Source organism: Streptomyces sp. NPDC050422, from assembly GCF_044458665.1.
Lineage (GTDB): Bacteria > Actinomycetota > Actinomycetes > Streptomycetales > Streptomycetaceae > Streptomyces.
Map to the genome: position 1 here is coordinate 169,880 of NZ_JBITIE010000015.1, position 57,671 is coordinate 227,550.

Below are 57,671 nucleotides of genomic sequence, written 5' to 3' on the forward strand. Positions count from 1 at the left end.
CGGTGCACGGGCGCCGACACATCGTCGAGCGCCTGGCAGATCTCGTCAGGAAGACTAAGCGCCTCCACTGACAATGCCTCCGTGAGCTGCCGCGCGTTGCGCGCGCCGACGATCGGGGCCACCACTCCGGGCCGGTCCCGTACCCACGCCAGGGCCACCTGGAGGGCCGTGGTGGCCAGTCCGTCGGCCGCCGTCGCCACGGCGTGCACGATGCGGCTCGCCGGGTCGTCGAGATACGGCTCGACGAAGGGGGCCAGCAGCTCGGAGGCGCCGCGCGAGTCCGCCGGGGTCCCCGTGCGGTACTTGCCGGTCAGTACGCCCCGGCCGAGCGGCGAGGACGGCAGCAGCCCCACACCGAGGTCGAGCGCGGCCGGCAGCACCTCGCGCTCCACGCCCCGTTGCAGCAGCGAGTACTCCATCTGCGTACTGGCCAGCCGGGTCCGCACGCCGGGCGAGGCGAGCTGCCAGGTCGCGGCCTTCGCCAGCTGCCAGCCGCAGAAGTTGGACACGCCCGCATACCGGGCGCGTCCGCTCGACACCGCGATGTCCAGTGCCTGGAGCGTCTCGTCCAGCGGGGTCATGGGGTCGAAGGCGTGGACCTGCCACAGATCCACGTAGTCCGTACCGAGCCGTGCCAGCGAGGCGTCCAGGGCGGCCAGCAGGTGCCCGCGCGAGCCGTTGAACCTGCGGTACGGGTCGGCCACGCTGCCGGCCTTGGTCGCGATGACCAGGTCCTGCCGCGGCACCAGGCCCGCGACGAGCTGCCCGAGCAGATACTCGGCCTCCCCGCCGCCGTACACGTCCGCCGTGTCGACCAGGGTGCCGCCCACCTCCCAGAAGGCCTTCAGCTGCTCGGCAGCGTCGTGCTCGTCGGTGTCCCGGCCCCAGGTGAGGGTGCCGAGCCCGATCCGGGACACTCGAAGGCCGGTGCGGCCGAGATGCCTCTGCTCCATGGGCGCTGAGATTACTGGCCAGAGCTCCACGCGTCGCAGCCCTGTGGACAACCGGGGCCCGGGCGGCCCCTGCCGAATCGCCCCGCCGCGCGCTAGAGTCCGGAGCAAAGGGACGTTACTGATCAGTAAGGGGAGCGGCTATGCGGCTCGGCATCAATCTCGGTTACTGGGGTGCGGGAATGGACGGCGACAACCTCGCCGTCGCGCAGGAGGCCGACCGGCTCGGCTACGACGTCTGCTGGGCGGCCGAGGCGTACGGCTCCGACGCGCCGACCGTCCTGTCCTGGGTCGCCGCGCAGACCGAGTCCATCGACGTCGGCTCCGCGATCATGCAGATCCCGGCCCGCCAGCCCGCCATGACGGCCATGACGGCGGCCACCCTCGACTCCCTCTCCGGCGGCCGCTTCCGTCTCGGTCTCGGGGTGTCCGGGCCGCAGGTCTCCGAGGGCTGGTACGGCGTCAAGTTCGACAAGCCGCTCGCCCGCACCCGCGAGTACGTGGAGATCGTCCGCAAGGCGATGGCCCGTGAACGCCTCTCGTACGAGGGGCAGCACTGGACGCTCCCGCTGCCCGGCGGTCCGGGCAAGCCGATCAAGCTGACCGTCCACCCGCAGCGCGAGCACATCCCGCTGTACATCGCCGCGATCGGGCCCAAGAACCTGGAGCAGACCGGCGAGATCGCCGACGGCGCCCTGCTGATCTTCCCGTCCGCCGACCACCTCGAGGACACCGCGATGAAGTACCTGCGGGCGGGGCGCGAGAAGGCCGGCAGGACGATGGACGGCTTCGACGTCTGCCCGACGCTGCCGCTCGCCGTGGGCGACGACATCAAGGGTCTGGCCGACATGTTCCGGCCGTACACCGCGCTGTACGTCGGCGGCATGGGCAGCCCCAAGCAGAACTTCTACAACCAGCTCGCCCAGCGCATGGGGTACGAGAAGGAAGCCGCCGAGATCCAGGAGAAGTACCTGTCCGGCGACAAGGCCGGAGCGGCCGCCGCCGTTCCGCACCAGCTGATCGACCAGACCACGCTCCTGGGATCGGTGGAGCGGATCGCCGACCGGATGCAGGCCTACGCGGCCGCGGGCGTCACGACCCTGACCCTGGCCCCCGCGGGCTTCACGCTCGACGAGCGGATCGCCGCGCTGCGGGCCGGCACGGACGCGCTGGAGCGGTCCGGGCTCGCGTAGGTCCTGTACGGAGTTCCCCGGACAGCACTACGGCCGTGGTGGGGGCTCGGGGATCCTCCCCGCCACGGCCGTCACGAGGAACAACGCGGGCGGGACGGTTGGGTTACGGGGCCGTGCGGAAACGGTTCGCCTGGGGTGGGGCCGCTAAGAGGCGGTCCCCCGTTCGGCCCAGTCGGGGAGCGCTCCTGTTGCCCGTCGGAGCCGGGCGCATTTGACTGTCGCTCGGCGGACGCCGGCACGGAGGTGGCAGTGATGCTCTCGGCAAAGAACCTGTTCCAGGAGATTCTCGACGACGACGACGCGTTCCGGCTGTTCTGCTCCATCGCCGCCGGCGGGGAGTCCCAGGGCGGCTGGGAGAACGGCCGCATCGCGGCCCTCGTGCCCGCGAGCCAGCGCGCGCTCGCCCCGAAGATCGCCCGGCACGGCGCCGACGAGGACAAGCACGGGCGGATCTTCAACGCCCTGCTGAGGAAGCGCGGTCTGACGGCCGTCCCGGTCCCGCACGAGACCGACTACACGATGCTCCTGGAGAAGCACGGCATCGGCCTCGCCCATGAACAGCTGGGAGGCGAGGAGCCCCTCACCGAGCGCGACATCATCACCTACCTCGCTCACAGTCGGGTGACCGAACAGCGCGCGTCCGAGCAGATGCGGCTGCTGCGCAGGTACTTCGCCGACCATCCCGACCTGGGCCGCGCCGTCAGGATGATCTCGAACGACGAGGACAACCACCTCGCGTACTGCCACGAGGAGCTCCTGCGCTTCGCGGCGGCCGGGCACGGCCGGGCGATCCAGCACATCCTGCGTGAGTGCGCCCTCGCCGAGATCCGGGTGTACCGCGACGTCAGCCTGGCCGTGATGGACCACATGGGCCGCGCGCTGGGCTGGTCCCGGGCCAAGGCCGCGGTACTGGCGGCGGGGATCCACGCCGTGTACACGTACGAGCGGGTCCTCGGCTGGCGGCGCATGGTCAGCCTGGCGCCTCCCGAGCGGCGCGACGCGCTGGGCGGGCCGGCCGTACCGGCCGCCGAGTTCGCCTGAGCGGGCGGGGCCGGCCCCGCCCGGACGTCAGAGCCAGCCGCGGCGCTTGAACTGCCGGTACAGGCCGACGACGGCGCCCGCCATCAGCAGCACGACCGCCGGGTACGCCCAGACCCACCGCAGCTCAGGCATGTGCTCGAAGTTCATGCCGTAGATCCCCGCCACCATGGTCGGCACGGCGGCCATCGCCGCCCAGGCCGAGATCTTGCGCATGTCGTCGTTCTGCCGCACCCCCATCTGCGCGAGATGCGCGGACAGGATGTCGGAGAGCAGCCGGTCCAGCCCCTCCACCTGCTCGTTGGCGCGCGTCAGGTGGTCCTGGACGTCCCGGAAGAACGGCTGCGAGTGCTCGTGGACGAACGGCACCCCGGCGCTCGCCAGCCGGGCCATGGGCGTGGCCAGCGGGACCGTCGCCCTGCGGAACTCCAGCACCTGGCGCTTGAAGGTGTAGATGCGGGCCGCGGTGTTCTTCGAGTCGCCGGTTCCGCTCGGGGCGAAGACCTGCGTCTCCAGCTCCTCCAGGTCGACCTGGAGCTCGCCCGCGACATCGATGTAGTGGTCCACGACCGCGTCGCTGATCGCGTACAGCACCGCCGTCGGTCCGTGCTTGAGCACATCGGCCTCGGCCTCCAGCCGGCGGCGGACCGCGGCCAGGGGCGCTCCCTCTCCGTGCCGGACCGTCACCACGAACGAGTCGCCTATGAACACCATCAGTTCGTCCGCGCTGACCATGTCGCTCTCGTGCTCGTACACGATCGGTTTGATCACCGCGAACAGCGAGTCGTCATACACCTCCAGCTTCGGCCGCTGGTGCGCGGACAGGGCGTCCTCCACCGCCAGCGGGTGCAGCCCGAACTCGCTGCTGACCAGCTCGAACTCCTTCTCCGTGGGCTCGTGCAGGCCGATCCACAGGAACGCGTCGCCGCTGGCCCGCGCCTCGTCCAGGGCATCGGAGAAATCGGCGGGGCCGTCGGTGCGGCGTCCGTCCCGGTAAATGGCGCAGTCCACGATCACGCGCAGCATTGTTCCCTGCTCCGGCCCCTGGCGCACCTTTGCGGGGGCGTCGGCCTACGCTGGCCCGTATGCCGACCCTGATCCTCGTACGCCACGGACGCTCCACCGCCAACACGTCCGGGGTGCTCGCCGGCCGCACCCCCGGTGTCGCACTCGACGAGCGCGGCACCGAGCAGGCCGCCGCCCTCCCCGGACGGCTGGCCGCCCTGCCACTGGCCGCCGTTGTCAGCAGCCCCCTGCAACGCTGCCGGGAGACACTCGGCCCGCTGCTCGACGCCCGGCCGGAGCTGGCGCTGCACACCGAGGAGCGGATCAGCGAGTGCGACTACGGCGACTGGTCGGGACGCAAGCTCGCGGAACTCACCGACGAGCCGCTGATGACGGTCGTGCAGCAGCACCCGTCCGCCGCGGCGTTCCCGGGCGGCGAGTCGATGCGCGCGATGCAGGCACGCGCCGTCGACGCGGTACGGGACTGGAACGCGAGGATCGAGGCGGAGCACGGCGAGAACGCCGTCTATCTGATGTGCTCCCACGGCGACATCATCAAGTCCCTCGTCGCCGACGCTCTCGGGATGCACCTGGACCTCTTCCAGCGCGTCCATGCCGACCCGTGTTCCGTCACAGCGATCCGCTACACCAGGCTCCGACCGTTCCTGCTGCGGCTCGGTGACACGGGCGATCTGGCCTCGCTGGCGCCCCGCGAACCGGCCCCGGACGCGAGCGCCGGGACGGGTGCGGAGGGCGGCGGCGAGGGGGACGCGGCGGTCGGGGGCGGCGCTGGGGCGCCGTGATCGCTTCGCGCAGTAGGGTGGACGCGCCGTAGGCGCCTCACCACGGGAGGACTCTCCCGAGCCCCGGCCGACCCTCATAGCCGTCAATTTTCAAGGGAGACAGGACGTGTCCCGTCAGGTGTTCCTCTACGACCCCCCGGACCGTTTCGTGGCCGGTACGGTCGGGCTGCCTGGACGTCGTACGTTCTTCCTGCAGGCATCCTCAGGCGGACGTGTCACCAGCGTGGCCCTGGAGAAGACCCAAGTCGCCGCACTCGCCGAACGGGTGGACGAACTGCTCGACGAAGTGGTGCGGCGCACCGGCGGCAACTCGCCGGTGCCGGCCGTGGCCCCGATGGACGTCACCGACACCGCTCCGCTCGACGTCCCCGTCGAGGAGGAGTTCCGGGTCGGCACCATGGCCCTTGCCTGGGACGGCGAGGAACAGCGCATGATCGTCGAGGCGCAGGCCCTGGTCGAACTGGACGCGGACTCCGTCGAGGACCTCGCGGAGGCCGAGGAGCGGCTGCTCCAGGACGAGGAGAACGGCCCGCCGATGCTCCGGGTCCGGCTCAGCGGAGCGCAGGCCAGGGCCTTCGCCAAACGCGCCCTGGACGTCGTGAACGCCGGCCGCCCCCCGTGCCCCCTGTGCAGCCTGCCGCTCGACCCGGAAGGACACGTATGCCCGCGCCAGAACGGATACCGTCGCGGCGCCTGACCGACGCGGAGCTGATCACCCTGCTCGGCAAGGGGCAGCTCACGGTCCTCGGACAGGTCCGCGGGGCGTCCAACGCGGTGCTCTACTGCTCGGTGGAGTACGAGGGCGAGCAGGCGACTTGCGTCTACAAGCCGGTGGCGGGCGAGCAGCCCCTGTGGGACTTCCCCGACGGCACCCTCGCCCAGCGTGAGGTGGCGGCCTACGAGGTCTCCGAGGTCACGGGGTGGGGCCTGGTGCCCCCGACCGTGCTGCGGGACGGGCCGTACGGCCAGGGCATGTGCCAGCTGTGGATCGAGGCGGCGCCGCAGGACGAGGACGCCCCCGGGCTGCTCGCGCTCGTCGAGGACGAGGAGCCGGCCGAGGGCTGGAAGCCCGTCGTCCTCGCCGAGGTGGGGGAGGGGAAGACGGCCCTGCTGGTGCACGCGGACGATCCCCGGCTGCGCCGGCTCGCGGTCCTCGACGCCGTGATCAACAACGGCGACCGCAAGGGCGGCCATCTGCTGCCCGCACCCGACGGCCGGCTCTACGGCATCGATCACGGTGTGACCTTCAACGCGGACGACAAGCTGCGCACCCTGCTGTGGGGCTGGGCGGGGGAGCCGCTGACGGCGGAGGCCGTCGAGGTGGTGGACCGGCTGGCCGCGGAACTGGAGCCCGGGGCCGCGCTGGTCACCCGGCTGGGGGAACTGATCACCGCCGCCGAGATCGAGGCCCTGCGGGCCCGGGTGGCGGCGCTACGGGGCACCGGGCTGCACCGTGAGCCGAGCGGCGAGTGGCCGGCCATCCCGTGGCCACCGGTGTGATCAAGCCCGTGTGACCGCCGCGGGGCCCCGGGAACCACCGGGGCATGCATCTCCCGGACCGGGACGCAAGAGTGCCTCTTCGGTCAGGATCCCCCTCCGGTTCGTATCCGGAAGCCGCGTCCGGTTACGCTCGTGGCATGCATGCCTGGCCCGCTTCTGAGGTCCCCGCCCTGCCTGGCAAGGGCCGCGACCTTCGGATCCACGACACCGCGACCGGCGGACGGATCACCCTTGACCCCGGTCCCGTCGCCCGCATCTATGTCTGCGGCATCACGCCGTACGACGCGACCCACATGGGTCATGCGGCGACTTACAACGCGTTCGACCTCGTTCAGCGCGTGTGGCTCGACACCAAGCGGCAGATTCACTATGTCCAGAACGTGACCGACGTGGACGATCCGCTGCTGGAGCGGGCCGTGCGCGACGGACAGGACTGGACCGAGCTCGCCGAGCGCGAGACGGCCCTGTTCCGTGAGGACATGACTGCCCTGCGCATGCTCCCGCCGCAGCACTACATCGGAGCCGTCGAGGCGATACCCGGCATCGTGCCGCTCGTCGAACGACTCCGGGACGCGGGCGCCGCCTACGAACTCGACGGCGATGTGTACTTCTCCGTCGACACCGACCCGCACTTCGGCCAGGTCTCCAACCTCGACGCCGAGGCGATGCGCCTGCTCTCCGCCGAACGCGGCGGCGACCCGGACCGTCCGGGCAAGAAGAACCCGCTCGACCCGATGCTCTGGATGGCCGCCCGCGAGGGCGAGCCGAGCTGGGACGGCGCCTCGCTCGGCGCCGGACGGCCCGGCTGGCACATCGAGTGCGTCGCCATCGCCCTGGACCACCTCGGCATGGGCTTCGACATCCAGGGGGGCGGCTCCGACCTCGCCTTCCCGCACCACGAGATGGGCGCCTCGCACGCCCAGGTGCTGACCGGCGAGCACCCGTTCGCCCAGGCGTACGTGCACGCCGGCATGGTCGCCCTGGACGGCGAGAAGATGTCCAAGTCCCGGGGCAACCTGGTCTTCGTCTCGGTGCTGCGCCGCGACGGCGTGGACCCGGCGGCGATCCGCCTCGCCCTGCTCTCGCACCACTACCGCTCCGACTGGGAGTGGACCGACCAGGTGCTCGCCGACGCCGTGGCGCGGCTCGCGCGGTGGCGCGCCGCCGTCTCCCGGCCCGACGGGCTGTCCGCCGACGCGCTGGTCGAGGAGGTCCGCGAGGCCCTCGCCGACGATCTGGACGCCCCGGCGGCCCTGGCCGCCGTGGACCGCTGGGCCGAGCGGCAGACCGCCGAGGGCGGGACGGACGAGGGGGCGCCGGGACTCGTCTCGCGCACCGTCGACGCCCTGTTCGGTGTCGCGCTGTAACTGCCCACCGTGTTATGTCCGTTCACCGGCCCCGAACTTCTTGATGAAGTTCGGGGCCGGTTCCGTTTTATCCATGGTCAAATGCTCGATGCTGCGCTAAAAGCACTCTATGCAATCAACAACACGCATCAGAGGGGCAATAGTTGCAGCGCTGTTGGGCCTGCTCGCCGCACTCGCGGGACCAGGCAGCGCACAGGCGGCGGACCCGGCCGAACCCGCCGGCGCGACGGTCGGCGACCTCACCGGCTTCACAGCCGACGGACCCGTCTACCGGCTGAGCGCGGGGGCCGCGAAGGCCCGCGTCAGCTTCGTGTCCGACGAGACCTTCCGTATCGAACTGGCCCCGGACGGCACGTTCGAGGACCCCGCGGGCGATGCCATCGTCCTGCCGCAGGGCGCCCCGCCCCGCACACACTGGAAGGAGCGGAGCGACCGCTACGACCTCTCCACCGGCGATGTCACCCTGCGTGTCTACAAGTCGCCTCTGCGGTTCGCCCTGTACCGGGCCGACGGCAGCCAGGTCTGGTCCGAGGCGAAGGGGCTGAGCTGGGACGGCGAGAAGACCACCCAGACCCTGGCCCGCGGCGCCGACGAGCAGTACTACGGCGCCGGCATGCAGAACGGCCGCGGCAACACCTCGCACCGGGACAAGACCGTCGAGGTCGGCGTCGACTACAACTGGGACGACGGCGGGCACCCCAACTCGGTGCCGTTCTACCTCTCGTCGGCCGGCTACGGCGTCTTCCGCAACACCTTCGCACCGGGCACCTACGCCTTCAACGACCCGGTGACCACCACCGAGCAGGAACACCGCTTCGACGCCTACTACTTCGCGGGTGACAGCGCCAAGGACGTCATCGGCCAGTACACGAAGCTGACCGGCAAGCCCTTCCTCCCGCCGGTGTACGGCATGGAGATCGGTGACGCCGACTGCTACCTGCACAACGCCAACCGCGGTGAGCGCCACACCCTGGACGCGCTCAAGGTCGCCGACGGCTACGTCGAGAACGACATGCCGAACGGCTGGATGCTCGTCAACGACGGCTACGGCTGCGGCCACGAGGACCTCGCCGAGACGGCCCAGGGCCTCCAGGACCGCGACATGCAGCTCGGCCTGTGGACCCAGGACGGCATCGAGAAGATCGCCGACCAGGTCAAGGCGGGACAGCGCGTCGCCAAGCTCGATGTCGCCTGGATCGGTGACGGCTACAAGTTCGCCCTGGACGGCTGCAAGGATGCGTACAAGGGCATCGAGGACAACAGCGACGCCCGCGGCTTCACCTACGCCCCCGAGAGCTGGTCCGGCGCGCAGCGCTGCGGTGTCCAGTGGTCCGGCGACCAGTACGGCACCTGGGACTACATCCGCTGGCAGATCCCGACCTACGCGGGCGCCACGATGTCCGGCCTCGCCTACACCACGGGCGACGTCGACGGCATCTTCGGCGGCAGCGCCAAGACGTACACCCGCGACCTCCAGTGGAAGATGTTCCTGGGCACCACGATGACGATGGACGGCTGGGCGGCCAGCGACAAGCAGCCCTTCCGCTACGGAGAGCCGTACACCTCCATCAACCGCGACTACCTCAAGCTGAAGGAGTCGCTGCTGCCCTACCAGTACTCCTACGCCCACGAGGCGACGAAGACCGGCGTCGGCATGGTCCGCCCGCTGGTCCTCGAGTACCCGGACGACCCGAAGGCCGCGACGGCCGCCGCGAAGTACGAGTTCATGTCCGGTGAGGACTTCCTCGTCGCCCCCGTCTACCAGGACAGCACCGAGCGCGACGGCATCTACCTGCCGAAGGGCACCTGGACCGACTACTGGAGCGGGCGGACGTACGAGGGGCCGGTCACGGTCGACGACTACGACGCCCCGCTCGACACCCTGCCGCTGTTCGTCAAGGGCGGTGCCAGTGTGCCGATGTGGCCGGGCATCCGCTCGTACAAGGACCGCACCGCCACCTCCCCGCTGGCCTGGGACATCTACCCGCAGGGCCGTTCCTCCTTCACGCTTTACGAGGACGACGGCGTGACCCGGCAGCACCGCGACGGCGCGTACGCCACCCAGCAGGCCGACGTCCGGGCGCCGGTCGAGGGCGCGGGCGACGTCACCGTGAACATCGGTGAGAGCAAGGGGAAGTTCACCGGGAAGCAGGCCACCAGGCCGTACGAGTTCAGCGTGCACACCGGCTCCGCGCCGAGCGCGGTGAAGCTCGCCGGCAAGCTGCCCCGGCTGGACTCGGCCGCCGCGTACGCCTCGGCGAAGCAGGGCTGGTGGTACGACCGCGACGACCGCGGCGGCGTGGTGAAGATCAAGACCGCACCGCTGTCCACGGGCAAGAAGTTCTCCGTGAAGCTGGAGGACACCAGCGCGGTCGGCGGGCGGCACGCGGCAGCGACCACGTCCCTCTCCGCGCCCAACGGGCAGGAGATCGGCGCGGGTGCCCCGGGCACCGTCGCCGTCGACGTCACCGCGGGCACGGCCGATGTGACGGACGCCGTGGTCTCGCTAGACGTCCCCGAGGGCTGGCAGACCACGCCGGCCGCGGCCGTGGACCGGATCCCGGCGGGCACCACCCGACGGGTCGAGGTGCAGGTCACCCCGGCGAAGGACGCCAAGGCGGGGGAGGCCCGGCTCACCGCGCTCACGCGCTACCGGTCGGCCGGCGAGTCCCGTACGGCCGGCCAGCGCTTCGCGACAGCCGTGATGCCGGCGCCGCCCACCGGTGAGGCCTGGGCGAGCGATCTGGAGTGGCTGAACTCCACCAACGGGTACGGACCGGCGGAGCGCGACCGCAGCAACGGCGAATCGGGCGCGGCCGACGGACACCCGCTGACCCTGGCCGGGAAGGTGTACGAGAAGGGGATCGGCACCCACGCCGACTCCGACATCGAGATCTATCTCGGTGGACACTGCTCGAAGTTCACCGCCGATGCCGGGATCGACGACGAGATCAACGGCTACGGCGAGGTGGCGTTTTCCGTCGAGGCGGACGGCAAGGTGCTGTGGACCTCGCCGAAGGTGACCGGAGCGTCGGCGGCGGTGCCGGTCGACGTACCGCTCGACGGCGCGCGCCATGTGCGTCTGAAGGTCACGGACACCAACGGGTCCAAGACCGGTGACCACGGGGACTGGGGTGCGGCGCGCTTCGTCTGTTCCTGAGTGGCCGCGGCGAAGCAGGGGAGCCGGGCGGGTTCGCACCCGCCCGGCTCCCCGCTGCCCGGATCAGTCCTCCGAGGAGTCGTCCGGGAAGTCCTCCGACGAATCCGGCGGGGTGCCGCCGCTCCCGGAATCCTCCCCGGAGCCGGTCACGGGGCCGCTGCCGGTCCCGCCCGCCGGCCCCGGGCCGCTCTCCGGCCGGGGCGGCTTCGGCGGCCTGGTCCGGCCGCTCGGCGGATCCCGCAGATACGAGCCGTCACCGCCCTCCGTGGCGTGCCCGCCCGGAGCCTGGCCGGGACCGGGATCCCGGCGCCGCAGATAGCGCTCGAACTCCCTGGCGATGGCCTCGCCGCTGGCCTCGGGCAGCTCCGCGGTGTCCCGGGCCTCCTCCAGCGTCTGGACGTACTCCGCCACTTCGCTGTCCTCGGCGGCCAGTTGGTCGACCCCCAGCTGCCAGGCGCGTGCGTCCTCGGGCAGTTCACCCAGCGGGATGCGCAGCCCGATGAGGTCCTCCAGGCGGTTCAGCAGCGCCAGGGTGGCCTTCGGGTTGGGCGGCTGCGAGACGTAGTGCGGCACCGCCGCCCACAGGCTCACCGCGGGCACACCCGCGTGCGTGCACGCCTCCTGGAGGATGCCGACGATGCCGGTCGGCCCCTCGTACTTGGTCTCTTCCAGGTCCATGGTGCGTGCCAGATCCGGGTCGGACGTGACACCGCTGACCGGCACCGGCCGGGTGTGCGGGGTGTCGCCGAGCAGCGCACCGAGCACCACCACCATCTCGACGCCCAGCTCATGGGCGAATCCCAGGATCTCGTTGCAGAACGAGCGCCAGCGCATCGACGGCTCGATGCCCCGGACCAGGACGAGATCGCGGGGCTTGTCGCCGCCGATACGGACCACGGAGAGCCGGGTGGTCGGCCAGGTGATCTTGCGCACGCCGCCGTCCAGCCAGACAGTCGGGCGGTTGACCTGGAAGTCGTAGTAGTCCTCGGCGTCCAGCGCCGCGAACACCTCGCCCTTCCATTCCCGGTCCAGGTGCGCCACCGCCGTGGAGGCGGCGTCACCTGCGTCGTTCCACCCCTCGAACGCGGCCACCATGACCGGGTCGATCAGCTCGGGAACCCCCTCGAGCTCGATCACCCAGGCCTCCTTCCGAAGTTCCCTTGCGTACGGAACAACCTTACGGCTTCCGGCCACCCCCGCCGCAGCCCTTGCGCACGGTGGGACAAACCTGGCCGGCCAGGTTGTATCAGCATGCGAAGCCGGTCATCGGGCGCGTCATACATCCGAGCTGTGTGGGGTCAGTTTCCGCTCAACTCTGGACGTTGGGGCCTTCGGGGCGCTATACATCGGATGACCAGAGCAGAGGTCCGATGTTATTTCCCCTGGGGGCGCACATGAGTCAGACCGTCACGGATTTCGAGGTCCACGACATCCGTTTTCCGACCTCGGAACAACTGGACGGCTCGGACGCCATGAACCCCGATCCCGACTACTCGGCCGCCTACGTCGTCCTGCGTACCGACGCCGCGGACGGTGCGGGCGGCGCTGTCGAGGGACATGGCTTCTGTTTCACCATCGGGCGCGGCAACGAGGTGATGGCGGCCGCCATCGAGGCACTGCGGTCCTACCTGATCGGGCGTCCGGTGCCCCGTACCGCGGCCGACCTCGGCGCGCTGTACCGGGACCTCACCCACGATTCGCAACTGCGCTGGCTGGGCCCCGAGAAGGGCGTGATGCACATGGCGGCCGGCGCGGTCGTCAACGCCGCCTGGGACCTGGCCGCCAAGCACGCGGGCAGACCCGTCTGGCAGTTCCTGGCCGAGATGACGCCCGAGGAGCTCGTCTCCCTGGTCGACTTCCGCTATCTCACCGACGCCCTCACCCCCGAGGAGGCGCTCGCGATCCTGCGCGCCGCCGAGCCGGGCCGGGCCGAGCGCGCGGCGCGGCTGCGCGCCGAGGGATATCCGGCCTACACCACCTCGCCCGGCTGGCTCGGTTACACCGACGACAAGCTGGTCAGACTGGCGAAGGAGGCCGTCGCCGACGGCTACACCCAGATCAAGCTGAAGGTCGGCGGTGACGTCGGCGACGACGTCCGCAGGCTCGCGCTCGCCCGTCGGGCCGTCGGCACCGACGTACGGATCGCGGTCGACGCCAACCAGCGCTGGGACGTCGCGGACGCGGTGGAGTGGATGACCGCGCTCGCGCCGTACGACCCGCACTGGATCGAGGAGCCGACCAGCCCCGACGACGTCCTCGGCCACGCCGCCGTGCGCGCCGGCCAGCCGGTCAAGGTCGCCACCGGTGAACACGTCGCCAACCGCGTCGTGTTCAAGCAGCTGCTCCAGGCCGGAGCCGTCGACTTCGTCCAGATCGACGCGGCACGCGTCGCCGGTGTCAACGAGAACCTGGCGATCCTGCTGCTCGCCGCCAAGTTCGGCGTGCCCGTCTGCCCGCACGCGGGCGGCGTCGGACTGTGCGAGCTGGTCCAGCACCTCTCGATGTTCGACTACGTGGCGGTCTCCGGCACCTGGGAGGACCGGGTGATCGAGTACGTCGACCACCTCCACGAGCACTTCGTCGACCCCGCCGTGATCGAGTCCGGGCGCTACACCGCCCCGGCGGCGCCGGGCTTCTCCGCCCGCATGCACCCCGAGTCGATCGCCGCACACCGCTACCCGGAGGGCCCCGTATGGCAGGCCCGCCGCACCAACAAGGAGGACAGCCGATGACCGGCACACGCGACTTCGAGGGGATGAACGCTCTGGTGACGGGCGGCGCCTCCGGTATCGGGGCCGCTGTCGCGACCATGCTGCTGGAGCGCGGGGCGCGCGTCGCGGTGCTCGACCGGGAGACCGCGGGGGCCCCTAAGGGCATCCTCGCCGTCAAGGCGGACGTCACCGACGACGCCGCCGTCCGCGAGGGCGTGGACCGCGCGGCCGCCGAACTGGGCTCCCTGCACACGCTCGTGTCCAACGCGGGCATCGGATCCATCGGCACCGTCGAGGACAACGACGACGAGGAGTGGACCCGGGTCCTGGACATCAACGTCCTCGGCATGGTCCGCACCGCCCGGCACGCCCTGCCGCACCTGCGCAGGGCCGCCGCCGAGCGCCCCGGCGCCGTCTCGATCACCCAGACCTGCTCGATCGCCGCGACGGCGGGGCTGCCCCAGCGCGCCCTGTACAGCGCGAGCAAGGGCGCCGTCCTGTCCCTGACGCTGGCCATGGCAGCCGACCACGTCCGCGAGGGCGTCCGCGTCAACTGCGTCAACCCGGGCACCGCGGACACCCCGTGGATCGGCCGGCTCCTGGGCCAGGCCGACGACCCGGCCGCCGAACGTGCGGCCCTCAACGGGCGGCAGCCGCTGGGCCGGCTGGTCTCCGCCGACGAGGTGGCCGCCGCGATCCTGTACCTCGCCAGCCCCGCCGCGGCCTCCGTGACGGGCACGGCACTGGCCGTCGACGGTGGAATGCAGGGCCTGCGCCTGCGCCCCGCCGACGGCTGACCGTGAGAGGTCCGGACTGGACGGTCCGGACCGTACCTCTCACAGCATCCGCACCACCTGTACCACGCACCCCGCAATGCCATCAGATCCTTCGAGCCGGTACTCCACAAAGGAACGGGACACCAATGAGAGTGCGTACGACGAGTGCGGCGGCCTGCGCCGTGCTGCTGGCCGTCACTGTCCTCGCGGGCTGCAACCGCGAGTCATCGGACGACGGTGCGGGTGGCGGCAAGGTCGGCATCGACCTGCCGCGCAGCGACAGCGACTTCTGGAACTCCTACCAGAACTACGTCGAGAAGGGGGTGAAGGACGGTGGGGTCAAGGCCCTGCCGCTGACCAACTCCCAGAACGACATCGGCAAGCTCGTCGCCAACGTCCAGACCTTCACCGACCAGGGCGCCAAGGCCGTGGTGATGGCCCCCCAGGACACCGGCGCGATAGCCGAGTCGCTCAACACGCTGAACGAGAAGAAGATCCCCGTCATCAGCGTCGACACCCGCCCCGACAAGGGCGACATCTACATGGTGGTGCGGGCCGACAACAAGGCGTACGGGACGAACGCCTGCAAGTACCTCGGCGAGCAGCTGAAGGGCAAGGGCAAGGTCGTCGAGTTCCAGGGCGACCTGTCCTCGATCAACGGCCGCGACCGGTCCGAGGCCTTCAAGGCATGCATGGACAAGGACTTCCCGGACATCAAGGTGTTCGAGCTGGCCACCGACTGGAAGGGCGACGTCGCCTCCGCGAAGCTCCAGTCCACCCTGGCCGCGCACCCCGACATCAACGGCATCTACATGCAGGCGGGCGGCGTCTTCCTGCAGCCCACCCTCGCGCTGCTGGAGCAGAAGAAGCTGCTGAAGCCGGCCGGCACCCCGGGCCACATCACGATCATCTCCAACGACGGCATCCCGGAGGAGTTCGACGCCATCAAGGCCGGGAAGATCGACGCGACGATCTCCCAGCCCGCCGACCTGTACGCGAAGTACGCGCTGTACTACGCCAAGGCGGCCCTGGAAGGGAAGACCTTCAAGGAAGGTCCCACCGACCACGACTCGAACATCATCAAGATCCCGAACGGCTTCGAGGACCAGCTCCCCGCGCCCCTGGTGACGAAGGACAACGTCGACGACCCGAAGCTGTGGGCCAACCAGCTGGAGAAGAAGAGCTAGTCATGGACCAGGCACCACCACCTGCCGTACAGGCGGAAGGCGTCGTCAAGCGCTTCGGGCCGACCGTGGCGCTCGACGGGGTGAAGCTCATGGTGCGGCCCGGTGAGTCGCACGCACTCGTCGGACGCAACGGCGCGGGAAAGTCGACGCTGGTCAGCGTACTGACCGGCCTCCACAAGGCGGACGCGGGCACGGTCACCTTCGGCGGGGAGCCCGCGCCCGCCTTCGGGGACACCACGGCCTGGCAGTCGAAGGTCGCCTGCGTCTACCAGAAGTCGATGGTCGTCCCCGATCTGACCGTCGCCGAGAACCTCTTCCTCAACCGGTTCGACGACAAGGCCCGCTGGATCAGCTGGGGGAAGCTGCGCAAACGCGCGGAGCAGCTCCTCGCCGAGTACGGCGTCCAGGTCGACCCGAACACCCGGGCACGCGATCTCGCGGTCGAGCAGCGGCAGTTCGTCGAGATCGCCCGGGCGCTCTCCTTCGGCGCCCGGCTGATCATCCTCGACGAGCCGACCGCCCAGCTCGACGCCCGCGGCATCGGCCGGCTCTTCGACAAGCTCCGGGAACTGCAGGACCAGGGAGTGGCGTTCCTCTTCATCTCCCACCACCTGCAGGAGGTGTACGAGTTGTGCACGGCGGTCACCGTCTACCGGGACGCCCGCCACGTACTGACCGCCCCGGTCGCCGACGTCACGAAGACGGAGCTGGTGGCGGCCATGACGGGCGAGAAGTCCGCCGGAGCCGTCGCCTGGCACGCGGCCGGCACCGCCACGCCCCCCGATGCCTCGGCGGAGCCCGTCCTGTGTACCGAAGGGCTCACCCTGGAAGGCCGGTTCGAACCGCTGGACCTCCAGGTGCGCCCCGGCGAGGTGCTCGGTCTCGCCGGCTCCGCGGCGAGCGGCAACACCGTGCTCGGCGAGGTGCTGGCGGGCATGCGCAAGGCGGGCGGCGGTACGGTCCGGGTGCGCGGACAGGCCGTCCGCTCGGGCAGCGTGCCGCACGCCCTGGCCGCCGGGATCGGCTACATCCCCGAGGACCGGCACGACCAGGGCCTGGTCCTGGAGCGCAGCGTCGCCGAGAACGCCACGCTCACGGTCGCCGACCAGCTCGGCCCGTGGGGGACCGTACTGCCTTCCCGTACGCGGGAGTTCGCCCGGGGCATGATCGAATCGCTGGACATCAAGACCCAGGGGCCCGAGCAGCCCGTGTCCGGGCTCTCCGGCGGCAACCAGCAGAAGGTGGTGGTCGCCCGCGCACTGGCCCGGGGGCCCAGCGTGCTGGTGGCGGTCCGGCCCACCGCCGGTGTGGACGTCAAGTCCAAGGACTCGCTGCTCGGGGTCGTCCGGCGGGTCGCCGACGAGGGCAACGCCGCAGTCGTCGTCTCGGACGAGCTGGACGATCTGCGGGTCTGCGACCGGGTCCTCGCCCTGTTCCACGGGCGGGTCGTCGCAACATTCGCAAGCGGGTGGTCCGACGGGGAACTCGTCGCCGCCATGGAAGGTGTGGGGGAAAGGGAATGACCGGCACGATACGGCCGTCCACGGCCGAGGACATCGACGGGGCTCTGAAGGGAGGTGCGGGCGAGGCCGGCCCGCTGAGCCGGCTCAAGCTGATCCGGTGGAGCGACTTCTCGCTGGTGCCGGTGATCCTGGTGCTGATGGTGATCGGCTTCATCGTTTCGCCGGTCTTCCTCACCTCCGACAACCTGATCAGTGTCGTCCAGCAGTCCTCGGAGCTGAGCCTGCTGGTCCTGGGCCAGGCGCTGATCCTCATCTGCGGCCGGATGGACCTCTCGCTGGAGTCGACGATCGGCATCGCGCCCGTCGTCGCCATGTGGCTGGTGCTGGACTCCGAGGGCGGCCGCTTCGCCGGCCTCGGACTGTTTCCCAGCTGGTCGGCGATCCCGCTCTGTCTGCTGGTCGGGCTCGTCATCGGAGCCATCAACGGTTTCCTGATGCTGAAGCTCCGGGTCAACGGCTTCATCGCCACGCTCGGCATGCTGACGATGCTGCGCGGCCTGCACATCGGCATCACCGAGGGCAAGTCCATCACCGATGTCCCGGAGTCCTTCCGCTACCTCGGCAAGACCTCGTGGTTCGGGGCCCCGGCCGCCGTCTGGATCTGCCTGGTCCTCTTCGCGATCGGTGGCGCGGCCCTGGCCTGGCTGCGCCACGGACGCTCGCTGTACGCGATCGGCGGCAACCCGGAAGCGGCACGCGCCGCGGGCATCCGGGTCGACCGGGTCACCTGGATCGTGCTCGCCATCGGCGGTCTGCTGGCAGCGTTCGCGGGCATCCTCTACACCGGCCACTACGGGGCGGTCGCCGCGACCCAGGGCAACGGCTGGATCTTCCAGGTGTTCGCCGCGGCCGTGATCGGCGGCATCAGCCTCAAGGGCGGGCGAGGCACGCTGTTCGGTGCGCTGACCGGCGTACTGACACTCCAGCTGGTGGTCAACGTGATGACGCTCGGCGGCGTTCCGGCGCTGTGGAACCAGTTCCTCAACGGTGCCATCATCATCGTCGCCCTGGTCATCTCCCGCTTCGCGAGCGGTGAGAAGCAGGACTGAACGGACGGGGCGCATCCAGCCTCGCCGGCGTTTGAGGCGCGGGGTCCGGGGCGGAGCCCCGGTTACGGGAAGGGGCGGGTAGGGGAAAACCCCACCCGCCCCTTCCCGCTGCCGCACGCGCAGCTACAGCGTCGACCGCAGCCACTGCTCCACGCTCGCCACATGCACCGTCGCCCAGGCCCGCGCAGCCTCCGCGTCGCGGTCCCGCAGCGCCGAGACGATCGCCCGGTGCTCGTGGAGCGTGCGGCTCACCGCGTCCTCCTGGGTCAGACCGCGCCAGACCCGCGCCCGGGTCGTCGGCCCCGAAAGACCGTCGAGCAGCGAGCAGAGCACCGAGTTGCCGGACGACTGCACGATGCCGCGGTGGAACTCCAGGTCGCAGGCCACCAGCTCCTCGACCGAGGGGTGCTCACCCAGCGCGTCCAGCTGTGCGCTCAGCACGTCCAGCTGCTCCTCACTGATCCGGCTCGCCGCCATCGCGGTCGCGGCCGGCTCCAGGATCCGGCGGACCGCCAGGAACTCCAGCACCGTGTCGTCGCGGTGGAAGTCCACCACGAAGCTCAGGGCCTCCAGCAGCAGCTGCGGATCGAGACTCGTGACGTACGTGCCGTCGCCCTGTCGTACGTCGAGAATGCGCATCAGCGACAGGGCGCGCACCGCTTCCCGCAGTGAGTTGCGGGACAGACCGAGCTCCGCGGCGAGTTCGCTCTCCTTGGGGAGACGATCGCCGGGCCTCAGCGCACCCGAGACGATCATTCCCTTGATCTTCTCGATGGCCTCGTCAGTGACAGCCATGGGCGACCTCCAGACATCCGATGTATCGCACCATTATGCGTCCCCGCGGACGACCGGTGCGCCCTTCGGGGCAACCCCGGGCCCCGCCGTCCCGCCCGGCCGGAGCGGTTCGCCCGTTCCGTCCGGCGGAGTCCGGAACCGCCCGTGTGAATCGGCACAGGAAACACGAAGGAGGGGGCGGCGCCCATGGGACGCCGCCCCCTCCTCGACGGCTCAGCTCTTGCGGTCGTCCAGCATCGACTCGACGCCGGCCCGGATCTCGTCCGTCGCCAGACCCCGGATCGTCAGCGTCGTCCGGCGCCGCAGGACGTCGTCCGCCGTCTCGGCCCACTCGTGGTCGCGGGCGTAGGCGACCTGCGCCCAGATCTCCGGCGCGTCGGGGTGGATGCGCTGCGCGAGCTCCGGCTTGTCGTTGGCCAGCCGGGCGATGTCGAAGGACAGCGAACCGTAGTGCGTGGCCAGGTGCCGTGCCGTGTCGGCGGACATCCGGGGACCCGGCGTACCGCCGTCGACCAGCAGCCGGTGCGCCACCGCGTTCGGGTTGGCGATGCCGGGCAGCGGGAGCTTCCTCGGCAGCCGGGCCATCGGCTCCATGTCCTCGGCCAGGGGGTGCCCGGGGAGCGCGGCCAGCTTGTTCATCACCGTACGGCCGATGTGGCGGAACGTCGTCCACTTGCCGCCGGCCACCGACAGCATCCCGCCGCGGCCCTCGGTCACCACCGTCTCGCGCTTGGCCTTGGAGGTGTCACCGGGCCCGCCCGGCAGCACCCGCAGCCCCGCGAAGGAGTACGTGATCAGATCGCGCGACAGCTGCTGGTCCTTGATCGAGAACGCCGCCTCGTCCAGGATCTGCGCGGTGTCCTTCTCGGTCACCGCGACGTCCGCCGGGTCGCCCTCGTACTCCTCGTCCGTCGTACCGAGGAGCAGCATGTCCTCCCACGGCAGGGCGAACGTGATGCGGTACTTGTCGATCGGGGTGGCCAGCGCGGCCTTCCAGGGGCGGGTGCGCTTGAGCACCAGGTGCGCACCCTTGGACAGACGTATCGAAGGCGCCGCGTTCGGGTCCTCCATCTTCCGCAGGTGGTCGACCCACGGACCGGTGGCGTTAAGCACCAGCCGGGCGGTCACACCGAACTCGGTGCCGTCTTGACGGTCCTCCAGATCGGCGCCCGTCACCCGGCCCTTGGTGAACCGCAGCCCGGTCACCGCCGCGTGGTTGAGGACGGTCGCCCCCGCCTCGACGGCCGCGCGGACCGTCATCAGCGCCATCCGCGCGTCGTTCATCTGGTCGTCGCCGTACACCGCGACGGCCTTCAGGTTGTCCGTACGCAGCTCGGGCACATCGCGCTGCGCCTTGGCCGGGCTGATCACATGGCCGACGCCGTCACCGAAGGCGGACAGCGCCGAGTACGCGAACACACCCGCGCCGAGCTTCGCCGCGCCGTGCGGTCCGCCCTTGTACACGGGGAGGTAGAAGGTGAGCGGGTTGGCCAGGTGCGGGGCCACCTGACGCGATACCGCACGGCGCTCGAAGTGGTTCTCCGCGACCAGCTTCACCGCACCGGTCTGCAGGTAGCGCAGACCGCCGTGGAGCAGCTTGGAGGAGGCGGAGGAGGTGGCGCCGGCGAAGTCGCCGGCGTCCACCAGGGCCACCCGCAGCCCGGACTGCGCGGCGTGCCAGGCGGTGGAGATGCCCAGAATGCCGCCACCGATGACCAGGAGGTCGTACGTCGCCTTGGAGAGCTGCTCCCGAGTCTCGGCACGGCTCGGAAGGGAGCCGGAGGCCGGGTGCGTCCCCAGGGCGGGGACGCTCTGCAGGGTGGTCATGTTGTCTACTCCTCGTCGTCCAGCCAGCCCATGGTCCGTTCCACGGCCTTGAGCCAGCTCTTGTACTCGCGGTCGCGGGTGTCCGCGTCCATGCGGGGGGTCCACTCGGCGGCCCGGCGCCAGTTGGCGCGCAGCGCGTCGGTGTCGGGCCAGAAGCCGACGGCCAGGCCGGCGGCATAGGCGGCGCCGAGGCAGGTGGTCTCGGCGACCATCGGGCGCACCACGGGGGCGTCCAGGAAGTCGGCGAGGGTCTGCATCAGCAGGTTGTTGGAGGTCATTCCGCCGTCGACCTTGAGCGCGGTCAGTTCGACGCCGGAGTCCTTGGTCATGGCGTCGCTGATCTCGCGGGTCTGCCAGGCGGTCGCCTCGAGCACGGCACGGGCGATGTGCGCCTTGGTGACGTAGCGGGTGAGACCGGCGATGACACCGCGGGCGTCGGGGCGCCAGTACGGGGCGAAGAGGCCGGAGAACGCCGGCACGAAGTACGCGCCGCCGTTGTCCTCGACCGACGAGGCCAGGGTCTCGATCTCGGCCGCGGACTGGATCAGGCCCATCTGGTCGCGCATCCACTGCACCAGCGAACCGGTGACGGCGATCGAGCCCTCAAGGGCGTAGACCGGCTTCTTGTCACCGATCTGGTAGCCGACCGTGGTCAGCAGCCCGTTGTAGGAGTTGACGGGCGTCTCGCCGGTGTTCATCAGCATGAAGGTGCCGGTGCCGTACGTGGACTTGGCCTCGCCCTCGGCGAAACACGTCTGGCCGAACAGCGCGGCCTGCTGGTCACCCAGCGCGGAGGCGACCGGCACGCCGTCGAGCACGCCGCCCTTGGCGTTGCCGTAGACCTCGGCCGAGGACCGGATCTCGGGCAGCAGGGCCGCCGGGATGTCCATGGAGGTGAGGATCTTGTCGTCCCACGCCATGGTGTGCAGGTTCATCAGGAGCGTGCGCGAGGCGTTGGTGACGTCGGTGACGTGGACGCCGCCGTCGGTGCCGCCGGTCAGGTTCCAGATGATCCAGGAGTCCATGGTGCCGAAGAGGATGTCGCCGCGCTCGGCGCGCTCGCGCAGCCCCTCGACGTTGTCGAGCAGCCAGCGGGCCTTGGGTCCGGCGAAGTACGAGGCGAGCGGCAGTCCGGTCTCGCGGCGGAAGCGGTCCTGGCCCACGTTGCGGCCGAGCTCCTTGCAGAGCGCGTCGGTGCGGGTGTCCTGCCAGACGAGGGCGTTGTGGACGGGCTCACCGGTGTGCTTGTCCCAGAGCAGCGTGGTCTCGCGCTGGTTGGTGATGCCGATCGCCTTCACGTCGGCGGCGGTGATGCCGGCCTTGACGATGGCGCTCGCCACGACCTCCTGGACGTTCTCCCAGATCTCGGTCGCGTTGTGCTCGACCCAGCCCGGCTTCGGGAAGATCTGCTCGTGCTCCTTCTGGTCGACGGAGACGATCCGGCCGTCCTTGTCGAAGACGATGCAGCGGCTGGAGGTGGTGCCCTGGTCGATGGCCGCGATGAACGGCCCGGTGCCGTGGGTGCCGGTGGTGTGTGCGTCGGTCACGGTGTGCTCCCGGAAGTCTGTGTGGTGGGGGTGACGGCTCTGGGCCCTGGGGCTCACGCGAAGGCGAGGTTGTAGAGCCCGCCCGCGAGTGCGCCGCCGACGAGCGGTCCGACGACGGGGATCCAGGCGTAGCCCCAGTCGGATCCGCCCTTGTTCGGCAGCGGAAGCAGCGCGTGCACGATACGCGGACCGAGGTCGCGAACCGGGTTGATCGCGTAGCCCGTCGGGCCGCCGAGCGAGAGACCGATGGAGACGACCACCAGAGCGGTGATCAGCGCGCCGAGCGTGCCGAGGCCGTTGCCGTCGTTGTTGAGGCCCTGCGTGAGGATCGCCAGGACCAGCACGATCGTGGCGATGATCTCGGTGACGACGTTCTGCACGGCGTTACGGATCTCGGGGCCCGTCGTGAAGATGCCGAGCACCGGTCCGGCCTTGGGGGCCGCGGCCTTGTCGACCATGCCCTCCTCACCCGAATGGTCGCTCAGGATCTCCGGGTCGGTGAGGTGGGCCCGGAACTGTCCGTAGTAGACCAGCCAGACCAGCACCGCGCCGATCATCGCGCCGAGCAGTTCGGAGGCGAGGTAGAGCGGTACGTCGCTCCACTTGGTGCCGCCCTCGATCGCCAGGCCGATGGTGACCGCCGGGTTGAGGTGCGCTCCGGATACGCCGCCGGCCAGATACGCGCCGGTCAGCACAGCGAAGCCCCACCCGAAGGTGACGGCGAGCCAGCCGGCGTCCCGTGCCTTCGAGCGCTTGAGCGTGACGGCGGCACAGACACCGCCGCCGAGCAGGATGAGTACGGCGGTACCTATGGTCTCGCCGATGAAGATGTCGGAGCTGGACACCCGCGACTCCTTTGTCCTTCGTCCAGGGAAGCCGAACCCCGGGTCCCTCCGGTGGTCCGCGCCCTCATGTGAGGGCGTTGCCGGCCTTGGCTCTGTCACACCTTAACGCGAATTTCCGTTAAGCGTTCGACAATGCCGACCGGTGCACGGCAGTGTTTCCCCCAGGTGAATGGGGCGTCAAGGGGTGTGTGTTCTATAACTCGATCGTTACCGGTGATCCCGCAGGAAGCTCAGAAGCGCCTGGCGCCCAGATCCCGTGAGACCGCGCGGGCGCAGTCCCGTACCGCCGCCACCAGCTCGGGCCGCAGCTCGCCGTCCGCGCACACCCGCTCCACCGCACCGGTCACGGCCACGGCTCCCACCGGCATCCGGCGCCGGTCGTGGATGGGGGCGGCCACCGCGGCCACGCCCTCCCAGGTCTCCTCCACGTCGGCCGCCCAGCCCCGTGCGCGGATCAGGTCGAGCATCGACTCGAACTCCTCCGGATCGGTGACGGTGCGGGGCGTGAAGGACTGGCGCTCCGCCTCCAGGGCCTCCGTGTGGGCCACCGGGTCGTAGGCGGACAGGACCTTGCCCAGGGCCGTGGAGTGCAGTGGCTGCATGGCCCCGACCTCCAGGACCTGGCGGCTGTCGTCGGGGCGGAAGACGTGGTGGACGATCAGTACGCCGTGCTGGTGCAGTACGCCGAGGTGGGTGCTCTCGCCGCTGGAGCGGGCCAGGTCGTCCGTCCAGACCAGTGCGCGGGCCCGCAGCTCGTGGACGTCCAGGTAGCTGTTGCCCAGGCGCAGCAGCTCGGCCCCCAGCTGATAGCGGCCGGAGGCGGCGTCCTGCTCGACGAAGCCCTCGTGCTGGAGCGTGCGCAGGATGCCGTGTGCGGTGCCTTTGGCCAGGCCCAGGGAGGAGGCGATGTCGGACAGTCCCAGCCGCCGCTCGCCGCCCGCCAGCAGACGCAGCATCGCGGCTGCCCGCTCCAGCGACTGGATGTTCTTGGCCATCGCGCTGTATTCCTCCACCTCGGTTCGACAATGCTGAACAGTATCGGTCCATGCCGACCCATGCTCGATCGCAAGGGAATTCTGCGGCACCCCGGCAGCCCCGGACGACCGCCTGAACAGCATGCAGTCCGATTCGTGGGACAGAGTGACGCCCCGGGACGCCGCCCGGCTACCCTGGCCGGGTGCGCCTTCCGCCGAAGCCGCAAAGCCGACAGCCGTCGCATCCCAGGGAGTACATCCATGGCCTCGTCGCCGACCCCTTCCGCCGACAGCCGGAACCGAGCCGCAGCCCTCCGCGAGGCGCTCGCCACCCGAGTCGTGGTGGCCGACGGTGCCATGGGCACCATGCTCCAGGCGCAGGACCCCACGCTGGAGGACTTCGAGGACCTCGAAGGCTGCAACGAGATCCTGAACCTCACGCGCCCCGACATCGTGCGTTCGGTGCACGAGGAGTACTTCGCCGTCGGCGTGGACTGCGTGGAGACGAACACCTTCGGCGCCAACACGGCGGCTCTGGGCGAGTACGACATTCCCGAACGCGTCCACGAACTTTCCGAGGCCGGCGCGCGCATCGCGCGTGAGGTGGCGGACGAGTTCACCGCCTCGACCGGGCAGCAGCGCTGGGTGCTGGGTTCGATGGGTCCGGGGACGAAGCTGCCGACACTCGGCCACGTCCCCTACCTCACGCTGCGGGACGGCTTCCAGCAGAACGCCGAGGGGCTGATCGCGGGCGGTGCGGACGCGCTGATCGTGGAGACGACGCAGGACCTGCTGCAGACGAAGGCCGCGGTGCTCGGTGCGCGGCGCGCGCTGGACGCCCTGGGCAGCGATCTGCCGTTGCTGTGTTCGCTGGCGTTCGAGACGACCGGGACGATGCTGCTGGGCTCGGAGATCGGCGCCGCGCTGACCGCGCTGGAGCCGCTGGGCGTCGACATGATCGGGCTGAACTGTTCGACCGGTCCGGCCGAGATGAGCGAGCACCTGCGCTACCTCACCCGCCACTCCCGGATCCCGCTGCTCTGCATGCCGAACGCGGGCCTGCCGGTACTCACGAAGGACGGCGCGCACTTCCCGCTGGACCCCGAGGGCCTGGCCGACGCGCAGGAGACGTTCGTCCGCGAGTACGGGCTGTCATTGGTGGGCGGGTGCTGCGGCACGACTCCGGAGCACCTGCGCCAGGTGGTGGACCGGGTACGGGGCACCGTCCCCGCCGAGCGCGAGCCGCGCCCGGAGCCGGGGGCCGCGTCGTTGTACCAGACGGTTCCGTTCCGTCAGGACACCTCGTACCTCGCGATCGGTGAGCGTACGAACGCCAACGGGTCGAAGAAGTTCCGCGAGGCCATGCTGGAGGCCCGGTGGGACGACTGCGTGGAGATGGCCCGCGACCAGATCCGCGAGGGCGCGCACATGCTCGACCTGTGCGTCGACTACGTGGGCCGCGACGGCGTCGCGGACATGGAGGAGCTGGCCGGCCGTTTCGCGACCGCCTCGACGCTCCCGATCGTGCTGGACTCCACCGAACTGCCGGTGCTGCGGGCGGGTCTGGAGAAGCTCGGCGGGCGTGCGGTGCTGAATTCGGTGAACTACGAGGACGGTGACGGGCCCGAGTCGCGTTTCGTGAAGGTCACCCGGCTGGCCGCCGAGCACGGTGCCGCGCTGATCGCCCTGACGATCGACGAGGAGGGCCAGGCCCGGACCGTCGAGCACAAGGTCGCGATCGCCGAGCGGCTGATCGAGGACCTGACCGGCAACTGGGGCATCCAGGAGTCGGACATCCTCATCGACACCCTGACCTTCACGATCTGTACCGGCCAGGAGGAGTCACGGGGCGACGGCGTCGCCACGATCGGCGCGATCCGTGAGCTGAAGAAGCGTCACCCCGACGTCCAGACCACGCTGGGCCTCTCCAATATTTCGTTCGGTCTGAACCCGGCGGCCCGCGTCGTCCTGAACTCCGTCTTCCTGGACGAGTGCGTCAAGGCCGGTCTCGACTCCGCGATCGTGCACGCGTCGAAGATCCTTCCCATCGCCCGGCTGGACGAGGAGCAGGTCAAGGCCGCCCACGACCTGATCTACGACCGCCGCGCCGAGGGCTATGACCCGTTGCAGCGGCTCATGGAGCTGTTCGAGGGCGTCAACATGAAGTCGATGAAGGAGGGCAAGGCCGAGGAACTCCTCGCGCTGCCGCTCGACGAGCGCCTCCAGCGCCGGATCATCGACGGCGAGAAGAAGGGCCTGGAGGCCGACCTCGACGAGGCGCTGAAGTCCCGCCCGGCGCTCGACATCGTCAACGACACCCTGCTGGAGGGCATGAAGGTCGTCGGCGAGCTCTTCGGCTCGGGCCAGATGCAGCTGCCGTTCGTGCTCCAGTCCGCCGAGGTCATGAAGACCGCGGTGGCCCACCTGGAGCCGCACATGGAGAAGTCCGACGCCGAGGGCAAGGGCACCATCGTCCTGGCCACGGTGCGCGGCGACGTCCACGACATCGGCAAGAACCTCGTCGACATCATCCTGTCCAACAACGGGTTCAACGTCGTCAACATCGGCATCAAGCAGCCCGTCTCCGCGATCCTGGACGCCGCCGAGGAACACAAGGCCGACGTCATCGGCATGTCCGGTCTCCTGGTCAAGTCCACCGTGATCATGAAGGAGAACCTCCAGGAGCTCAACCAGCGCAAGCTGGCCGCCGACTATCCGGTGATCCTGGGCGGCGCGGCCCTCACCCGTGCCTACGTGGAACAGGACCTCCACGAGATCTACGAGGGCGAGGTCCGCTACGCCCGCGACGCGTTCGAGGGCCTGCGCCTGATGGACGCCCTGATCGCGGTCAAGCGCGGCGTCCCCGGAGCCACTCTCCCCGAACTCAAGCAACGCCGCGTCCCCCGGCGCGACACGGCCGTGCTGGAAGTCGAGGAGCCGGAGGAGGGCGTGCGCTCCGACGTCGCCGTCGACAACCCCGTCCCCACCCCGCCGTTCTGGGGAAGCCGCGTCGTCAAGGGCATCCAGCTCAAGGAGTACGCCTCCTGGCTGGACGAAGGCGCCCTCTTCAAGGGCCAGTGGGGCCTCAAGCAGGCCCGCGCCGGCGACGGACCCACCTACGAGGAGCTCGCCGAGACCGAGGGCCGTCCCCACCTGCGCGGCTGGCTCGACAAGCTCCACACCGAGAACCTCCTCGAAGCCGCCGTCGTCTACGGCTACTACCCCTGCGTCTCCAAGGGCGACGACCTGATCCTGCTCCACGAGGACGGCTCCGAGCGCACCCGCTTCACCTTCCCGCGCCAGCGCCGCGGCCGCCGCCTGTGCCTCGCGGACTTCTTCCGCCCCGAGGAGTCCGGCGAGACGGACGTCATCGGCCTCCAGGTCGTCACCGTCGGCTCGAAGATCGGCGGCGAGACCGCCAAGCTCTTCGAAGCCAACTCCTACCGTGACTACCTGGAGCTGCACGGCCTGTCCGTCCAGCTCGCCGAGGCGCTCGCCGAGTACTGGCACGCCCGGGTCCGCTCCGAGCTCGGCTTCGCGGGCGACGACCCGGCCGATGTCGAGGACATGTTCGCGCTCAAGTACCGCGGTGCGCGCTTCTCCCTCGGTTACGGTGCGTGCCCGGACCTGGAGGACCGGGCGAAGATCGCCGACCTGCTCCAGCCGGAGCGGATCGGGGTCCACCTGTCGGAGGAGTTCCAGCTCCACCCCGAGCAGTCCACTGACGCGATCGTCATCCACCACCCCGAAGCGAAGTACTTCAACGCGCGGTAAGGCTCCGTTAGACGCGCGGTAGCAGCACGAGTCGTACACTGGTCGGTCCAGTGCAGGCCGGTCGCCCTCCCTCCGGGAAAGGCGGCCGGCCTTCTCGTCCCTCATGGAAGGTGTGCCGGATGACCAGTACGATCCCCGCGTCCCCGACCCGTACGGCCGAGGGTGCAGCCCTGCAGGCCGTCTTTCTCGACATGGACGGCACCCTGGTCGACACCGAGGGGTTCTGGTGGGACGCCGAGGTGTCGGTCTTCGCCGATCTGGGGCACCGGCTGGACGAGGCGTGGAAGGACGTGGTCGTCGGCGGGCCGATGACCCGCAGCGCCGGATATCTCATGGACGTGACCGGCGCGGACGTCACCCTCGACGAACTGACCGTGCTGCTCAACGACCGCTTCGAGAAGCGCATCGCCGACGGAGTGCCGCTGATGCCGGGCGCGGCACGGCTGCTCGCCGAGCTCGCGAGACACGAGGTTCCCACCGCCCTCGTCTCCGCCTCGCACCGCCGGATCATCGACCGGGTTCTGGACTCGGTGGGCCGTCACCACTTCGCGCTCACCGTCGCGGGCGACGAGGTCACCCGCACGAAGCCCCACCCGGAGCCCTACCTCACGGCCGCGCGCGGCTTCGGGGCCGACCCCCGGCTCTGCGCCGTCATCGAGGACACCGCGACGGGCGTGGCCGCCGCGGAGGCCGCGGGGTGCCGGGTGGTCGCCGTGCCGTCCGTGGCCCCGATCGCACCGGCGGCCGGCCGGGTCGTCGTCGGTTCGCTCGAAGAAGTCGATCTCGCATTTCTCAGGGGCCTGGTCACCGGTATGCGGTGATCCGCATACCGAGAGTATTTCTGTGAATGAATGGAAAAACTCTCGCGAAAGGCCGTGCGTTTTATGTCGCATCGCGGTGTCGATAAGGCGGGTACATGTCAATCCGCCAGGGTGTCCGCCGCGTGAGCTTCGTCACTCATTCGATGATCGAAGTGACTCCGGAATCCGCCGTGCCGCCCGTCCGGTGTCCCCAAGTGTCCCGATTGGTGAATCCGTGTACGAATCATTCCGGGAGCAGGAAATCGGCTCACCGTCGGCTTTCCAGCCCCTCTGATTACGTGCGCCGCGACACCGGTCCGGCAATGACGGGGCGCCTACTAATGTCGTTTTCTCCATGACCGCATGAGGGAGAGCGTCCACGATGAACCGCAAGACTCTGGTGCTGCCGGCCGTCGTCGGCCTGCTCGCGCCCGTACTCGCCGCCTGCGGCGCGTCGGACGGCGGGAGCGATGGCAACGGCGCCATCGTTGTCGGCACTACGGACCAGTTCGTCGCCTCGAAGGACGCCCCCGCGCCCCTCGACCCCGCCCTCGGCTACGAGGCGGGCGTCTGGAACGTACTGCGGCAGACGGTCCAGACCCTGATGCACGTCCCGCGCAGCGGCGGCCTGCCGACGCCCGAGGCCGCCGAGAGCTGTCTCTTCACCGACATGGCCAACGAGAGCTACCGCTGCAAGCTGCGCAGCGGCCTGACCTTCGCGGACGGCAGCCCCGTCACCGCCGAGGACGTCAAGTACTCCATCGACCGCGTGATCCGGATCAAGTCCGCCAACGGACCGATGGCCCTGCTCAACAACATCGACACCATCGAGACCATGGGCGACCGCGAGGTCGTATTCCACCTCCGGACTTCGGACGCCACCTTCCCGTACAAACTCGCGACGCCGCCCGCCGGAATAGTCCAGCGGGACAAATATCCGGCGACCACGCCCCGCAGCGGATTCCAGGTGGACGGATCGGGTCCGTACACGATGAAGCCGGAAGTGAAGAACGGCCGCGTGGAGAAGGTCGTCTTCACCAGGAACCCCCGCTACAAGGGGGATCTCAAGGTGCTGAACGAGAAGGTCGAACTGGATTCCTTCCCCGACGCCGCGGCCATGGGCAAGGCGCTCGACGAGAAGAAGATCGACATGATGACGCGCACCATGTCGCCGAAGCAGTCCCAGCAGATGCTGGAGCACCCCAAGGACGGCATCAAGCTCACCGAGATGCCCGGCCTCGCCATCAGGTACCTCGGCTTCGACACCGAGGCCCCCGCCGTGAAGAACAAGGCGGTCCGCCAGGCCATGGCCCAGATCATCGACCGCGGCCAGATCGCGAGCGAGGTGTACGGCACCACGGCCGAACCGCTGTACTCACTGATTCCGTCCAGCATCACCGGACACACGAACTCGTTCTTCAACAAGTACGGCGAACCCAGCGCCACCAAGGCCGCCACGATCCTGAAGGACGCGGGCATTCACACCCCGGTGAAGTTCACCTTGAACTACACGAGCGACTACTACGGCGAAGCCACCGCCGACGAGTTCGCGACCCTGAAGCGGCAGCTCAACAGCACCGGACTCTTCGACGTCTCCGTCAAGGGCACCCCCTGGGCGAAGTACCGCCCCGCGGAGCTGCGCCGCGACTACGCCGTGTACGGCATGGGCTGGTTCCCCGACTTCCCGGACCCGGACAACTACACGGCGCCGTTCCTCGACACGGACAACTTCCTCAACTCGCCCTACCGGTCGACCGCGGCCCAGAAGACGCTCATCCCCGAGTCCCGCCGCGAGGCCGACCGCAGCGCCGCCGCCACGACCTTCAAGAAGCTCCAGGACATCGTCGCCGAGGACGTCCCGGTCCTCCCGGTCTGGCAGGGCAAGCAGTACGTCGCCTCCCGCGACGGCCTCACCGGTGTCGAATGGGCGGTCACCTCGTCCGCCGACATCCACCTCTGGGAACTCGGCACCAGCTGATCCGCCCGCCCCGGCCGTCCGCCCCTCGCGGGGTCACTGGGCGCCGGGGCGCACCAGTCCGCTCTCGTACGCGTACACCGCGGCCTGCACGCGGTCGCGCAGCCCCAGCTTCGTCAGCACATGACCCACATGCGTCTTGACCGTGGTCTCGCTGACGAACAGATCGGCGGCGATCTCCGCGTTCGACAGGCCGCGTGCGACCAGCTTCAGGACCTCCACCTCACGGTCCGTGAGCGTGTGCAGCGTGTCCGGCACCGGCTCCTCGCCGGACGGCAGATGGTCCGCGTACTTGTCGAGCAGCCTGCGCGTGATGCTCGGGGCGAGCATCGCCTCGCCGCCCGCGACCACCCGGATCGCCTGCACCAGCTCATTGGCCGGCGCGTCCTTCAGCAGGAAGCCGCTCGCGCCGGCGCGCAGCGCCTCCACCACGTACTCGTCCAGATCGAACGTCGTCAGCACCAGCACCTTCGCCGGACCGTCGCGGCCGGGACCGGTGATCTGGCGCGTCGCCTCGACACCGTCCATCCGCGGCATCCGGATGTCCATCAGCACCACATCGGGCTGCAGCGCCCGCACCTGGTCGAGCGCCTGGAGACCGTCACCGGCCTCGCCCACCACCGCGAGATCGCCCTCCGCTTCCAGAATCATCCGGAAGCCGGTACGCAGCAGTGGTTGGTCGTCGACCAGCAGGACGCGGATTGCCACGAGATCTCCTCAATGTCCTTCAAGGGCCGCAGGCCGGCCGGCCTCAGCCCGGACCGGGTCCATTCTGCCCTGGTCATCCTGCGGTGATTCCGCCGGGCGCACCGGCAGCGGATACACCGGGGGAGTCCCGCCGAATTCGGGACAGAGCGCCTGATGGTCGCACCAGCCGCACAGCTTCGTCGGCCGCGGCCGCCACTCACCGGTCTCCGTGGCCAGCGAGATCGCGTCCCAGAGGGCCAGCAGCTTGCGCTCCACCCGCTCCAGGTCCGCCACCACCGGGTCGTACGTCATCACATCGCCGCTGCCGAGGTAGACCAGCTGGAGCCGGCGCGGCACCACACCCTTGAGCCGCCAGATCACCAGCGCGTAGAACTTCATCTGGAACAGCGCGCCCTCCGCGTACTCCGGACGCGGCGCCTTCCCCGTCTTGTAGTCGACGATCCGGACCTCACCCGTCGGCGCCACGTCGATCCGGTCGATCACCCCGCGCAGCCGCAGCCCCGACTCCAGCTCGGTCTCGACGAACATCTCCCGCTCGGCCGGCTCCAGGCGCGTCGGATCCTCCAGCGAGAACCAGCGCTCCACCAGCCGCTCCGCCTCCGACAGCCACCGCGCGAGCCGCTCGCCCTCCGGATCCTCGGCGAACAGCTCCGACAGCTCCGGCTTCGACTCCAGCAGCCGGTCCCACTGCGCCGGGATCAGCGACGTGGCCCGGCCCGGCGTGCGATCCGCCGCAGGATTGTCGAAGAGCCGCTCCAGAACCGCATGCACCAACGTGCCCCGGGTAGCTGCCTCACTGGGCTTCTGCGGCAGCTTGTCGATGACCCGGAAGCGGTACAGCAGGGGGCACTGCATGAAATCGCTCGCCCGCGACGGCGAAAGGGACGAGGGCGGCTGAGGCGGCCGCGGTACTGAAGTCATGACGAAGACCCTACGACCCGCCACTGACACCAATCGGCATACCATCGACCACAGACCCTCGAACACTGCATGATCGTGCCGAAACGGCACCGACCGAAGGGACCTCGTGGACGAGAGCGGCGACAGCGGGCGGCCGCAGCCCGGCGCAGGGGGTAAGGGCCCCGGCGACGGCCCCGACAAGGGCGCACCGGGACGCAAGGAAGAGCCGGGAGGCGGCATCCTCATGGGCCGCCCCTTCGGTGTGCCGGTCTACGTGGCACCCAGCTGGTTCGTCGTGGCAGCCCTGATCACCTGGGTCTTCGGCGGCCAGCTCGACCGCGTGCTGCCCGACCTCGGCGCGGCACGCTATCTGGTCGCCCTCTTCTTCGCGATCGCGTTCTACGCCTCCGTGCTCGTCCACGAGCTGGCGCACACGGTCGTCGCCCTGCGCTACAAGCTCCCGGTCCGCCGCATCCAGCTCCAGTTCTTCGGCGGCGTCTCCGAGATCGAGAAGGAATCGGAGACCCCCGGCCGCGAATTCGTCCTCGCCTTCGTCGGCCCGCTGCTCTCCCTCGTCCTCGCCGGGGTCTTCTACGTCCCGATGAAGTTCGTCGAAGCGGGCACCGTGCCCGGCGTGCTGCTCGGCGGACTGATGATCTCCAACCTCATCGTTGCCGCGTTCAACCTCCTTCCCGGCCTCCCGCTCGACGGCGGCCGGATGCTCCGCGCCGTCGTGTGGAAGATCACCGGCCGCCCGATGAGCGGCACCGTCGCCGCCGCCTGGGTCGGCCGCGCCCTCGCCGTCATCACCCTCATCGGCCTGCCCCTCCTCACCCACACCGGGTCCCTCGGGAGCAGCAACCGCGAGATCAGCGGCATGGACACCGTCACCGACGCCCTGCTCGCCGCGATCCTCGCCGCCATCATCTGGACCGGTGCGGGCAACAGCCTGCGCATGGCCCGGCTCCGTGAGCACCTCCCCGACCTGCAGGCCCGCACCCTCACCCGGCGCGCCGTCCCGGTCGAGCCCGGCACCCCGCTCTCCGAGGCCCTGCGCCGGGCCAACGAGGCGGGCGCCCGCGCCCTCGTCGTCGTCGACGCGAGCGGCGAACCCCAGGCACTCGTCCGGGAAGCCGCGATCGTCGCCGTCCCCGAACACCGCCGCCCCTGGGTCGCCGTCAGCGGCCTGGCCCAGGACCTCACGGACGGCATGAAGGTCTCCGCCGAACTCGCGGGCGAAGCCCTCCTGGACCGCCTCAAGGCCAGCCCCGCCACCGAGTACCTCGTCGTGGAGGACACCGGTGAGATCTACGGAGTGCTGTCCACCGCCGACGTCGAGCGCGCGTTCGTCGCCGCCATGGCCCGCCCCGCCGCCTGAGGCTGCCGGGTGACCCGGGCCGGGCGGTCGGAGCCCCCCGAAACACCGGTACGCTGGTCACATGTCTGAACCGACCGGTGCCGCCCGCCGACGTGGGCCCTTCAAGGTCGGGGACCAGGTCCAGCTCACCGATCCCAAGGGACGCCACTACACCTTCACGCTCGAAGCCGGAAAGAACTTCCACACCCACAAGGGTTCTTTCTCGCACGACGAGCTGATCGGTGCTCCCGAGGGCAGTGTTGTCCGTACCACGGGGAACGTCGTCTACCTGGCGCTGCGCCCCCTGCTCCCCGACTACGTCCTGTCCATGCCCCGCGGCGCCGCCGTGGTCTACCCCAAGGACGCGGGTCAGATCCTGGCCTTCGGCGACATCTTCCCCGGCGCCCGCGTCGTGGAAGCCGGCGTCGGATCCGGCGCACTCTCCACCTTCCTGCTCCGTGCCATCGGTGAGCAGGGCATGCTGCACTCCTACGAGCGCCGCGAGGACTTCGCCGAGATCGCCCAGCAGAACGTCGAGCGCTACTTCGGCAGCCCGCACCCCGCATGGCAGCTCACCGTCGGCGACCTCCAGGACAACCTCACGGAAACCGACGTGGACCGCGTCGTCCTGGACATGCTCGCGCCCTGGGAATGCCTGGACGTCGTCTCCAAGGCCCTCGTCCCCGGCGGCATCCTCTGCGCTTATGTCGCGACCACCACCCAGCTCTCGCGGACGGTCGAGTCCATCCGCGAGATCGGCTGCTTCGCCGAACCGCAGCCCTGGGAGTCGATGATCCGCAACTGGCACGTCGAGGGTCTCGCCGTCCGCCCGGACCACCGCATGATCGGCCACACCGGATTCCTCGTCACCGCCCGCCGGCTGGCCGACGGAGTCCAGCCCCCGCCGCGCCGCCGCCGTCCCTCCAAGGGCGCCTACGGCGAGGACTACACCGGCCCGGGCAGCCAGAGCGGCTCCGCCCGCGACTGAACCAGGGGCGCGGGCTTCCCTGCCGCCCCGGCAGACCGGCGCCGCCGCCGAGTTCCCGGACCGACCCGGGAACTCGGCGGCGGCGCCTTTGCGTTGCCCGGCAGGGGGCAGGGGGCAGGGGGCAGGGGGCAGGGGGCAGGGGGCAGGGGGCAGGGGGCAGGGGGCAGCGGGCAGCGGGCAGCGAACGCAGAGCAGGATCCGTATCGACCCCACCGTTCCACTGTCGTGTGAGGTGTGGCACGATGCTGGCCACCCCCACCCCGCCGTCGACGTCCCGCCGACGGCACCGCCTTTCCGGGCATTCGGCACCACAGGAACCACAGGAGACATCCCGCGTGCAGACCTCCGCGCTCCCGGACCTCGCGCACACCGACACCTCGCCGATGCACTGGCTCGCCACCGCCGCAGCCATGGCCGCCGTCGTCGCGGCAGCCGGTCTGCTCCAGCCCGATGCGAGCGCCTCGGCCTCCACCCCGCACCGCACCGCGGCGCAGCACGGCACACCCTCCGCGGCCGCGCCGGACACGGCCCGGGCGGACTTCCCTCTGGAATGCGGCGGGCAGGGTCACACCGTGGCCAAGGAGGCCCCCGGCGACCTGGACGGCGACGGCCGGCCGGAGACGGTCGCGGTGGTCCACTGCGCGGCCGGATTCGGCACCCCTCCCAGCGGCGTCTACGTCCTCACACAGGGAAGCGGGGCCACACCACGGATCGTCGCGACCCTGGTGGACCCCGTCCAGAAGATGAGCGTCGGAGACTTCGCGGTGCGTGACCGCGTCGTCTCCGCCACGCTCCTCGGCTACTCCTCGCCCGAGGTGCCCTCCTGCTGCCCCGACGAGCAGGAGAAGGTCACCTGGCAGTGGCAGAACGGCGCCTTCGTGCGCAGCAGCCAGTCGGAGGACCCCGCCGGCGCCGGAGTCTGACCGTCACCCGGCGTGACCGCCGTCCTGTCCGGGACCGCGGTCAGCCGGCCTCGGGACCGAAGACCTCGACCCTGTCCGAAACGCGCCGTACGTGGATGCAGTCGCCCGGGCACTCCTTGGCCGAGTCGACCACGTCCTGAAGGATCGGCAGCGGGACGGGCGTGGTCGCGCCCTTGTCCTGGAGCAGCTCGTCCTGATCGCTCTTCACATACGCGAGACCGTCGATGTCCAGCTCGAACACCTCCGGCGCGTACTGCACGCAGATGCCGTCGCCCGTGCAGAGGTCCTGGTCGATCCAGACCTCCAGGTCCTGCGTCTCGCTACCGGTGGGAGCGTCCTGCTGCACGGTCATTTCGCCTGCCGTTCCTGCGTATCCGAACCAAAAAAAGCCAGCCCTGACGGGTGTTGAACAGTTCGACGATACAACCGGCCGCTTTCGGAGGTTGAAGGGTGGGTATTCACCTGACACGAGGGAGAGAGCGCAAGGGTGAAGATCGGACACGCCCCACAGTCTTTGTGATCTAGGGGTTTCAATCATCACCCACCCAGGTAGGGTCAGGAAGCGTCCAGCTCCCCTTGGAGGAGGTGAGGACCGTGGCAGCCCACGACGACGACATCAACCGCGGCATCCGGCCCGGGCGGGGGTCCGATGACCCAGCCGGCCAGGTCGCCTATCTTGAGCAGGAAATCGCCGTCCTGCGACGTAAGCTCGCCGACTCTCCGCGTCATACGAGGATTCTCGAAGAGCGGATCGTCGAGTTCCAGACCAACCTCGCAGGCGTGTCCGCACAGAACGAGCGGCTCGCCGGCACACTCCGTGAGGCCCGGGACCAGATCGTGGCCCTCAAGGAAGAGGTCGACCGGCTCGCACAGCCGCCGGCCGGCTTCGGTGTGTTCCTGCAGGCGAATGAGGACGGTACCTGCGACATCTTCACCGGGGGCCGCAAGCTCCGGGTGAACGTCAGTCCCAGCATTGAGTTGGCGGACCTCCGGCGCGGCCAGGAGGTCATGCTCAACGAAGCGCTCAACGTGGTCGACGCCATGGAATTCGAGCGGGCCGGGGACATCGTCACCCTCAAGGAGATCCTTGAGGACGGCGAACGCGCCCTGGTGGTCGGGCACACCGACGAGGAACGGGTGGTGCGGCTCGCCGAGCCGTTGCTGGACATCACCATCCGCCCCGGCGACGCCCTGCTGCTCGAACCCAGGTCCGGCTACGTCTACGAAGTCGTCCCCAAGAGCGAGGTCGAAGAGCTCGTCCTCGAAGAAGTCCCGGACATCGACTACAACAAGATCGGTGGACTGGGCGACCAGATCGAGCTGATCCGGGACGCGGTCGAGCTCCCCTACCTCCACCCGGACCTCTTCAAGGAGCACGAACTGCGGCCACCGAAGGGCATCCTGCTCTACGGTCCGCCCGGTTGCGGCAAGACACTCATCGCCAAGGCCGTGGCCAACTCCCTTGCCAAGAAGGTCGCCGAAGTCACCGGCCAGCCGGCCGGGAAGAGCTACTTCCTCAACATCAAGGGTCCGGAGCTCCTCAACAAGTACGTCGGCGAGACCGAGCGCCACATCCGCCTGGTCTTCCAGCGTGCCCGTGAGAAGGCGAGTGAGGGCACCCCCGTCATCGTCTTCTTCGACGAGATGGAGTCCCTCTTCCGCACCCGGGGATCCGGCGTCAGCTCGGACGTGGAGAACACCATCGTCCCCCAGCTGCTCGCCGAGATCGACGGCGTCGAGGGCCTGGAGAACGTCATCGTCATCGGCGCCTCCAACCGCGAGGACATGATCGACCCCGCGATCCTGCGACCCGGCCGCCTCGACGTGAAGATCAAGATCGAGCGTCCCGACGCAGAGGCCGCGAAGGACATCTTCGCGAAGTACCTCACGCCCTCGCTGCCCCTGCACGCGGACGATCTGGCCGAGCACACGGGCTCCAAGGAGGCCGCGGCCCACGCCATGATCCAGTCGGTCGTCGAGCGGATGTACACCGAGTCCGAGGAGAACCGCTTCCTCGAGGTCACGTACGCCAACGGCGACAAGGAAGTCCTGTACTTCAAGGACTTCAACTCCGGCGCGATGATCCAGAACATCGTCGACCGGGCCAAGAAGATGGCCATCAAGGCATTCCTCGAGCAGGGCCAGAAGGGCCTGCGCGTCTCCCACCTCCTCCAGGCATGCGTGGACGAGTTCAAGGAGAACGAGGACCTGCCGAACACCACCAACCCGGACGACTGGGCCAGGATCTCCGGCAAGAAGGGTGAGCGGATCGTCTTCATCCGCACACTCGTCACCGGAAAGCAGGGCGCGGACACCGGTCGCTCCATCGACACGGTGGCGAATACCGGGCAGTACCTCTAGAACGGGACCGGCTGCGGATGCCCGGCCGGGCATCCGCAGCCGGTTGCTTTCCGGACAGCTGCCACGACACCGCAGTAATGACGTAATTGATCTCCCCACCGGCACAGAGGCGCTCTAGGCTCTGGCATACCGCCCGGTCGCGCAGTGCGGGACGGGCGAACCGCGCACGCACCGGAAAAGCAGCGGTACTTGAGCGCCGCCCCCGGAAGGGGACGCCGCCGGGCAAGGAGGGCCGCATGACCGTACGGCGAGTAATGGGCATCGAGACCGAGTACGGGATCTCCGTGCCCGGCCACCCCAACGCCAATGCCATGCTCACCTCGTCCCAGATCGTCAACGCCTACGCGGCGGCGATGCACCGGGCGCGCCGCGCCCGCTGGGACTTCGAGGAGGAGAACCCGCTGCGCGACGCGCGAGGCTTCGACCTCGCCCGCGAGACCGCCGACTCCAGCCAGCTCACCGACGAGGACATCGGCCTGGCCAACGTCATCCTCACCAACGGGGCACGGCTCTACGTCGACCACGCACACCCCGAGTACAGCTCGCCGGAAATCACCAACCCCCGGGACGCGGTCCTGTGGGACAAGGCCGGCGAACGCATCATGGCCGAGGCCGCCGAGCGCGCGGCCCAGCTCCCGGGTGCCCAGCCGATCCACCTCTACAAGAACAACACCGACAACAAGGGCGCCTCGTACGGCACGCACGAGAACTACCTGATGAAGCGCGAGACGCCGTTCTCCGACATCGTGCGCCATCTGACGCCGTTCTTCGTCTCGCGCCAGGTCGTCACCGGCGCCGGACGGGTCGGAATCGGCCAGGACGGCCACGAGCACGGGTTCCAGATCAGCCAGCGCGCCGACTACTTCGAGGTCGAGGTCGGCCTGGAGACCACCCTCAAGCGCCCGATCATCAACACGCGCGACGAGCCCCACTCCGACGCCGAGAAGTACCGCCGGCTCCATGTGATCATCGGAGACGCGAACCTCTCGGAGATCTCCACCTACCTCAAGCTGGGCACCACCTCGCTGGTCCTCTCCATGATCGAGGACGGCTTCATCAATGTCGACCTGGCCATCGACCAGCCCGTACGCACCCTGCACCAGGTCTCCCACGACCCGGAGCTCCAGCAGCTGATCACTCTGCGCAGCGGCCGGACACTCACCGCCGTCCAGCTCCAGATGGAGTACTTCGAGCTGGGCCGCAAGTACGTCGAGGAGCGGTACGGGTCGGACGCCGACGAGCAGACCAAGGACATCCTGATCCGCTGGGAGGACACGCTCAACCGGCTGGAGAACGATCCGATGAGCCTGTCCCGGGAGCTGGACTGGATCGCCAAGCGGGAGCTCATGGAGGGCTACCGCCGCCGGGACAACCTGGACTGGGACGCGGCCCGCCTGCACCTGGTGGACCTGCAGTACGCCGACGTACGGGCCGAGAAGGGCCTCTACAACCGTCTGGTGGCCCGCGGCAGGATGAAGCGCCTGCTGGACGAGAACGAGGTCGAGAAGGCCCGTACAGCACCCCCGGAGGACACCAGGGCGTATTTCCGCGGTCGCTGTCTGGAGCAGTACGCGGACGACGTGGCCGCGGCCTCCTGGGACTCGGTCATCTTCGACCTGCCGGGCCACGACTCCCTTCAGCGGGTTCCCACCATGGAGCCGCTGCGGGGCACCCGCGACCACGTCAAGGCCCTCCTGGACCGCTGCCGTACGGCGGAAGAGCTGGTCCGGGTGCTGCAGGGCGGCTGAAAGTGGCGCCGACTGGGAATCATTCCGATGACCTCCGGACGTTGAGACAAGTACCGGGCCAATGTCGGACCTCGTAGGTAGGGTCTGATCAAGTGCTTCGAACCGAGCGGGGTGAGCTATATGGCGACCAAGGACACCGGCGGCGGACAGCAGAAGGCGACGCGCTCCACCGAGGAGGTCGAGGAGCAGGCGCAGGACGCGCAGGGCTCCGAGGACCTCAAGGAGCGACAGGAGAAGCTGAGCGACGACGTGGACGACGTCCTCGACGAGATCGATGACGTCCTCGAGGCCAACGCCGAGGACTTCGTTCGTTCGTTCGTCCAAAAGGGCGGCGAGTAACCGGCGCGGCGACGGCATGCGGTGCGGGCGGACGCCCGCACCGCACGGCCGCGGGCACGGATCGCGAGATCGGTCCGAATGCCTCCGCCGCACATGTGGATCACCGTCGTCGGACGGGTAGGGTCCGTGGCATACGGTGCTTCAACTGCAATTCGGCCGTAGGCAAGTTGGGAGATGATCCTGACACCTTGCGCAGGGCCATCGCTTACCTGGAGGGAAACGCGTGGAAGCCAACACTCGTAGCACCGGGCGTCTACCAGCTGCCTTCCTGACGCCCGGGTCCTCTTCCTTCATGGACTTCCTGTCCGATCAGTCGCCCGGGATGCTCCCGGGCAACCGGCAGCTGCCGCCCATGAAGGGGGCCATCGAGGCCCCGCACGGCACCACGATCGTCGCGGCGTCGTTCCCCGGCGGTGTGGTCCTGGCCGGTGACCGGCGGGCGACCATGGGCAACATGATCGCGCAGCGCGACATCGAGAAGGTCTTCCCGGCCGACGAGTACTCGGCGGTGGGTATCGCCGGTACGGCCGGTCTGGCCGTGGAGATGGTCAAGCTCTTCCAACTGGAGCTGGAGCACTTCGAGAAGGTCGAGGGGGCCCAGCTCTCCCTGGAGGGCAAGGCGAACCGGCTCTCCACGATGATCCGGAGCAATCTGGCGATGGCCATGCAGGGCCTCGCCGTGGTGCCCCTCTTCGCCGGCTACGACGTCGACCGCGAGCGCGGCCGGATCTTCAGCTACGACGTCACCGGCGGCCGTTCCGAGGAACACGGGTACGCGTCCACCGGCTCCGGCTCGATCTTCGCCCGTGGCTCGATGAAGAAGCTCTACCGCGAGGATCTGACGGAGGAGCAGACGCTCACGCTGGTCGTGCAGGCGCTGTACGACGCCGCGGACGACGATTCGGCGACCGGCGGCCCGGACGTGGCCCGTCGTATCTATCCGATCCTCACCGTCATCACCGAAGAGGGCTTCAGGAAGCTGACCGAGGCGGAATCCGCGGAGATTGCCCGCTCGATTCTGGAACGCCGGCTGGAACAGCCCGACGGTCCGCGCGCCGCGCTGCTCTGACCGCCCGTTTCGAGCCCTCTTCGATGTTCCTGCCACTGACAGAAAGGGACGGATAGCCGGTGTCGACGCCGTTCTATGTCTCACCTCAGCAGGCCATGGCCGACCGGGCGGAATACGCCCGGAAGGGCATCGCCCGTGGTCGCAGCCTGGTTGTGCTGCAGTACGCCGACGGCATTGTGTTCGTCGGCGAGAACCCGTCCCGTGCGCTGCACAAGTTCAGCGAGATCTATGACCGGATCGGTTTCGCCGCCGCCGGCAAGTACAACGAGTACGAGAATCTCCGCATCGGCGGAGTGCGCTACGCCGATCTGCGCGGATACACCTATGACCGCGACGATGTGACGGCGCGTGGACTGGCGAACGTCTACGCTCAGACGCTCGGCACCATCTTCTCCAGTGCGGCCGAGAAGCCGTACGAGGTGGAGCTGGTGGTCGCCGAGGTCGGCGCAGGACCCGAGGGCGACCAGATCTACCGGCTGCCGCACGACGGCTCGATCGTGGACGAGCACGGCTCGGTCGCGGTCGGCGGCAACGCGGAGCAGATCAGCACCTTCCTGGACCAGCGCCACCGTGACGGGATGTCACTCGCCGAGGCGCTGAAACTGGCGGTGCAGGCGCTGTCCCGCGATCCCAACGGCAGCGAGCGGGAGATCCCCGCGGAACGGCTGGAGGTCGCGGTCCTGGACCGCACACGGCCGCAGCAGCGCAAGTTCAAGCGGATCGTCGGCCGGCAGCTGGCCCGGCTGCTGGAGGCCGACGGCGCCGGTGCGACGCCGACGGACGCTCCTTCGGACACGGAGGACGGCGAGGGCGCGGACACCTCCGCGACCACGAAGGACAGCGGTGGTTCCGGCGGGAAGAAGGCCGTCCCCGATTCCTCCGATGCCGGTGGTTCCGCCGATTCCGGCGGCGACGTCGAGTAGCCGGTTCAGCTCGTGCGTGTGCCCCGGTCCGCCTTCTCGGCGGGCCGGGGCACAGTCATGAGGCGAGGCGGCCGGGCGGGGGCGCGCACGAGCCGCGGACGACCAGTTGCACCGGCAGGCTGCCGGGCTCGGCCTGCCTGCCTTCGAGCACGGCCAGCAGGGCGTTCATGCCGCGCTCGCCGACCTGCTCGGCGGGCAGCCGCACGGTGGTGAGCTCCGGCTCGACGGCGGTGGCCAGGGCCAGGTCGTCGAAGCCGGTGACCGAGAGGTCGTCCGGTACGCGCAGCCCGAGCCGGCGGGCGGCCTTGCAGGCGCCGGCGGCCAGGATGTCGTCGTCGCAGACGATGGCGGTGGGGCGGGGCCCGTCGACGGCGGCCAGCGCGCGTTCCGCCGCCTCACGGCCGGCCCGTACGTTTAGCGCGGCCGGCACGGTCCGGACGTCGGTGCCGGGGACGGCGCGCAGGGCCTCGTGGAGGGCGCGGGCGCGGACCGCGAACGTCCAGGAGTCGACGGCCGACGCGAGGTGGACGAAACGGCGGTGGCCCAGGACGAGCAGATGATCCGCCACCTGCCGCATCCCGTCGGCGATGTCGAGGTTGACCCTGGCGGCGGGCCCCGGTGCCGCGGGGTCGCTGTCGAGCATGACCAGGGGGAGCCCGGCTCCGTGCAGAGCGCCGAGCGCCTCGGCGGCCATGGAGGACGCGATCACCCCGTCCAGGGCGGCGCGTGCCGAGGCGAAGGGGTCCCGGGCCGGGCCCGTGCCGTCGGGTGAGGGGTAGAGGACGACACCGAAGCCGTGCTCCGCGGCGACCGCGGCGGCGCCGGTGTAGACCCGGGCGAAGAACTCGTTGGTCAGCGCGGGGACGACGAGCAGAGCGGTCCTGGTGCGGCCGAGGCGCAGGTTGCGGGCGGCGAGGTTGGGCCGGTAGCCGAGATCGCGGGCGGTGTCGCGCACCCGGCCGGCGGTGCTCTCGGAGACCCGGCCGCGCCATTTGTCGCCGAGGACCAGGGAGACGGTGGCCTGGGAGACGCCTGCGGCCCGTGCGACGTCGCGGCTGGTGGGCCGGGCCGGTCCGGGTGGTGCGGGGCTGGTCACGCTGGCCTCCGGGCCGGTCGGGGCAGGCGCGACGGTGTGGACCTGCGGACTGGGCTCATGGTACGTATGAACCCGGAAGTTATACGTAAAACCTCGAGCGGCCGGAAGGGCGCTCCAAGGAGAGGGCGGGACATGGCCGCGGGATATCTGGACATCCTCCGGGCGCGGCATGCCGCCCGGCTGCTGACGGGCACCCTGGTGGGCCGCCTGCCGAACGGCACCGCCCCCATCGCGATCGTGCTGTTCACCCGCGCCGAGGGGGGCAGCTACGGCCTCGCCGGTGCGCTCGCCGCGGTCTACGGCCTGGGCACGGCGGTCGGGCAGCCGCTGCTGGGCCGCGCCGTGGACCTGTACGGCCAGCCGCGCGTCCAGCTGCCCGCCGCCGCCCTCTCGGCCCTCGGCATGGTCCTGCTCGCCGTGGCGGGCTTCGGGTCGCTGCCCCTCGCCTACGGGGCCGTGGCCGTCGCCGGAGTGTTCACACCTCCCCTGGAAGGGGGCCTGCGGGCCCTGTGGCCGAGCGTCCTCGGCAGCGAGGACCGGGTACACCGGGCGTACGCCATGGACGCGGTCGCGCAGGAGGTCATGTTCACGGTGGGGCCGCTGCTGGTGACCGTGCTGGTCTCCCTCTGGTCGCCGGCCGCCGCACTGCTCGTCATCAACGCGATCGGGGTCCTGGGGGCCCTCTCCGTCGTCCTGTCCGAGCCCTCCAGGACCTGGCGCTCCGCCCCGCGCGAGGCGCACTGGCTGGGTGCGCTGCGTTCGCGTGGGCTGCTGGCCCTGCTCGGCTCGTTCTTCTTCGTCGGGATGGCGCTGGGCTCCATCACCGTGGCCGGTGTGGCGTACGCCGACGACCACGGCCGGGAGTCCGTCTACGGCTGGCTGATGGCCGCCCTGGGCCTGGGCGCGCTGATCGGGGGAGTGGTGTACGGGGCACGGCAGTGGTCGGGGCCGCCCGAGCGCAGGCTCCGGGTGATCGTGGCGCTGCTGGCCCTGGGCTATCTGCCGCTGATGCTGACGCCGGGTGTGGTGGCGATGACCGTGCTGGCCGCTGTCGCCGGGGTGTTCCTGGCCCCGGCCATCGCCTGCTCGTTCATCGTCGTCGACCGGCACGCCCCGCGGGGAACGGTGACGGAAGCCTTCTCCTGGCTGGTGACGACGTTCGGTGTGGGCGCTGCGGCGGGGACGGCCGTGGCGGGCCCGGCCGTGGAACTGGGCGGGACGGCCTGGAGTTTCGCCGTGGCGGGGGCCGGTGGCGTGGCCGCGCTGCTCGTTCTGCTGTGCACGGGAAGGGTCCTCGCGGTCCCCGGGCACAGCGCTGTCGCGGCGCGAGGTCCGGAAGGCGGCCGGAACGGCGTCGTCGAACCCGGACTGAGCCGGGGCCCCCAGGCCTGACGCGAGGTCCCGGGTGGTCCGGGCCGCCGGGGAAGGGCGCCGCGACATCGCCGTCCGCGGGGGCCGGTGGAGTGGTGGCGCCGCTCGCTTCACGGGCCACCGGAAAGGTCCTCGCAGCTCCCGGGCGTAGTGCTGTCGTGGTGCGAGGATCGGAAAATGATCGAAACGGTGCCGTCGAACCCGGTTTCAGCTCGGTCCATCAGGCGTAATGTTCAGTCATGGACCGCCGCATTTTCGGGCTGGAGAACGAGTACGGCGTCACGTGCACGTTCAGGGGACAGCGCCGACTGTCTCCTGATGAAGTGGCGCGCTACCTCTTCCGCCGTGTTGTGTCATGGGGCCGCAGCAGCAATGTCTTTCTGCGGAACGGCGCCCGCCTCTACCTCGACGTGGGATCGCATCCGGAATATGCAACCCCCGAATGCGACAACCTGACCGAGCTGGTCACCCACGACAAGGCCGGCGAGCGCATTCTCGAAGGCCTGCTTGTCGACGCCGAACGCCGCCTGCACGAGGAGGGAATCGCAGGCGACGTCTATCTCTTCAAGAACAACACCGACTCGGCGGGAAACTCCTACGGATGTCATGAGAACTACCTCGTGGCCCGGCACGGAGAATTCTCCCGGCTCGCGGACATCCTCATTCCCTTCCTCGTCACGAGGCAGCTGATCTGCGGCGCCGGCAAGGTGCTGCAGACCCCGCGGGGCGCCGTCTACTGCGTCAGCCAGCGTGCCGAGCACATCTGGGAGGGCGTCAGCTCCGCGACGACGCGTTCCCGTCCGATCATCAACACCCGCGACGAACCGCACGCGGACGCGGAGCGCTACCGCCGTCTTCACGTCATCGTCGGTGACTCCAACATGTCCGAGACGACGATGCTCCTCAAGGTCGGCGCCACCGACCTGGTGCTCCGCATGATCGAGGCGGGCACGGTGATGCGGGATCTGACGCTGGAGAACCCGATCCGGGCGATCCGCGAGGTCAGCCACGACATCACGGGGCAGCGCAAGGTGCGCCTCGCCAGCGGCCGCGAGGCGTCCGCCATAGAGGTGCAGCGCGAGTACTACGAGAAGGCCGTGGACTTCGTGGACCGCCGCGGAATCCGCACGGGCAACGTGGAGAAGGTCCTCGAACTGTGGGGCCGTACGCTCGACGCGATCGAGGCCGAGGACCTCGACCGGATCGGCACCGAGATCGACTGGGTCATGAAGTACAAGCTCATCGAGCGCTACCGGGCCAAGCACAACATGACCATGTCGAATCCGCGGGTCGCCCAGATAGACCTCGCCTACCACGACATCCACCGCCGTCGTGGCCTGTACTACTTGCTGGAACGCAAGGGCCAGGCCGCCCGCATCTGCAACGACCTGAAGATCTTCGAGGGCAAGTCGGTGCCTCCGCAGACGACCAGGGCGCGGCTGCGGGGCGACTTCATCCGGCGGGCCCAGGAGCAGCGGCGGGACTTCACCGTCGACTGGGTCCATCTCAAGCTCAACGACCAGGCGCAGCGTACGGTGTTGTGCAAGGACCCGTTCCGATCCGTCGACGACCGAGTGGAGAAGCTCATCGCGGGTATGTGAGCCGCCGCAGGACGCGCCTCGGCTCTCGAGCGACTCGGGCCCCGTACGTTCCTCGTACGGGGCCCTGCGCACGCCCTAGAGTGTCGGGGGCCCCCTGGGCTGTGTCCCAACAAATGTGTCGTCTGAGATCTGAGGAACCAGTGCGCCGAATTGCCGGCCTTCTCGTCGTCCCCCTGCTGCTGGTGTCAGCGGCCTGTGGCAGCGACGACAAGGGCTCCGCCTCCGCTTCCACCTCCGCTTCCGCGTCCGCCCCCACGAAGGGCGCATTCCCCGCCATCACCGCGGGCGCGAAGTTCGGTGAGAAGCCCACCCTGGCCAAGGGCACGGGAACGCCGCCCAAAGAGCTGAAGACCAAGGTCATCAGTGAGGGGGACGGTGCGACGCTCAAGAACGGCGACGCGATCCAGGTCAACTACCTGGGGCAGGCCTGGGACTCCGACAAGCCGTTCGACAACAGCTTCGACCGCAAGCAGCCGTTCGACCTCACGCTCGGCGCCGGCATGGTCATCCAGGGCTGGGACAAGGGTCTGGTCGGTCAGAAGGTCGGCAGCAGGGTCGAACTCGTCATCCCGCCGGACCTCGGGTACGGCGCGCAGGGCCAGGGCGACATCAAGCCGAACGCCACCCTCGTCTTCGTCGTGGACGTCCTGAAGGCCAAGCAGATCCCGGCGTCGGCCAAGGGCACCCCGGTCGCCCAGGACAACGTCGACCTGCCGAAGGTGGGCACGAACACCAACGGCAAGGCGCCGACCCTCACCATCCCCAGCAAGGTCACCCCGCCCAAGAAGCTGGTCTCCAACTACGTGCTGGAGTCCAAGGGCGAGGTCGTCAAGGAGACCGACACGGTCGTCGTGAACTACGTGGCCAAGCTGTGGAAGGACGGCAAGGAGTTCGACAACACGTACACCACGGGCAAGACCGCCTCCTTCCCGCTCGCCCAGGTCACCCTCAAGGGCCTGAAGAACGGCATGATCGGCAAGAAGATCGGCAGCCGTGTGCTGCTCGTCGTCCCGCCGGACCAGGGCCTCGGTGACAAGGCACAGCAGTCCGTCCCCGCCAACTCCACGCTCGTCTTCGCCGTGGACATCCTGGCAAAGATGTAAGACTGTCCCGGTTGCCCAGTTCATCATTTAGAGGAGCAAGTCAGTGAGCATCGAGAAGCCCGAGATCGACTTCCCGGGTGGCGAGCCGCCGGCCGACCTGGAGATCAAGGACATCTGGGAAGGCGACGGCGCCGAGGCCAAGGCCGGCCAGACCGTCTCCGTCCACTACGTGGGCGTGGCCTTCTCCACCGGCGAGGAGTTCGACGCCTCCTGGAACCGCGGTACGCCGCTCCAGTTCCAGCTCGGTGGCGGCCAGGTCATCAAGGGCTGGGACCAGGGCGTCCAGGGCATGAAGGTCGGCGGCCGTCGCCAGCTGACCATCCCCGCGCACCTCGGCTACGGTGACCGCGGCGCCGGCGGCGGCGCGATCGCCCCGGGCGAGACGCTGATCTTCGTCTGCGACCTGATGGCCGTCTGATCCAGCGCCCCGCGCTCCGAGGGCCCGTGCCGCAAGGCACGGGCCCTCGTGCCGCGGCAGGCAACGTTTGCCGCTCCTTCACGGGCAATCGTTGCCTGCCGCGGCACCAGCTTTTGTCCGGACACCCCGGAGCGGTACGGTCGAGGGTCGTAGAGCAAAACAGAAAGGGCGTCGATGGCGATTGCCAAGGCCGAGCGGCTGATGAACCTGGCACTGTGTCTGCTCGGGACCCGGCGCCCGCTCAGCAAGCGCGAACTGCGCGGTTCCATCGAGGCCTACCTCGAGGCGGGATCCGACGACGCCTTCAACCGGATGTTCGAGCGCGACAAGGATGATCTGCGCGAGCTCGGTCTGGTCATCGAGACCGTGGAGAGCCTGGACGGCGACACCGGCTACCTCGCCCGCCGCGACAGCAACCGGCTGCCCCCCATCACCCTGGACGCCGAAGAGGCCGCCGCGCTCGGGCTGGCCGCCAAGGTCTGGCAGCAGGCCCGCCTCGCCGGCGCCGCCAGCGGAGCCCTGCAGAAGCTGCGGGCCGCGGGCATGCCGGAGGCCGAGGACGCCTACGAGGTGCACAGCGCCCTCGAACCCCGTATCCCCGTCCACGAGGCCGCGTTCGAGCCGCTGATGCTGGCCTGCCGCGATCGCCGCCCGGTGACCTTCGACTACCGCAAGGGCAACGCGGCGCGCCCCGAGCAGCGCCAGGTCGAACCGTGGACGCTGGAGTGCTGGCGCGGTCACTGGTACCTGGCCGGCTGGGACCGGGAGCGGGGTGCGGAGCGCGTGTTCCGGCTCTCCCGGATCTCGGGCAAGGTCCGCTCCCGGGCCGGTGCCTTCACCGCCGAGGTCCCCGACGTGGTCACCGTCCGCGAGACCGTCGAGAGCTGGGCGGGGGAGACGGCGACGCGTACCGCGCTGATCAGGCTGCGCGCCGATTCCGGCTACCCGCTGCGGGCCCGGGCGATATCGGTCCGGGAACTCGGGGACGGGTGGGAGGAGTTGGAGATTCCGTACGGACACGGTCTGGACGCCTGGCTCGTCGAGTTCGGTCCCGACGTCGTCGTACAGGAACCTGCGGATCTGCGGGCCGACGTGGTGGACCGGCTGCGCGCCGTGGCCAAGGACTGAGGGGACCGTATTCATGGCCACGAACGCCATCGACCAGACGCGCCGGATGCTCTCCCTGGTGACGTATCTGCGCGAGCGCCCCGGCGCCCATGTCCAGGACGTCGCCCGGGCCTTCGGCATCACCGAGGACGAACTGATCTCGGACCTCGACGTCCTGCCCATGTGCGGGACGAGCTTCCGCGGCGGTGATCTGCTGGACATCGACACCGACGGCGACCGCATCTGGTGGCACAACCCGGACGACGTCGCGGAGCCCCTGCGGCTCGCGGCAGACGAGGCGACGGCCCTGCTGGTCGCCGCGCGCGCCGTCGCGACGCTGCCAGGGCTGCGCGAGAGCGACCGGCAGGCCCTGCTGCGGGCCACCGCCAAGCTGGAGGCCGCTGCCGGTGAGGTGGGGGCAGCCAGCTCCCGGCTGTCGGTCACCTTCGAGTCCGAGGGCGGTGTCTTCGCCGACGTGGACCGGGCGATCTCCGAGCGCCGGCGGCTCTGGCTGCGCTACTACTCGCCCGCGCGTGACGAACTCACCGAGCGCGAGGTGGACCCGATCAGGCTGTTCGCCGTCGGACACACCTACATGGAGGCCTGGTGCCGGTCCTCCGAGGACCGGCGTACGTTCCGCCTCGACCGGGTCGCCGAGATCCGGCTGCTCGACGAGCCGGCCGCGCCGCCGGAGCTGGAGCTGCGGGACCTGTCGGAAGGGCTGGTCCAGCCCGCCGCGGAGGACCCGGAGGTCGTGGTCGAGGTCGGTCCCGGCGGTCGCTGGGTCGCCGAGTACTACCCGCACGACAGCGCCGAGGAACTGCCCGACGGCGGCCTGCGGATCACCCTGCGCACCCCCGACCCGGCGTCGCTGCGCAGGCTCGCGCTCCGGCTCGGCGGGGAGGGACGCATCGTCTCGCCGCCGGAACTGGCGCGGAGCGCCCGGACCGCGGCCCGGGCGGCGCTCGCCGCGTACGACGGTCTGGCCTGAGGGGAGACCTGAGGAGATATGGGCAACATGTCTGTTGTGTCCGGTGTTTCCGACGTGTCGACGATGGTCGTTCCCGATTCCGTACGGTTCAAGGCCGCCTGCCCGGAGTGTCGCGCGCGGTTCGAACTGGCGGCGGCGGAGTTCCGTCTCGCGATCGGCGCGAGCAGCCGGACCACGTTCTACTCCTTCACCTGCCCCGCGTGCGACGCGCCTGTCCGCCGGCCCGCGGGGGAGCGGATAGTGGAACTCCTCACCGGTGGCGGAGTGCGGACGCTGCGCCTGCACACCGGTGCCTGAGGCATCCGGCACCTTCGGACACTAGACACATCGAGGCACTGCGCATGTTCTGGCCCATGCTCGCCATCGCCCTGGGATTCCTCGGAATCGCCGTCCTGGGCGTGCTGGCCATCAAGGTCTTCATCGAGGCCCAGCGCCTCGGCCACCATGTGACAAGTACCACTGAACGCATCAACCGGGCCGCCGAGGACCTGGAACGCGCAGCCACGAATCTCGCGGCCTCCGGCGAAACCCTGCACTAGCAGGGCCTGTTCGATCGGCGCGGGCGCGGCCTCCTTTTTCACAGTGGCGGGAGGTACGCTGCTGGTGACGGCCCTGGCAGGAGGGGCGGGCCGCTAGCGAAAGTATGCATAGGCATTGCCTCGCGTTTACTCCCGCGGGTTACGATCGCTCCCAGCGAATTGGTCGGACGTGTGTCCGACCCCAGGGCAGCGAGCCCACCTCCAGCCGCCTCAGCGAGAAGGAAGCACATCATGGGCAATCTGAAGCCTCTCGAGATCGTTCTGATCATCGCTGTCATCCTGCTGTTGTTCGGTGCCAAGAAGCTTCCCGACATGGCGCGCTCCCTCGGCAAGTCGGCCCGCATCCTCAAGAGCGAGGCCAAGGCGATGAAGAAGGACGACGAGCCGACGGCTGCCACCACGGAGACGGTCGCCGACCAGGGTGCTCAGCAGCCTGCCCCGGCGCGCACGATTCAGGCGGCTCCCGGCGACGTGACGAGCTCCCGCCCGGTGAGCGAAGCGAAGCCCACCACCCAGAGCTGACAGCTGACGGATTTCTCCGACAGCTGCCGCACGAGACGAGGGAAGTGGGTTGCTCAAGTCTGCCCGCAAGCAGGAGAAGGACGGCGAGGGGCGGATGCCTCTCGCTGATCACCTGCGTGAGTTGCGTAACCGACTGCTGATCGCTGTCGTGGCGGTCATCGTGATCACGGCGGTCACGGCCTTCTTCTACCAGGAGCTGATCGACTTCCTGATCCGGCCCATCCTGAAGTCGGTCGGCTGTACCGACGGCCGGAAGGTCCAGGAGAACGGCAAGCCGTGTGCTGAGATGACGGTGAACGGTCTGGTCGCCCCGTTCTCCATCGCCCTCAAGGTCTCCCTCATGGCGGGCGTGGTGTTCTCCACTCCCGTCTGGCTGTACCAGCTCTGGGCGTTCCTGGCCCCGGGACTGCACAAGAACGAGAAGAAGTACGCACTGAGCTTTGTCGGCGCGGGCGTGCCGCTCTTCCTCGTGGGTGCGGCACTCGCGTACATCCTGATGCCGCAGACCGCGGCGGTGCTGCTCGACTTCACACCGGACAACACGACGAACCTGCTGCCCGTCGACGACTATCTCGACATCGTCACGCGCATGGTGATCGTGTTCGGTCTCGCGTTCGAGCTGCCGCTCCTGCTCGTCCTGCTGAATTTCACCGGCGTCCTCACAGCCAAACGGCTCGGGTCCTGGTGGCGCGCGATGATCATGGGCATCACGGTCTTCGCCGCGGTCGCCACCCCGACGGGTGACCCGCTGACGATGGTGACGCTGGCCGCGCCGATCGTGCTGCTCTACTTCCTCGCGCTCGGTATCTGCATCGCCAACGACCGGCGCAGGCGTCGCAACAACCCCGATGCCGAACTCGACGACGACGAGGCGTCGGAGCTGGATCTCACCCCTGAGGAGATCGGCGACATGGAGAACGTGTCGGCCTCGCTGCCCGCACAGGCTGACGGGGAACAGGACGGCGGACGCTCGAACCGGCTCAACGGTTACGACGACATCACCTGACCTGTAAGGTCCCCCGGGTGACCAGCGAGATCACCCTTTTCGTCAATCCCACCGCAGGACGCGGCCGGGGCGCGCACGCCGCGCAGCCGGCCGCTTCCGCGTTGCGGGACGCCGGATTCTCGGTCCGTACGGTGCTCGGCGAGGACGCCGACGACGCGTTGCGGCGGGCGCGCGAGGCCGTGGCCGGGGGAACGGGCGCCCTGATAGCCGTGGGGGGCGACGGGATGATGTCCCTCGCCCTCCAGGCGGTCGCCGGGACCCTGACCCCACTGGGCGTCGTCGCCGTCGGCACGGGCAACGACTTCGCCCGGGCCCTCGGGCTGCCGATACGTGATCCGGCCGCGGCGGGCCGGCTGGCCGCCGAGGCGCTCAAAGGCGGTGCCGTCCGTGAGATCGACCTCGGCCGGGTCGGCGAGCGCTGGTTCGGGTCCGTGCTCGCCTCCGGCTTCGACTCCCGCGTCAACGACCGCGGCAACCGGATGCGCTGGGTTGGCGGCCGGTTCAAGTACGACCTGGCGATCCTCGCCGAACTCGCCGCCTTCAAGCCCATCACGTACCGCATGAGTCTGGACGGCGGACCCATCCGCGAGATCGAGGCGACGCTCATCGCCGTCGGCAACGGATCGACCTACGGCGGCGGCATGCGGATCTGCGCGGACGCCGTCATGGACGACGGCCTCTTCGACGTGACCGTCGTCGGTGACTGCAGCCGCACCACTCTGCTCAAGGTGTTCCCCAAGGTCTACAAGGGGACGCACCTCGGCCACCCCGCCGTAACCGTGCACCGGGTCTCCTCCATCGCCCTCGAAGCGGTCGGTGTCACCGCGTACGCGGACGGTGAACCGCTCGGCGCGCTGCCGCTGACCGCCACGTGTGTGCCGGGTGCGGCCCGGGTGCTGGGGACCGGTTCTCCCACGGGGATTTAAAGATCGCATCACTGTCCGAGGCGGCGGGTAGGCTCGTGGACAAGATGACAGAGGACCTCTCACCAGCTGAGCGATACCAGGCTTCCCGGATCCGAGCCGCCGAGCAGGCGACCGCGCTCGGACCGTTCCGCGAGATGTACGAGTTCGATCTGGACCCCTATCAGATCGAGGCCTGCAAGGCGCTGGAGGCCGGCAAGGGCGTGCTCGTCGCGGCGCCGACGGGGTCGGGCAAGACGATCGTCGGCGAGTTCGCCGTGCATCTGGCCCTCGCCCAGAGCCGCAAGTGCTTCTACACCACGCCGATCAAGGCCCTTTCCAACCAGAAGTTCGCCGACCTGGTCAAGCGATACGGCGCGGACAAGGTCGGCCTGCTGACCGGGGACAACAGCGTCAACGCCGACGCGCCGGTGGTCGTCATGACCACCGAGGTGCTGAGGAACATGCTGTACGCGGGCTCCCAGGCGCTGAACGGCCTCGGGTACGTGGTCATGGACGAGGTGCACTACCTCTCCGACCGTTTCCGGGGCGCCGTCTGGGAGGAAGTGATCATCCACCTCCCCGAATCCGTCACCCTGGTGTCGCTGTCGGCGACCGTGTCCAACGCCGAGGAGTTCGGCGACTGGCTGGACACCGTCCGCGGCGACACCCAGGTGATCGTCTCCGAGCACCGGCCGGTGCCGCTCTGGCAGCACGTGCTGGCCGGCCGCCGGATGTACGACCTCTTCGAGGAGGAGAGCGACCACGGCGGCCGCGGGTCCGGCCGTCGCGAGGTCAACCCCGACCTGGTCCGGCTCGCCCGCATGGAGAACCAGCGCGGATACAACCCGCGCGAACGCCGTCGCGGGAAGATGGTCCGCGAGGCGGACCGCGAGCGCGAGCGGCGCCAGCGCAGCCGGATCTGGACACCGTCGCGGGCCGAGGTCATCGACCGGCTCGACGCCGAAGGGCTGCTGCCCGCCATCACGTTCATCTTCAGCCGGGCCGGCTGCGAGGCCGCGGTGCAGCAGTGTCTGCACGCCGGACTTCGGCTCAACGACGAGGACAAGCGCAGGCTGGTCCGGGAGATCGTCGAGCAGCGCACCGCGTCCATCCCCACCGAGGACCTGCACGTCCTCGGCTACTACGAGTGGCTCGAAGGGCTGGAGCGGGGCATCGCCGCGCACCACGCCGGGATGCTGCCGACCTTCAAGGAGGTCGTCGAGGAACTCTTCGTGCGGGGGCTCGTCAAGGCGGTCTTCGCGACGGAGACGCTCGCGCTCGGCATCAACATGCCGGCGCGCTCGGTCGTGCTGGAGAAGCTCGTCAAGTGGAACGGCGAACAGCACGCCGACATCACCCCCGGCGAGTACACCCAGCTGACCGGCCGGGCCGGCCGGCGCGGCATCGACGTCGAGGGCCACGCGGTGGTCCTCTGGCAGCGCGGCATGGACCCGGGCGCGCTGGCCGGACTCGCGGGCACGCGTACGTATCCGCTGCGCTCCAGCTTCCGGCCCTCGTACAACATGGCCGTCAATCTGGTGCAGCAGTTCGGGCGGCACCGCTCGCGCGAACTGCTGGAGACCTCCTTCGCGCAGTTCCAGGCGGACCGCTCGGTCGTCGGGATCTCCCGCCAGGTCCAGAAGAACGAGGAGGGCCTGGAGGGGTACAAGGAGGGCATGACCTGCCACCTCGGTGACTTCGAGGAGTACGCGCGGCTGCGCCGCGACCTCAAGGACCGGGAGACGGAGCTCGCCAAGCACGGCGCCTCGCAGCGGCGAGCGGCGGCGGCGGCGTCCTTGGAGAAGCTCAAGCCCGGCGATGTCATCCATGTGCCCACCGGCAAGTTCGCCGGGCTGGCGCTCGTCCTGGATCCCGGGCTGCCTGCCGGGCGGACGAACGGACACGGGCATCGGGGGATGGAGTACCACGACGGGCCGCGGCCCTTGGTGCTGACGGCCGAGCGCCAGGTGAAGCGGCTGGCCTCGATCGACTTCCCGGTGCCGGTGGAGGCGCTGGAGCGGATGCGCGTCCCGAAGTCGTTCAACCCGCGCTCGCCGCAGTCACGTCGCGACCTGGCGTCCGCGCTGCGCACGAAGGCCGGGCACATCGTGCCGGACCGGCACCGCCGGGAGCGGTCCGTCGCCGCCGACGACCGCGAGATCGCGCGCTACCGGGCCGAGTTGCGTGCCCACCCCTGCCACGGGTGCGACGAGCGCGAGGACCACGCGCGATGGGCCGAGCGGTATCACCGGCTGCAGCGGGACACGGAGCAGCTGGAGCGGCGGATCGAGGGGCGGACGAACACGATCGCCCGCACCTTCGACCGGATCGTGGCCCTGCTCACCGAGCTCGACTATCTGCGGGACAGCGAGGTCACCGAGCACGGGCGGCGTCTGGCCCGGTTGTACGGCGAACTGGACCTACTGGCCAGCGAATGCCTGCGGGCCGGCGTGTGGGAGGGCCTCAACCCTGCCGAACTCGCGGCGTGCGTCTCGGCGTTGGTGTACGAGGCGCGGCAGGCCGATGACGCGGTGGCGCCGAAGCTGCCGTCCGGGCCGGCGAAGACCGCGATGGGCGAGATGGTCCGGATCTGGGGGCGTCTCGACGCTCTGGAGGAGGACTTCAAGATCAACCAGGCGGAGGGGGTCGGGCAGCGCGAACCCGATCTCGGATTCGCCTGGGCGGTGTACATGTGGGCGTCCGGCCGGACGTTGGACGAGGTTTTGCGCGAGGCGGAGATGCCGGCGGGGGACTTCGTGCGGTGGTGCAAGCAGGTGATCGACGTGCTGGGACAGGTGGCCGCGGCGGCTCCGCGTGAGGGGAGTTCGGTGGGGCGGAACGCGCGGAAGGCGGTTGATGAGGTGTTGCGGGGAGTGGTGGCTTACAGCTCTGTGGGGTGAGGCGGGGTACGGGTGGCCGGTGCCGGGCGGTTTCCCGGGTGCGGGTGGGGGCGCCTGCGGCGGGCCTTGCCCCTCCCCGCCCCTTCCCGTAACCGGGAGCTCCGCCCCCGGACCCCCGCTCCTCAAACGCCGGAGGGGCTGGGAAGGGCTGGACAGGCCGGACGGCGCAGGGAGGGCCGGATCGGGCCGACGAAGCCGGAGCGGCCGGGTCGGGTCGTCGGGGTGTCGGGAGCCAGGCGTCGGGGCGGGCCGTAGAGGTGCCGGGCCGTAGGGGTGCCGGGCCGTAGGGGTGCCGGGAGCCGGCGGCCGGGTCGGGCCGTCGGGGTGTCGGGAGCCAGGCGTCGGCCGGGGCCGCGGTTCAGCGGGGCCGGCCGACGGTAGTCGGTCCTCCTGTCATGCGGGCCTAGGCACGGCCCCTGGTGCCGCTCCTCATCGACGCGCCCGCGCAGACCAGCCCCAGTAGCACGGTCAGACCGCCGATGATGACGTTGTTGAGCACGACGCCCATGTCCGGGCTGCTGCCCACCACCCAGGGCGAGATGATCATCCAGGCGCCCATGGCGCAGATGGCCCAGCTCAGGCCGTACATCCGCTGCGGCATCGCGGTGAACCCCAGCCCCAGCACGGCGATCGCGATGCCCATGATCAGGTTGTGCGTCACGAGGGGGGCCTGGGAGGCCGTGAAGTGCAGCACCCACGGCGAGACGGCGCAGAACAGACCCACCAGGAACACCGGTCCGTCAACGAGCGCCACGTCGCGGCCACCCATCATCCGGTCATGGCGATCGCGCATCTCGGAGACATCGGGGTGTCCGGCCATGTCATGGCCGGTATGCGAGACGTTTGACATGAGTTCGTCTCCTTCGATCCTGCAGACCGGGCCGCTGGTTGGTGCGATATGTGGCCTGCTATGCCATTCTGCTCTTATCTACCGCTTATGTGTAGATTCAAGGCAGACGAAAATCCGCAGGATCCGCACCGGTCCGCCGGCGGTCCAGCCGCCCGGCCAGCGCGACCAGGTCCTGGGTGTGCAGCACACGGTCGCCGTACCCCGGGAGTGGGACGTGCAGGGGGCCGGTCCAGCGTGACGGGATCGCCCCGAAGCCGTACACCGCCCCCGCCAGTGCCCCGGTCACCGCGGCCACGGTGTCGGTGTCGCCGCCCACATCGATCGCCGATGCCAGCGCGTCCTCGTACGAACGCGTCGTACGCAACGCCCACAGTGCGGTGCCCAGGCAGGGCCACACCGCGCCGTTGAACTCCGTCGCGTGGTCCGGGTGCCAGGCAGGTGCGAGGACGCCGGCCCAGCGCTCGCGGTGAGCAGGGTGGACGGCGGCGAGTGTGTCCGGGACTGCGGGGAGCGGGTCGGCCCCGGTCAGCGCCACCCGGATCAGCTCGTGCAGTACGGCGGTGCCCTCCCAGGCCGCCCGGTCGCCGTGTGTGAGTCCGGCGATCCGCCGGGCCGCGTCCATGGTGGCGGACCGCGCGTCCGCCTCGGGCCGTCCCGCTCCTGCGAAGTACACGGCGGAACCGGCGGCGCGCATCAGTGAACCGTTGCCCGCCGCCCGGCCGTTGACCTGGAAGTGCAGCGCCGCCGCGGTGTCCCACGGGTCGCCGCCGGTCAGTACGGCCTCCGTCTGGAGCCCGATGTCCTTCGGCTCGCCGGCCGCCCACCGCCGGAAGCGGTCGAACAGGTCGCGCAGGTCGAGGCCGCCGCGCTCCAGCAGGGACTCCGCGACGAGCACCGCCATCTGCGTGTCGTCCGTCGCCTCGCCCGGGTCCCAGCCACCACCGCCGCACATCGTGCCGACGCCGTCCGGGAAGCGGGTCGTGTAGACGCCCTCCGGACCGAACTCGAACGGTGCGCCCAGGGCGTCGCCCACCGCCGATCCGACCACCGCGCCCGCCGCCCGGTCCTGTCTGCTCACGGAGTTCACCGGATCAGCGTACGGGCGAGGTGCGCGGCGGGCGGGCGCGGGAGGCCGCTACTTCGCCGG

General features: G+C 69.8%; 50 protein-coding genes and 1 pseudogene (2 of these 51 running past the window's edge). 36 read left to right on the forward strand and 15 right to left on the reverse strand.

Annotation, left to right across the window (positions count from 1 at the left end; genetic code table 11):
* Nucleotides 1–953: the 5' portion of an aldo/keto reductase gene (locus ACIBJG_RS24495; protein ID WP_399310397.1), read on the reverse strand. The gene continues 31 nt to the left of window position 1, outside the view; only the first 953 of its 984 coding nucleotides appear in the window; it begins with the start codon at nt 951–953; its stop codon lies off the left edge, out of view.
* Nucleotides 954–1,093: 140 nt separating this feature from the next.
* On the opposite strand from ACIBJG_RS24495, the gene ACIBJG_RS24500 reads away from it, so the two are divergent.
* Together ACIBJG_RS24500 and ACIBJG_RS24505 are read left to right on the forward strand one after the other, a co-directional pair.
* Nucleotides 1,094–2,143: an LLM class F420-dependent oxidoreductase gene (locus ACIBJG_RS24500; protein WP_393056184.1), complete on the forward strand. Its 1,050-nt coding sequence runs from the start codon at nt 1,094–1,096 to the stop codon at nt 2,141–2,143.
* A 252-nt stretch (nt 2,144–2,395) separates the two neighbouring features.
* Nucleotides 2,396–3,184, forward strand: coding sequence for a ferritin-like domain-containing protein (locus tag ACIBJG_RS24505; RefSeq protein ID WP_399310499.1), 789 nt, complete (start codon nt 2,396–2,398; stop codon nt 3,182–3,184).
* 27 nt (nt 3,185–3,211) lie between these two features.
* Here the strand turns inward: ACIBJG_RS24505 and corA are convergent, their stop codons facing one another.
* Entirely contained in the window at nt 3,212–4,207 is a 996-nt protein-coding gene (gene corA / locus ACIBJG_RS24510; RefSeq protein ID WP_399310399.1) for a magnesium/cobalt transporter CorA, read from the reverse strand.
* Nucleotides 4,208–4,266: 59 nt separating this feature from the next.
* Here corA and ACIBJG_RS24515 point away from each other — a divergent pair, with 59 nt between their 5' ends.
* The 5 genes from ACIBJG_RS24515 (at nt 4,267) to ACIBJG_RS24535 (ending at nt 11,016) form a co-directional block, all read left to right on the forward strand.
* Nucleotides 4,267–4,989, forward strand: a complete 723-nt coding sequence (locus tag ACIBJG_RS24515) for a histidine phosphatase family protein (RefSeq protein WP_399310401.1) — start codon at nt 4,267–4,269, stop codon at nt 4,987–4,989.
* 106 nt (nt 4,990–5,095) lie between these two features.
* On the forward strand, nt 5,096–5,686 hold the full coding sequence (locus tag ACIBJG_RS24520; RefSeq protein WP_020207450.1) for a DUF3090 domain-containing protein: 591 nt from the start codon (nt 5,096–5,098) through the stop codon (nt 5,684–5,686).
* Complete coding sequence (locus tag ACIBJG_RS24525) at nt 5,650–6,489, forward strand: SCO1664 family protein (RefSeq protein WP_399310403.1); 840 nt, start codon at nt 5,650–5,652, stop codon at nt 6,487–6,489. Before ACIBJG_RS24520 ends, ACIBJG_RS24525 begins: the two co-directional genes overlap by 37 nt.
* Nucleotides 6,490–6,626: 137 nt before the next feature.
* Entirely contained in the window at nt 6,627–7,856 is a 1,230-nt protein-coding gene (gene mshC, locus ACIBJG_RS24530; RefSeq protein WP_399310404.1) for a cysteine--1-D-myo-inosityl 2-amino-2-deoxy-alpha-D-glucopyranoside ligase, read from the forward strand.
* Between the two features lie 109 nt (nt 7,857–7,965).
* On the forward strand, nt 7,966–11,016 hold the full coding sequence (locus ACIBJG_RS24535; protein ID WP_399310405.1) for an NPCBM/NEW2 domain-containing protein: 3,051 nt from the start codon (nt 7,966–7,968) through the stop codon (nt 11,014–11,016).
* 63 nt (nt 11,017–11,079) lie between these two features.
* Here the strand turns inward: ACIBJG_RS24535 and ACIBJG_RS24540 are convergent, their stop codons facing one another.
* A complete protein-coding gene (locus tag ACIBJG_RS24540) occupies nt 11,080–12,153 on the reverse strand; it encodes a PAC2 family protein (protein ID WP_399310407.1) in 1,074 nt (357 codons plus the stop codon).
* Between the two features lie 257 nt (nt 12,154–12,410).
* Here ACIBJG_RS24540 and ACIBJG_RS24545 point away from each other — a divergent pair, with 257 nt between their 5' ends.
* The 5 genes from ACIBJG_RS24545 to ACIBJG_RS24565 all read left to right on the forward strand — a co-directional run bounded on the left by ACIBJG_RS24545 (nt 12,411) and on the right by ACIBJG_RS24565 (nt 18,262).
* The gene (locus tag ACIBJG_RS24545) at nt 12,411–13,748 is read left to right on the forward strand and encodes an enolase C-terminal domain-like protein (RefSeq protein ID WP_399310408.1); all 1,338 of its coding nucleotides are present in this window, start codon (nt 12,411–12,413) and stop codon (nt 13,746–13,748) included.
* Nucleotides 13,745–14,524, forward strand: coding sequence for an SDR family NAD(P)-dependent oxidoreductase (locus ACIBJG_RS24550; RefSeq protein ID WP_399310409.1), 780 nt, complete (start codon nt 13,745–13,747; stop codon nt 14,522–14,524). The genes ACIBJG_RS24545 and ACIBJG_RS24550 overlap by 4 nt, the downstream gene beginning before the upstream one ends.
* Nucleotides 14,525–14,649: 125 nt before the next feature.
* Entirely contained in the window at nt 14,650–15,690 is a 1,041-nt protein-coding gene (locus ACIBJG_RS24555; RefSeq protein WP_399310410.1) for a sugar ABC transporter substrate-binding protein, read from the forward strand.
* A 2-nt stretch (nt 15,691–15,692) separates the two neighbouring features.
* Nucleotides 15,693–17,213: a sugar ABC transporter ATP-binding protein gene (locus tag ACIBJG_RS24560; protein ID WP_399310412.1), complete on the forward strand. Its 1,521-nt coding sequence runs from the start codon at nt 15,693–15,695 to the stop codon at nt 17,211–17,213.
* A complete protein-coding gene (locus ACIBJG_RS24565) occupies nt 17,210–18,262 on the forward strand; it encodes an ABC transporter permease (RefSeq protein WP_399310413.1) in 1,053 nt (350 codons plus the stop codon). The genes ACIBJG_RS24560 and ACIBJG_RS24565 overlap by 4 nt, the downstream gene beginning before the upstream one ends.
* Before the next feature lie 123 nt (nt 18,263–18,385).
* Here the strand turns inward: ACIBJG_RS24565 and ACIBJG_RS24570 are convergent, their stop codons facing one another.
* The 5 genes from ACIBJG_RS24570 to ACIBJG_RS24590 form a co-directional block, all read right to left on the reverse strand.
* Nucleotides 18,386–19,057 carry a FadR/GntR family transcriptional regulator gene (locus ACIBJG_RS24570; protein WP_399310414.1) on the reverse strand — a complete coding sequence of 224 codons (672 nt, stop codon included), beginning with the start codon at nt 19,055–19,057 and terminating at the stop codon, nt 18,386–18,388.
* A 213-nt stretch (nt 19,058–19,270) separates the two neighbouring features.
* Nucleotides 19,271–20,884 carry an FAD-dependent oxidoreductase gene (locus ACIBJG_RS24575; RefSeq protein ID WP_399310416.1) on the reverse strand — a complete coding sequence of 538 codons (1,614 nt, stop codon included), beginning with the start codon at nt 20,882–20,884 and terminating at the stop codon, nt 19,271–19,273.
* Between the two features lie 5 nt (nt 20,885–20,889).
* Nucleotides 20,890–22,431: a glycerol kinase GlpK gene (glpK, locus tag ACIBJG_RS24580; RefSeq protein ID WP_399310418.1), complete on the reverse strand. Its 1,542-nt coding sequence runs from the start codon at nt 22,429–22,431 to the stop codon at nt 20,890–20,892.
* 53 nt (nt 22,432–22,484) lie between these two features.
* Nucleotides 22,485–23,276 (reverse strand): MIP/aquaporin family protein, encoded by a 792-nt coding sequence (locus ACIBJG_RS24585; RefSeq protein WP_399310419.1) that lies wholly within the window; start codon nt 23,274–23,276, stop codon nt 22,485–22,487.
* A 230-nt stretch (nt 23,277–23,506) separates the two neighbouring features.
* The gene (locus ACIBJG_RS24590) at nt 23,507–24,271 is read right to left on the reverse strand and encodes an IclR family transcriptional regulator (RefSeq protein WP_399310422.1); all 765 of its coding nucleotides are present in this window, start codon (nt 24,269–24,271) and stop codon (nt 23,507–23,509) included.
* Between the two features lie 240 nt (nt 24,272–24,511).
* Between ACIBJG_RS24590 and metH the strand changes: the two genes are divergently transcribed.
* The 3 genes from metH (at nt 24,512) to ACIBJG_RS24605 (ending at nt 30,802) form a co-directional block, all read left to right on the forward strand.
* Entirely contained in the window at nt 24,512–28,024 is a 3,513-nt protein-coding gene (gene metH, locus ACIBJG_RS24595; protein WP_399310424.1) for a methionine synthase, read from the forward strand.
* 119 nt (nt 28,025–28,143) lie between these two features.
* A complete protein-coding gene (locus ACIBJG_RS24600; protein WP_399310426.1) occupies nt 28,144–28,845 on the forward strand; it encodes an HAD family hydrolase in 702 nt (233 codons plus the stop codon).
* A 361-nt stretch (nt 28,846–29,206) separates the two neighbouring features.
* The gene (locus tag ACIBJG_RS24605) at nt 29,207–30,802 is read left to right on the forward strand and encodes an ABC transporter substrate-binding protein (RefSeq protein WP_399310428.1); all 1,596 of its coding nucleotides are present in this window, start codon (nt 29,207–29,209) and stop codon (nt 30,800–30,802) included.
* 33 nt (nt 30,803–30,835) lie between these two features.
* Here the strand turns inward: ACIBJG_RS24605 and ACIBJG_RS24610 are convergent, their stop codons facing one another.
* Both ACIBJG_RS24610 and ACIBJG_RS24615 read right to left on the reverse strand, forming a co-directional pair.
* Nucleotides 30,836–31,507 (reverse strand): response regulator transcription factor, encoded by a 672-nt coding sequence (locus ACIBJG_RS24610; RefSeq protein ID WP_148016141.1) that lies wholly within the window; start codon nt 31,505–31,507, stop codon nt 30,836–30,838.
* 9 nt (nt 31,508–31,516) lie between these two features.
* The gene (locus ACIBJG_RS24615) at nt 31,517–32,362 is read right to left on the reverse strand and encodes a RecB family exonuclease (protein ID WP_399310500.1); all 846 of its coding nucleotides are present in this window, start codon (nt 32,360–32,362) and stop codon (nt 31,517–31,519) included.
* Between the two features lie 172 nt (nt 32,363–32,534).
* Between ACIBJG_RS24615 and ACIBJG_RS24620 the strand changes: the two genes are divergently transcribed.
* From ACIBJG_RS24620 to ACIBJG_RS24630, 3 genes are all read left to right on the forward strand, one after another.
* Nucleotides 32,535–33,785 (forward strand): site-2 protease family protein, encoded by a 1,251-nt coding sequence (locus ACIBJG_RS24620; protein WP_399310430.1) that lies wholly within the window; start codon nt 32,535–32,537, stop codon nt 33,783–33,785.
* Nucleotides 33,786–33,846: 61 nt separating this feature from the next.
* Nucleotides 33,847–34,752, forward strand: coding sequence for a tRNA (adenine-N1)-methyltransferase (locus ACIBJG_RS24625; RefSeq protein WP_399310431.1), 906 nt, complete (start codon nt 33,847–33,849; stop codon nt 34,750–34,752).
* 335 nt (nt 34,753–35,087) lie between these two features.
* On the forward strand, nt 35,088–35,675 hold the full coding sequence (locus ACIBJG_RS24630) for a hypothetical protein (RefSeq protein WP_399310433.1): 588 nt from the start codon (nt 35,088–35,090) through the stop codon (nt 35,673–35,675).
* Nucleotides 35,676–35,715: 40 nt separating this feature from the next.
* Here the strand turns inward: ACIBJG_RS24630 and ACIBJG_RS24635 are convergent, their stop codons facing one another.
* Entirely contained in the window at nt 35,716–36,027 is a 312-nt protein-coding gene (locus ACIBJG_RS24635; protein WP_399310434.1) for a ferredoxin, read from the reverse strand.
* 242 nt (nt 36,028–36,269) lie between these two features.
* On the opposite strand from ACIBJG_RS24635, the gene arc reads away from it, so the two are divergent.
* The 6 genes and pseudogenes from arc to prcA all read left to right on the forward strand — a co-directional run bounded on the left by arc (nt 36,270) and on the right by prcA (nt 42,115).
* Nucleotides 36,270–38,036, forward strand: a complete 1,767-nt coding sequence (gene arc, locus ACIBJG_RS24640) for a proteasome ATPase (protein WP_399310436.1) — start codon at nt 36,270–36,272, stop codon at nt 38,034–38,036.
* Nucleotides 38,037–38,272: 236 nt separating this feature from the next.
* Nucleotides 38,273–39,784 carry a depupylase/deamidase Dop gene (gene dop / locus ACIBJG_RS24645; protein ID WP_399310438.1) on the forward strand — a complete coding sequence of 504 codons (1,512 nt, stop codon included), beginning with the start codon at nt 38,273–38,275 and terminating at the stop codon, nt 39,782–39,784.
* Nucleotides 39,785–39,904: 120 nt separating this feature from the next.
* On the forward strand, nt 39,905–40,123 hold the full coding sequence (locus ACIBJG_RS24650) for a ubiquitin-like protein Pup (RefSeq protein ID WP_326735254.1): 219 nt from the start codon (nt 39,905–39,907) through the stop codon (nt 40,121–40,123).
* A gap of 80 nt (nt 40,124–40,203) precedes the next feature.
* Nucleotides 40,204–40,395, forward strand: a pseudogene (locus ACIBJG_RS24655) (endonuclease domain-containing protein); the annotation flags it as partial.
* Complete coding sequence (gene prcB, locus ACIBJG_RS24660) at nt 40,347–41,192, forward strand: proteasome subunit beta (protein ID WP_362556487.1); 846 nt, start codon at nt 40,347–40,349, stop codon at nt 41,190–41,192. The pseudogene ACIBJG_RS24655 and the gene prcB, both read left to right, overlap by 49 nt.
* Nucleotides 41,193–41,251: 59 nt before the next feature.
* The gene (gene prcA, locus ACIBJG_RS24665; RefSeq protein WP_399310440.1) at nt 41,252–42,115 is read left to right on the forward strand and encodes a proteasome subunit alpha; all 864 of its coding nucleotides are present in this window, start codon (nt 41,252–41,254) and stop codon (nt 42,113–42,115) included.
* Between the two features lie 55 nt (nt 42,116–42,170).
* On the opposite strand, the gene ACIBJG_RS24670 is transcribed toward prcA, so the two are convergent.
* Nucleotides 42,171–43,211 carry a LacI family DNA-binding transcriptional regulator gene (locus ACIBJG_RS24670; protein ID WP_399310441.1) on the reverse strand — a complete coding sequence of 347 codons (1,041 nt, stop codon included), beginning with the start codon at nt 43,209–43,211 and terminating at the stop codon, nt 42,171–42,173.
* Between the two features lie 132 nt (nt 43,212–43,343).
* Here ACIBJG_RS24670 and ACIBJG_RS24675 point away from each other — a divergent pair, with 132 nt between their 5' ends.
* The 12 genes from ACIBJG_RS24675 (at nt 43,344) to ACIBJG_RS24730 (ending at nt 55,674) form a co-directional block, all read left to right on the forward strand.
* Nucleotides 43,344–44,603 carry an MFS transporter gene (locus ACIBJG_RS24675; RefSeq protein WP_399310442.1) on the forward strand — a complete coding sequence of 420 codons (1,260 nt, stop codon included), beginning with the start codon at nt 43,344–43,346 and terminating at the stop codon, nt 44,601–44,603.
* Nucleotides 44,604–44,821: 218 nt separating this feature from the next.
* A complete protein-coding gene (pafA, locus tag ACIBJG_RS24680) occupies nt 44,822–46,183 on the forward strand; it encodes a Pup--protein ligase (protein WP_123468669.1) in 1,362 nt (453 codons plus the stop codon).
* Between the two features lie 140 nt (nt 46,184–46,323).
* A complete protein-coding gene (locus tag ACIBJG_RS24685) occupies nt 46,324–47,286 on the forward strand; it encodes an FKBP-type peptidyl-prolyl cis-trans isomerase (protein ID WP_399310445.1) in 963 nt (320 codons plus the stop codon).
* Nucleotides 47,287–47,329: 43 nt separating this feature from the next.
* Nucleotides 47,330–47,704 carry an FKBP-type peptidyl-prolyl cis-trans isomerase gene (locus tag ACIBJG_RS24690; RefSeq protein WP_399310447.1) on the forward strand — a complete coding sequence of 125 codons (375 nt, stop codon included), beginning with the start codon at nt 47,330–47,332 and terminating at the stop codon, nt 47,702–47,704.
* A 174-nt stretch (nt 47,705–47,878) separates the two neighbouring features.
* On the forward strand, nt 47,879–48,832 hold the full coding sequence (locus tag ACIBJG_RS24695; RefSeq protein ID WP_399310449.1) for a helix-turn-helix transcriptional regulator: 954 nt from the start codon (nt 47,879–47,881) through the stop codon (nt 48,830–48,832).
* Between the two features lie 13 nt (nt 48,833–48,845).
* Nucleotides 48,846–49,802: a WYL domain-containing protein gene (locus ACIBJG_RS24700; RefSeq protein ID WP_326664073.1), complete on the forward strand. Its 957-nt coding sequence runs from the start codon at nt 48,846–48,848 to the stop codon at nt 49,800–49,802.
* An 18-nt stretch (nt 49,803–49,820) separates the two neighbouring features.
* Complete coding sequence (locus ACIBJG_RS24705) at nt 49,821–50,099, forward strand: hypothetical protein (RefSeq protein WP_399310451.1); 279 nt, start codon at nt 49,821–49,823, stop codon at nt 50,097–50,099.
* Between the two features lie 44 nt (nt 50,100–50,143).
* Nucleotides 50,144–50,341, forward strand: coding sequence for a hypothetical protein (locus ACIBJG_RS24710; protein WP_399310453.1), 198 nt, complete (start codon nt 50,144–50,146; stop codon nt 50,339–50,341).
* Between the two features lie 228 nt (nt 50,342–50,569).
* The gene (gene tatA / locus ACIBJG_RS24715) at nt 50,570–50,863 is read left to right on the forward strand and encodes a Sec-independent protein translocase subunit TatA (RefSeq protein ID WP_399310502.1); all 294 of its coding nucleotides are present in this window, start codon (nt 50,570–50,572) and stop codon (nt 50,861–50,863) included.
* Between the two features lie 49 nt (nt 50,864–50,912).
* On the forward strand, nt 50,913–51,869 hold the full coding sequence (gene tatC / locus ACIBJG_RS24720) for a twin-arginine translocase subunit TatC (protein WP_399310454.1): 957 nt from the start codon (nt 50,913–50,915) through the stop codon (nt 51,867–51,869).
* Between the two features lie 17 nt (nt 51,870–51,886).
* Complete coding sequence (locus tag ACIBJG_RS24725; RefSeq protein WP_399310456.1) at nt 51,887–52,795, forward strand: diacylglycerol kinase; 909 nt, start codon at nt 51,887–51,889, stop codon at nt 52,793–52,795.
* 44 nt (nt 52,796–52,839) lie between these two features.
* On the forward strand, nt 52,840–55,674 hold the full coding sequence (locus ACIBJG_RS24730; RefSeq protein WP_399310504.1) for a DEAD/DEAH box helicase: 2,835 nt from the start codon (nt 52,840–52,842) through the stop codon (nt 55,672–55,674).
* A gap of 403 nt (nt 55,675–56,077) precedes the next feature.
* Here ACIBJG_RS24730 and ACIBJG_RS24735 read toward each other — a convergent pair whose 3' ends face one another.
* The 3 genes from ACIBJG_RS24735 to ACIBJG_RS24745 all read right to left on the reverse strand — a co-directional run.
* A complete protein-coding gene (locus ACIBJG_RS24735) occupies nt 56,078–56,524 on the reverse strand; it encodes an SPW repeat protein (protein ID WP_399310458.1) in 447 nt (148 codons plus the stop codon).
* 97 nt (nt 56,525–56,621) lie between these two features.
* Nucleotides 56,622–57,602, reverse strand: a complete 981-nt coding sequence (locus tag ACIBJG_RS24740; RefSeq protein WP_399310459.1) for an ADP-ribosylglycohydrolase family protein — start codon at nt 57,600–57,602, stop codon at nt 56,622–56,624.
* A gap of 57 nt (nt 57,603–57,659) precedes the next feature.
* Nucleotides 57,660–57,671: the 3' end of a fasciclin domain-containing protein gene (locus tag ACIBJG_RS24745; RefSeq protein ID WP_399310460.1), read on the reverse strand. Its footprint extends 639 nt past the window's final position; only the last 12 of its 651 coding nucleotides appear in the window; its start codon lies beyond the right edge, outside the window; its stop codon occupies nt 57,660–57,662.

Coding starts and splice junctions, on each gene's coding strand:
- ACIBJG_RS24555 (WP_399310410.1), top strand. CDS start 14,650: ATGAGAGTGCGTACGACGAGTGCGGCGGCCTGCGCCGTGCTGCTGGCC.
- ACIBJG_RS24535 (WP_399310405.1), top strand. CDS start 7,966: ATGCAATCAACAACACGCATCAGAGGGGCAATAGTTGCAGCGCTGTTG.
- dop (WP_399310438.1), top strand. CDS start 38,273: ATGACCGTACGGCGAGTAATGGGCATCGAGACCGAGTACGGGATCTCC.
- ACIBJG_RS24505 (WP_399310499.1), top strand. CDS start 2,396: ATGCTCTCGGCAAAGAACCTGTTCCAGGAGATTCTCGACGACGACGAC.
- ACIBJG_RS24650 (WP_326735254.1), top strand. CDS start 39,905: ATGGCGACCAAGGACACCGGCGGCGGACAGCAGAAGGCGACGCGCTCC.
- ACIBJG_RS24605 (WP_399310428.1), top strand. CDS start 29,207: ATGAACCGCAAGACTCTGGTGCTGCCGGCCGTCGTCGGCCTGCTCGCG.
- ACIBJG_RS24695 (WP_399310449.1), top strand. CDS start 47,879: ATGGCGATTGCCAAGGCCGAGCGGCTGATGAACCTGGCACTGTGTCTG.
- metH (WP_399310424.1), top strand. CDS start 24,512: ATGGCCTCGTCGCCGACCCCTTCCGCCGACAGCCGGAACCGAGCCGCA.
- ACIBJG_RS24635 (WP_399310434.1), bottom strand. CDS start 36,027: ATGACCGTGCAGCAGGACGCTCCCACCGGTAGCGAGACGCAGGACCTG.
- mshC (WP_399310404.1), top strand. CDS start 6,627: ATGCATGCCTGGCCCGCTTCTGAGGTCCCCGCCCTGCCTGGCAAGGGC.
- ACIBJG_RS24710 (WP_399310453.1), top strand. CDS start 50,144: ATGTTCTGGCCCATGCTCGCCATCGCCCTGGGATTCCTCGGAATCGCC.
- ACIBJG_RS24675 (WP_399310442.1), top strand. CDS start 43,344: ATGGCCGCGGGATATCTGGACATCCTCCGGGCGCGGCATGCCGCCCGG.
- ACIBJG_RS24525 (WP_399310403.1), top strand. CDS start 5,650: ATGCCCGCGCCAGAACGGATACCGTCGCGGCGCCTGACCGACGCGGAG.
- ACIBJG_RS24735 (WP_399310458.1), bottom strand. CDS start 56,524: ATGTCAAACGTCTCGCATACCGGCCATGACATGGCCGGACACCCCGAT.
- ACIBJG_RS24705 (WP_399310451.1), top strand. CDS start 49,821: ATGGGCAACATGTCTGTTGTGTCCGGTGTTTCCGACGTGTCGACGATG.
- ACIBJG_RS24730 (WP_399310504.1), top strand. CDS start 52,840: ATGACAGAGGACCTCTCACCAGCTGAGCGATACCAGGCTTCCCGGATC.
- ACIBJG_RS24500 (WP_393056184.1), top strand. CDS start 1,094: ATGCGGCTCGGCATCAATCTCGGTTACTGGGGTGCGGGAATGGACGGC.
- ACIBJG_RS24600 (WP_399310426.1), top strand. CDS start 28,144: ATGACCAGTACGATCCCCGCGTCCCCGACCCGTACGGCCGAGGGTGCA.
- ACIBJG_RS24545 (WP_399310408.1), top strand. CDS start 12,411: ATGAGTCAGACCGTCACGGATTTCGAGGTCCACGACATCCGTTTTCCG.
- ACIBJG_RS24700 (WP_326664073.1), top strand. CDS start 48,846: ATGGCCACGAACGCCATCGACCAGACGCGCCGGATGCTCTCCCTGGTG.
- ACIBJG_RS24575 (WP_399310416.1), bottom strand. CDS start 20,884: ATGACCACCCTGCAGAGCGTCCCCGCCCTGGGGACGCACCCGGCCTCC.
- ACIBJG_RS24625 (WP_399310431.1), top strand. CDS start 33,847: ATGTCTGAACCGACCGGTGCCGCCCGCCGACGTGGGCCCTTCAAGGTC.
- ACIBJG_RS24570 (WP_399310414.1), bottom strand. CDS start 19,057: ATGGCTGTCACTGACGAGGCCATCGAGAAGATCAAGGGAATGATCGTC.
- ACIBJG_RS24515 (WP_399310401.1), top strand. CDS start 4,267: ATGCCGACCCTGATCCTCGTACGCCACGGACGCTCCACCGCCAACACG.
- ACIBJG_RS24550 (WP_399310409.1), top strand. CDS start 13,745: ATGACCGGCACACGCGACTTCGAGGGGATGAACGCTCTGGTGACGGGC.
- ACIBJG_RS24615 (WP_399310500.1), bottom strand. CDS start 32,362: ATGCAGTGCCCCCTGCTGTACCGCTTCCGGGTCATCGACAAGCTGCCG.
- corA (WP_399310399.1), bottom strand. CDS start 4,207: ATGCTGCGCGTGATCGTGGACTGCGCCATTTACCGGGACGGACGCCGC.
- ACIBJG_RS24560 (WP_399310412.1), top strand. CDS start 15,693: ATGGACCAGGCACCACCACCTGCCGTACAGGCGGAAGGCGTCGTCAAG.
- pafA (WP_123468669.1), top strand. CDS start 44,822: ATGGACCGCCGCATTTTCGGGCTGGAGAACGAGTACGGCGTCACGTGC.
- ACIBJG_RS24565 (WP_399310413.1), top strand. CDS start 17,210: ATGACCGGCACGATACGGCCGTCCACGGCCGAGGACATCGACGGGGCT.
- ACIBJG_RS24590 (WP_399310422.1), bottom strand. CDS start 24,271: ATGGCCAAGAACATCCAGTCGCTGGAGCGGGCAGCCGCGATGCTGCGT.